Source organism: Rhodoferax sp., from assembly GCF_030653815.1.
Taxonomy (GTDB): domain Bacteria; phylum Pseudomonadota; class Gammaproteobacteria; order Burkholderiales; family Burkholderiaceae_C; genus Rhodoferax.
Genome location: NZ_JAURYQ010000024.1, coordinates 1 through 57,487, shown reverse-complemented (window position 1 = coordinate 57,487; position 57,487 = coordinate 1). Strand labels below are relative to the sequence as shown.

Annotated in this window: 51 protein-coding genes (1 of these 51 cut by a window edge); 37 read left to right on the top strand and 14 right to left on the bottom strand. The window is 62.4% G+C overall.

The window, feature by feature from the left end; genetic code table 11:
* The 20 genes from Q7U49_RS09160 to Q7U49_RS09065 all read left to right on the top strand — a co-directional run.
* Positions 1-1,051, top strand: partial view of an STAS domain-containing protein gene (locus tag Q7U49_RS09160; RefSeq protein WP_304763928.1) — the 3' portion only. It extends 650 nt beyond the left edge of the window; only the last 1,051 of its 1,701 coding nucleotides appear in the window; its start codon lies off the left edge, out of view; it ends in the stop codon at positions 1,049-1,051.
* A gap of 23 nt (positions 1,052-1,074) precedes the next feature.
* Complete coding sequence (hslV, locus tag Q7U49_RS09155; protein ID WP_304763927.1) at positions 1,075-1,620, top strand: ATP-dependent protease subunit HslV; 546 nt, start codon at positions 1,075-1,077, stop codon at positions 1,618-1,620.
* Positions 1,621-1,682: 62 nt separating this feature from the next.
* Positions 1,683-3,014 (top strand): ATP-dependent protease ATPase subunit HslU, encoded by a 1,332-nt coding sequence (hslU, locus tag Q7U49_RS09150; protein ID WP_304763925.1) that lies wholly within the window; start codon positions 1,683-1,685, stop codon positions 3,012-3,014.
* Positions 3,015-3,365: 351 nt separating this feature from the next.
* Positions 3,366-3,794 carry a division/cell wall cluster transcriptional repressor MraZ gene (gene mraZ, locus Q7U49_RS09145; RefSeq protein ID WP_304763923.1) on the top strand — a complete coding sequence of 143 codons (429 nt, stop codon included), beginning with the start codon at positions 3,366-3,368 and terminating at the stop codon, positions 3,792-3,794.
* A 9-nt stretch (positions 3,795-3,803) separates the two neighbouring features.
* A complete protein-coding gene (gene rsmH, locus Q7U49_RS09140; protein ID WP_304763922.1) occupies positions 3,804-4,778 on the top strand; it encodes a 16S rRNA (cytosine(1402)-N(4))-methyltransferase RsmH in 975 nt (324 codons plus the stop codon).
* On the top strand, positions 4,775-5,074 hold the full coding sequence (ftsL, locus tag Q7U49_RS09135; protein WP_304763921.1) for a cell division protein FtsL: 300 nt from the start codon (positions 4,775-4,777) through the stop codon (positions 5,072-5,074). Before rsmH ends, ftsL begins: the two co-directional genes overlap by 4 nt.
* Positions 5,071-6,804: a penicillin-binding protein 2 gene (locus tag Q7U49_RS09130; RefSeq protein ID WP_304763920.1), complete on the top strand. Its 1,734-nt coding sequence runs from the start codon at positions 5,071-5,073 to the stop codon at positions 6,802-6,804. Before ftsL ends, Q7U49_RS09130 begins: the two co-directional genes overlap by 4 nt.
* On the top strand, positions 6,804-8,321 hold the full coding sequence (locus tag Q7U49_RS09125) for a UDP-N-acetylmuramoyl-L-alanyl-D-glutamate--2,6-diaminopimelate ligase (protein ID WP_304763919.1): 1,518 nt from the start codon (positions 6,804-6,806) through the stop codon (positions 8,319-8,321). Before Q7U49_RS09130 ends, Q7U49_RS09125 begins: the two co-directional genes overlap by 1 nt.
* Positions 8,322-8,326: 5 nt before the next feature.
* Positions 8,327-9,760 carry a UDP-N-acetylmuramoyl-tripeptide--D-alanyl-D-alanine ligase gene (gene murF, locus Q7U49_RS09120; RefSeq protein WP_304763963.1) on the top strand — a complete coding sequence of 478 codons (1,434 nt, stop codon included), beginning with the start codon at positions 8,327-8,329 and terminating at the stop codon, positions 9,758-9,760.
* The gene (gene mraY, locus Q7U49_RS09115) at positions 9,754-10,932 is read left to right on the top strand and encodes a phospho-N-acetylmuramoyl-pentapeptide-transferase (protein ID WP_304763917.1); all 1,179 of its coding nucleotides are present in this window, start codon (positions 9,754-9,756) and stop codon (positions 10,930-10,932) included. The genes murF and mraY overlap by 7 nt, the downstream gene beginning before the upstream one ends.
* 2 nt (positions 10,933-10,934) lie before the next feature.
* Complete coding sequence (gene murD / locus Q7U49_RS09110) at positions 10,935-12,482, top strand: UDP-N-acetylmuramoyl-L-alanine--D-glutamate ligase (RefSeq protein ID WP_304763916.1); 1,548 nt, start codon at positions 10,935-10,937, stop codon at positions 12,480-12,482.
* 26 nt (positions 12,483-12,508) lie between these two features.
* Positions 12,509-13,744, top strand: a complete 1,236-nt coding sequence (ftsW, locus tag Q7U49_RS09105; protein ID WP_304763962.1) for a putative lipid II flippase FtsW — start codon at positions 12,509-12,511, stop codon at positions 13,742-13,744.
* Positions 13,741-14,826: an undecaprenyldiphospho-muramoylpentapeptide beta-N-acetylglucosaminyltransferase gene (gene murG / locus Q7U49_RS09100; protein ID WP_304763915.1), complete on the top strand. Its 1,086-nt coding sequence runs from the start codon at positions 13,741-13,743 to the stop codon at positions 14,824-14,826. The genes ftsW and murG overlap by 4 nt, the downstream gene beginning before the upstream one ends.
* Positions 14,823-16,265: a UDP-N-acetylmuramate--L-alanine ligase gene (gene murC, locus Q7U49_RS09095; protein WP_304763913.1), complete on the top strand. Its 1,443-nt coding sequence runs from the start codon at positions 14,823-14,825 to the stop codon at positions 16,263-16,265. The genes murG and murC overlap by 4 nt, the downstream gene beginning before the upstream one ends.
* A complete protein-coding gene (locus tag Q7U49_RS09090) occupies positions 16,262-17,209 on the top strand; it encodes a D-alanine--D-alanine ligase (RefSeq protein ID WP_304763911.1) in 948 nt (315 codons plus the stop codon). The genes murC and Q7U49_RS09090 overlap by 4 nt, the downstream gene beginning before the upstream one ends.
* Positions 17,206-18,000 (top strand): cell division protein FtsQ/DivIB, encoded by a 795-nt coding sequence (locus tag Q7U49_RS09085; RefSeq protein WP_304763910.1) that lies wholly within the window; start codon positions 17,206-17,208, stop codon positions 17,998-18,000. The genes Q7U49_RS09090 and Q7U49_RS09085 overlap by 4 nt, the downstream gene beginning before the upstream one ends.
* A gap of 12 nt (positions 18,001-18,012) precedes the next feature.
* Positions 18,013-19,242 (top strand): cell division protein FtsA, encoded by a 1,230-nt coding sequence (gene ftsA / locus Q7U49_RS09080; protein ID WP_304763908.1) that lies wholly within the window; start codon positions 18,013-18,015, stop codon positions 19,240-19,242.
* A 141-nt stretch (positions 19,243-19,383) separates the two neighbouring features.
* A complete protein-coding gene (gene ftsZ, locus Q7U49_RS09075) occupies positions 19,384-20,637 on the top strand; it encodes a cell division protein FtsZ (RefSeq protein WP_304763907.1) in 1,254 nt (417 codons plus the stop codon).
* Positions 20,638-20,741: 104 nt separating this feature from the next.
* Complete coding sequence (gene lpxC / locus Q7U49_RS09070) at positions 20,742-21,665, top strand: UDP-3-O-acyl-N-acetylglucosamine deacetylase (RefSeq protein ID WP_304763905.1); 924 nt, start codon at positions 20,742-20,744, stop codon at positions 21,663-21,665.
* 12 nt (positions 21,666-21,677) lie between these two features.
* Positions 21,678-21,854 carry a hypothetical protein gene (locus Q7U49_RS09065; protein WP_304763903.1) on the top strand — a complete coding sequence of 59 codons (177 nt, stop codon included), beginning with the start codon at positions 21,678-21,680 and terminating at the stop codon, positions 21,852-21,854.
* 75 nt (positions 21,855-21,929) lie between these two features.
* Here the strand turns inward: Q7U49_RS09065 and Q7U49_RS09060 are convergent, their stop codons facing one another.
* The 5 genes from Q7U49_RS09060 to Q7U49_RS09040 form a co-directional block, all read right to left on the bottom strand.
* Positions 21,930-24,089 carry an ATP-dependent helicase gene (locus tag Q7U49_RS09060; protein ID WP_304763902.1) on the bottom strand — a complete coding sequence of 720 codons (2,160 nt, stop codon included), beginning with the start codon at positions 24,087-24,089 and terminating at the stop codon, positions 21,930-21,932.
* Between the two features lie 262 nt (positions 24,090-24,351).
* Positions 24,352-25,320: a glutathione synthase gene (gene gshB / locus Q7U49_RS09055; RefSeq protein ID WP_304763900.1), complete on the bottom strand. Its 969-nt coding sequence runs from the start codon at positions 25,318-25,320 to the stop codon at positions 24,352-24,354.
* Between the two features lie 9 nt (positions 25,321-25,329).
* Positions 25,330-27,198, bottom strand: a complete 1,869-nt coding sequence (locus Q7U49_RS09050; protein ID WP_304763899.1) for a potassium transporter Kup — start codon at positions 27,196-27,198, stop codon at positions 25,330-25,332.
* 73 nt (positions 27,199-27,271) lie between these two features.
* Positions 27,272-28,567, bottom strand: a complete 1,296-nt coding sequence (gene gshA, locus Q7U49_RS09045; protein WP_304763898.1) for a glutamate--cysteine ligase — start codon at positions 28,565-28,567, stop codon at positions 27,272-27,274.
* A gap of 50 nt (positions 28,568-28,617) precedes the next feature.
* Positions 28,618-29,901, bottom strand: a complete 1,284-nt coding sequence (locus Q7U49_RS09040) for a glutamate-5-semialdehyde dehydrogenase (protein ID WP_304763896.1) — start codon at positions 29,899-29,901, stop codon at positions 28,618-28,620.
* Between the two features lie 201 nt (positions 29,902-30,102).
* Between Q7U49_RS09040 and Q7U49_RS09035 the strand changes: the two genes are divergently transcribed.
* From Q7U49_RS09035 to Q7U49_RS09025, 3 genes are all read left to right on the top strand, one after another.
* Positions 30,103-31,059, top strand: coding sequence for a TAXI family TRAP transporter solute-binding subunit (locus tag Q7U49_RS09035; RefSeq protein WP_304763895.1), 957 nt, complete (start codon positions 30,103-30,105; stop codon positions 31,057-31,059).
* A 67-nt stretch (positions 31,060-31,126) separates the two neighbouring features.
* Positions 31,127-33,142 (top strand): TRAP transporter permease, encoded by a 2,016-nt coding sequence (locus tag Q7U49_RS09030; RefSeq protein ID WP_304763894.1) that lies wholly within the window; start codon positions 31,127-31,129, stop codon positions 33,140-33,142.
* 21 nt (positions 33,143-33,163) lie between these two features.
* Positions 33,164-33,580 (top strand): DUF1850 domain-containing protein, encoded by a 417-nt coding sequence (locus Q7U49_RS09025; RefSeq protein ID WP_304763960.1) that lies wholly within the window; start codon positions 33,164-33,166, stop codon positions 33,578-33,580.
* 10 nt (positions 33,581-33,590) lie between these two features.
* Here the strand turns inward: Q7U49_RS09025 and hemW are convergent, their stop codons facing one another.
* The 5 genes from hemW to Q7U49_RS09000 form a co-directional block, all read right to left on the bottom strand.
* A complete protein-coding gene (hemW, locus tag Q7U49_RS09020) occupies positions 33,591-34,832 on the bottom strand; it encodes a radical SAM family heme chaperone HemW (protein WP_304763892.1) in 1,242 nt (413 codons plus the stop codon).
* Between the two features lie 320 nt (positions 34,833-35,152).
* A complete protein-coding gene (rdgB, locus tag Q7U49_RS09015) occupies positions 35,153-35,752 on the bottom strand; it encodes an RdgB/HAM1 family non-canonical purine NTP pyrophosphatase (protein WP_304763891.1) in 600 nt (199 codons plus the stop codon).
* On the bottom strand, positions 35,749-36,489 hold the full coding sequence (gene rph, locus Q7U49_RS09010) for a ribonuclease PH (RefSeq protein ID WP_304763890.1): 741 nt from the start codon (positions 36,487-36,489) through the stop codon (positions 35,749-35,751). The genes rdgB and rph overlap by 4 nt, the downstream gene beginning before the upstream one ends.
* Entirely contained in the window at positions 36,482-37,261 is a 780-nt protein-coding gene (locus tag Q7U49_RS09005) for a PP2C family serine/threonine-protein phosphatase (protein ID WP_304763889.1), read from the bottom strand. The genes rph and Q7U49_RS09005 overlap by 8 nt, the downstream gene beginning before the upstream one ends.
* On the bottom strand, positions 37,261-38,232 hold the full coding sequence (locus Q7U49_RS09000) for a serine/threonine-protein kinase (protein ID WP_304763887.1): 972 nt from the start codon (positions 38,230-38,232) through the stop codon (positions 37,261-37,263). The genes Q7U49_RS09005 and Q7U49_RS09000 overlap by 1 nt, the downstream gene beginning before the upstream one ends.
* Positions 38,233-38,311: 79 nt before the next feature.
* Between Q7U49_RS09000 and Q7U49_RS08995 the strand changes: the two genes are divergently transcribed.
* The 4 genes from Q7U49_RS08995 (at position 38,312) to Q7U49_RS08980 (ending at position 42,481) form a co-directional block, all read left to right on the top strand.
* Positions 38,312-39,229: a YicC/YloC family endoribonuclease gene (locus Q7U49_RS08995; RefSeq protein WP_304763885.1), complete on the top strand. Its 918-nt coding sequence runs from the start codon at positions 38,312-38,314 to the stop codon at positions 39,227-39,229.
* A gap of 36 nt (positions 39,230-39,265) precedes the next feature.
* Positions 39,266-39,886 carry a guanylate kinase gene (gene gmk / locus Q7U49_RS08990; RefSeq protein ID WP_304763958.1) on the top strand — a complete coding sequence of 207 codons (621 nt, stop codon included), beginning with the start codon at positions 39,266-39,268 and terminating at the stop codon, positions 39,884-39,886.
* 27 nt (positions 39,887-39,913) lie between these two features.
* Positions 39,914-40,117: a DNA-directed RNA polymerase subunit omega gene (gene rpoZ, locus Q7U49_RS08985; RefSeq protein WP_296159786.1), complete on the top strand. Its 204-nt coding sequence runs from the start codon at positions 39,914-39,916 to the stop codon at positions 40,115-40,117.
* A gap of 93 nt (positions 40,118-40,210) precedes the next feature.
* Positions 40,211-42,481, top strand: a complete 2,271-nt coding sequence (locus tag Q7U49_RS08980) for a bifunctional (p)ppGpp synthetase/guanosine-3',5'-bis(diphosphate) 3'-pyrophosphohydrolase (protein WP_304763884.1) — start codon at positions 40,211-40,213, stop codon at positions 42,479-42,481.
* On the opposite strand, the gene Q7U49_RS08975 is transcribed toward Q7U49_RS08980, so the two are convergent.
* Entirely contained in the window at positions 42,478-43,821 is a 1,344-nt protein-coding gene (locus tag Q7U49_RS08975) for a sodium:proton antiporter (RefSeq protein ID WP_304763882.1), read from the bottom strand. The two genes, Q7U49_RS08980 and Q7U49_RS08975, sit on opposite strands and share 4 nt — an antisense overlap.
* 99 nt (positions 43,822-43,920) lie before the next feature.
* Between Q7U49_RS08975 and Q7U49_RS08970 the strand changes: the two genes are divergently transcribed.
* The 3 genes from Q7U49_RS08970 to Q7U49_RS08960 are packed head-to-tail and all read left to right on the top strand — an operon-like array spanning position 43,921 to position 45,594.
* The gene (locus Q7U49_RS08970; protein WP_304763880.1) at positions 43,921-44,649 is read left to right on the top strand and encodes a TerC family protein; all 729 of its coding nucleotides are present in this window, start codon (positions 43,921-43,923) and stop codon (positions 44,647-44,649) included.
* An 11-nt stretch (positions 44,650-44,660) separates the two neighbouring features.
* Positions 44,661-45,089 (top strand): universal stress protein, encoded by a 429-nt coding sequence (locus Q7U49_RS08965; RefSeq protein WP_304763879.1) that lies wholly within the window; start codon positions 44,661-44,663, stop codon positions 45,087-45,089.
* Between the two features lie 37 nt (positions 45,090-45,126).
* A complete protein-coding gene (locus tag Q7U49_RS08960) occupies positions 45,127-45,594 on the top strand; it encodes a hypothetical protein (protein WP_304763878.1) in 468 nt (155 codons plus the stop codon).
* A 1-nt stretch (position 45,595) separates the two neighbouring features.
* On the opposite strand, the gene katG is transcribed toward Q7U49_RS08960, so the two are convergent.
* A complete protein-coding gene (gene katG, locus Q7U49_RS08955) occupies positions 45,596-47,779 on the bottom strand; it encodes a catalase/peroxidase HPI (protein ID WP_304763876.1) in 2,184 nt (727 codons plus the stop codon).
* Positions 47,780-47,935: 156 nt separating this feature from the next.
* On the opposite strand from katG, the gene ggt reads away from it, so the two are divergent.
* A complete protein-coding gene (gene ggt, locus Q7U49_RS08950; RefSeq protein ID WP_304763875.1) occupies positions 47,936-49,795 on the top strand; it encodes a gamma-glutamyltransferase in 1,860 nt (619 codons plus the stop codon).
* Between the two features lie 13 nt (positions 49,796-49,808).
* Here the strand turns inward: ggt and glmS are convergent, their stop codons facing one another.
* Positions 49,809-51,671 carry a glutamine--fructose-6-phosphate transaminase (isomerizing) gene (gene glmS / locus Q7U49_RS08945; RefSeq protein ID WP_304763874.1) on the bottom strand — a complete coding sequence of 621 codons (1,863 nt, stop codon included), beginning with the start codon at positions 51,669-51,671 and terminating at the stop codon, positions 49,809-49,811.
* A gap of 309 nt (positions 51,672-51,980) precedes the next feature.
* Here glmS and Q7U49_RS08940 point away from each other — a divergent pair, with 309 nt between their 5' ends.
* From Q7U49_RS08940 to Q7U49_RS08915, 6 genes are all read left to right on the top strand, one after another.
* Complete coding sequence (locus tag Q7U49_RS08940) at positions 51,981-52,754, top strand: ABC transporter ATP-binding protein (protein WP_304763872.1); 774 nt, start codon at positions 51,981-51,983, stop codon at positions 52,752-52,754.
* Positions 52,755-53,459, top strand: a complete 705-nt coding sequence (locus tag Q7U49_RS08935; protein WP_304763871.1) for an ABC transporter ATP-binding protein — start codon at positions 52,755-52,757, stop codon at positions 53,457-53,459.
* Between the two features lie 70 nt (positions 53,460-53,529).
* Positions 53,530-54,723: an ABC transporter substrate-binding protein gene (locus Q7U49_RS08930; RefSeq protein WP_304763870.1), complete on the top strand. Its 1,194-nt coding sequence runs from the start codon at positions 53,530-53,532 to the stop codon at positions 54,721-54,723.
* 70 nt (positions 54,724-54,793) lie between these two features.
* Entirely contained in the window at positions 54,794-55,678 is an 885-nt protein-coding gene (locus tag Q7U49_RS08925; protein WP_304763869.1) for a branched-chain amino acid ABC transporter permease, read from the top strand.
* Positions 55,679-55,708: 30 nt separating this feature from the next.
* A complete protein-coding gene (locus tag Q7U49_RS08920) occupies positions 55,709-56,650 on the top strand; it encodes a branched-chain amino acid ABC transporter permease (protein ID WP_304763957.1) in 942 nt (313 codons plus the stop codon).
* Between the two features lie 2 nt (positions 56,651-56,652).
* The gene (locus Q7U49_RS08915) at positions 56,653-57,135 is read left to right on the top strand and encodes an Lrp/AsnC family transcriptional regulator (RefSeq protein WP_304763955.1); all 483 of its coding nucleotides are present in this window, start codon (positions 56,653-56,655) and stop codon (positions 57,133-57,135) included.
* Between the two features lie 3 nt (positions 57,136-57,138).
* Here the strand turns inward: Q7U49_RS08915 and Q7U49_RS08910 are convergent.
* On the bottom strand, positions 57,139-57,487 hold a 349-nt coding region (locus Q7U49_RS08910; RefSeq protein WP_304763867.1), incomplete at its 5' end, for a DapH/DapD/GlmU-related protein.

The window sequence follows — 57,487 nt, the reverse complement described above, 5'->3', positions numbered from 1 at the left end:
TGATGCAGCCAAATTGTTGGTCTCGGAGCTCAATGACAACCTGGCCGACCCGGATCTGGAAGAGGCCGCGGTGCGCTTTGCCAATGGCGACGACGCCGGTGCAGAGTCGGTATTGTTGACCGCCTTGCGGGCCCAACCCGCGCTCACGGTCGTGGTTCAGGCCCAGGCCGAAGCCCTGTTTGATCTGTACCGCAGTCTGGGGCAGCAAGCCAGTTTTGCCCGTGAAGCGGAAAACTTTGCACACCAGTTTGCCTGTCCGGCACCCGTCTGGACACCCTTGTTCAAAGCGCCTGAGCCCGCGCCATTGGCTGCGCCGCAGCCTTTGGTCTGGCGCAGCCCGGCGCTTCTTGATGCGTCGGCGCTGGCCTCTTTGCCCGACGTGCTGCCTGTGACGGATTGTTTGTCGCTGGATTGGTCGGACCTCAGGGAGATCACGGCCGCCGCGGCGCAGCGCCTGGCCGCCTTGTTTGCCGCCTGGAGCACCCAGCCGGGCTGCCTGGAATTTCAGGGTGAGCAGGTGTTGGTGCAATTGGTGCGCGCTGCCACGCCCCGAGGTGCCCGTCAGACCGCTGCGTACTGGTGGGCTCTGCGCATGGACCTGTTGCGTGTCCTGCAGTGGCAGGATGATTTTGAATTGGCGGCGTTTGAATTTTGCATGACGTTCGAGACGGCCCCCGGTGCCTGGTCACCCGCAAGCTGCGTGTTGCGCCAGCCCGGGGTCGACCTGTCCAGCGCAAGCACGCCCGCGGCGCCAGCTGCCCCGTCAGCGCCTGCGCAGGCTGTGGCTTTGGTGGGTGAGCTTTACGGTGACGTGGTCACTGGCTTGCCGGTGTTGGACAACGCCGGCAAGCCCAGGCAGACCCTGGTCATTTCATGTCAGCAGCTGATCCGGGTCGATTTTTCTGCCGCTGGCAGCCTGCTGAATTGGGTGGCCCGGGGTCAGGCGCTGGGGCATCAGATTGAATTCAGGGACGTGCCGTTTTTGGTCGCCGCCTTTTTCAATCTGATTGGCATCAACCAGCACGCCCAAGTGCTGACGCGAAGCCATTAGGCCTCGATCAACAAAGGAATTTCATGGAGCAATTTCACGGCACCACCATCATCAGTGTGCGCCGCAAGACCCCTGAGGGGGTGCAGGTCGCCATTGGCGGCGACGGCCAGGTGACGCTGGGCAACATTGTGGTCAAGGGCACGGCACGCAAGGTGCGCAAGCTCTACCACGGCAAGGTGTTGGCCGGTTTTGCCGGTGCCACGGCCGACGCCTTCACGCTGTTTGAGCGCTTTGAGGCCAAACTGGAAAAACACCAGGGTCATCTGGTGCGCGCCGCCATCGAGCTCACCAAGGACTGGCGCACCGACCGCGTGCTGCGTCGTCTGGAAGCCATGCTGGCGGTGGCCGACCTGGAGGCGTCGCTCATCATCACTGGCAACGGCGACGTGCTGGAGCCCGAGAACGGCATTGTCGCCATTGGGTCGGGCGGTGCCTATGCCCAGGCGGCGGCCATTGCCCTGCTCAACCACACCGACCTGTCGGCCACCGACATGGTCAAAAAATCGCTTGAAATTGCTGGTGAGATTTGCATCTATACCAACATGAACCACACGATTGAGTCACTTTAATTCATTGCGGGTCAGATCAAGAATTGCGCAGCAATTTTGCTCTGACCCCAACAGATCAAACAATGTCTAGTCTTACCCCCCAGCAAATCGTCGCCGAGCTCGACAAACACATCGTCGGCCAGCAGCAGGCCAAGCGTGCGGTGGCCATCGCCCTGCGCAACCGCTGGCGCCGCCAGCAGGTCGGCCCCGAGTTGCGCAGCGAGATCACGCCCAAGAACATCCTGATGATCGGTCCCACGGGTGTGGGCAAAACCGAAATTGCACGCCGCCTGGCACGGCTGGCCGATGCGCCCTTCATCAAGGTCGAGGCCACCAAGTTCACCGAGGTGGGCTATGTCGGCAAGGACGTCGACGCCATCATCCGTGACCTGGCCGACATTGCGGTCAAACAAACGCGCCAGGTTGCAACCAAACAGGTGCGCGAGCGCGCCGCCGACGCCGCCGAAGACCGGGTGCTCGACATCCTGATACCGATGCCGCGCCAGGAGTTTGGCGTGGTGGAAGGTGGCGAACCCGAGAGCGTGGCGCGTCAGACCTTCCGCAAGAAACTGCGCGAAGGTCAGCTCGATGACCGTGACATCGAGCTTGACGTGGCGCAAAACACGCCGCAGCTTGAAATCATGGGGCCGGCCGGCATGGAAGAGATGACCGAGCAATTGCGCGGCATGTTTGGCCAGCTCAACCAGAACAAGGTGCACAAGCGCAAGCTCAAGATTGCCGAAGCGCTCAAGCTGTTGACAGAAGAAGAAGCGGGCAAACTGGTCAATGAAGAAGAGATCAAGCTGCAGGCGTTGCAGATGCTGGAACAAAACGGCATTGTCTTCATTGATGAAATCGACAAGGTCACGTCGCGTTCAGAAGGCAGCGGTGCCGAGGTTTCGCGCCAGGGCGTGCAGCGCGACCTGCTGCCGCTGGTCGAAGGCACCACGGTGTCGACCAAGTACGGCATGGTCAAGACCGACCACATTTTGTTCATTGCCTCGGGTGCGTTTCATTTGAGCAAGCCCAGTGACCTGATTCCCGAGTTGCAGGGGCGCTTCCCGATCCGGGTCGAGTTGCAGTCCTTGTCGGTCGCCGATTTTGTCTCGATCCTGACGCAAACCACGGCCTCGCTGGTCAAGCAGTACCAGGCGCTGCTGGCGACCGAGCAGGTGACGGTGGAATTTTCCGAAGCCGGTATTCAACGCTTGGCGCAGATTGCCTTCGATGTCAATGAGCGCACCGAAAATATTGGCGCCCGCCGCCTGTCCACCGTGATGGAGCGCCTGCTCGACGAAGTCAGCTTCAACGCCGCCAATCTGACCGGCCAATCCATCCAGATCGATGCGGCTTATGTCGATGCACGCCTGGCCGAGCTCAGCCAAAACGAAGATTTGAGCAGGTATATTCTTTAAACCTGAAACCTTGCGGGCCAGACCAAGATTTGCGCAGCAAATTTGCTCTGTCCTCAACTGATTAGGATTCAGACCACTCGCAACGCGACGTGCTCTGACCCCAACCGATTAGAGTTTTCCTCACACATCACATTCACTTAGAACGCTAAGTGCTTCATTTAGAACGATATTTAACCTGAATCAAGGTTCTGAATCGCTTCTAAGTCTTTGATTTCATTGTAAAAATTTTTCGCAAAGAGGTTTGCACACGCAGTTTTTACTGCTACAGTGCAAAAAAGTGCAATTTAGTGGTGAATTGTGCTTTTACACCACCGTTTCCCCGTTCAATTTGAAAATCAAAGGCCAGCTATCGTGTTTCAAGGGGCTTCCTCATTAAGTCTTGACGCAAAGGGTCGGCTGTCTGTGCCGACCCGGCATCGTGACGTCTTGAACGCCCTGGCCGCGGGTCAGCTCACCATCACCAAACACCCGCACGGCTGCCTGATGATTTTCCCGCGTCCCGAATGGGAAAAGTTCAGTGCGCGCATTGCCGCCTTGCCCATGTCGGCGCAATGGTGGAAGCGTATTTTTCTTGGCAACGCCATGGACGTCGAGCTCGACAGCACCGGGCGTGTGCTGATTTCGCCCGAACTGCGCGCAGCGGCCGGCATCACCAAGGAATCGGTGTTGCTGGGCATGGGCAACTCTTTCGAGTTGTGGGACAAGGCCACCTATGACGCCCAGGAGGCGCAGGCCATGCAGGGTGACATGCCCGATGTCTTCAAGGACTTCTCTTTCTGAAGGCCCGTGGTGGAAACTGCATGGACCCATACCACCGTCTTATTGAGTGAAGCAGTCGACGCTTTGCTCGGGGTGGCCGACGCTGCACGTCAGACGGCCGAGCCGCAGTCTGCTGGCCAGGCGCCGGTCTTTGTCGATGCCACCTTTGGCCGCGGTGGTCACAGCCGCCTGATCCTGTCGCGTTTGCCGGCCAATGCCCGCCTGATTGCCTTTGACAAGGACCCGGACGCGCTGGCCGAGGCTGCCAGCATCACCGACCCCCGTTTTTCCATTCGCCACCAGGGCTTCAGCCATTTGGGCGAATTACCGCCTGCCAGTGTGGCCGGCGTGTTGCTCGACCTGGGTATCAGTTCACCCCAGGTGGACAACCCGGCGCGCGGTTTCAGTTTCAGGGGCGCAGGTCCGCTGGACATGCGCATGGACACCACGCGCGGGCAGAGCGTGGCCGAGTGGCTGGCGCATGCCGAGCTGGATGACATTCTGGAGGTAATTCGTGATTATGGTGAAGAACGGTTTGCTGGCGCCATTGCAAAGGCGATTGTTGCGCGCCGACAGGCACGGGGCCCCCTTTCAACCACCACTGAACTGGCCCAGCTCGTGGCTGACACGGTCAAAACCCGCGAGCCGGGCAAAGACCCTGCAACGCGCACATTTCAGGCTTTTCGGATTTTCATTAACGCCGAGCTTGAAGAGCTGCAACAGGCGCTAGCAGCCAGCCTCAAGGTGCTGCAACCGGGCGGACGGCTGGTGGTGATCAGTTTTCATTCGCTGGAAGACCGCATCGTCAAGCAGTTCCTGGCCAAGCATTCACGCGAGGTGTTTGACCGTCGGGCACCTTTTGCCGCTCCCCAGGTGATGCAATTCAAGGTGCTGGCACGGGTCAAGCCCGGCGCGGTCGAGGTGGCCGCCAACCCGCGTTCGCGCAGTGCCATCATGCGGGTGGCCGAGCGCATCGGGCCAGTCGCCTCGGAGTCGCGCCCATGATGCGGCTCAACCTGGTGTTGTTGCTGGGCGTGCTGCTCAGTGCCCTGTACCTGGTCAATGTCCAGTACGAGTCGCGCCGGGTCTACTCCGAGCTCGACCGGGCCAAGTCGCAAGCGCTGAAGCTGGCTGCAGAAAACGAACGGTTGCAGGTCGAGAAGCGGGCCCAGGCCACTTCGGCGCGGGTTGAAAGTCTGGCCAGCTCAAAGCTGCAAATGCGTGCGGCAACCCCGGCCGTCACGGCCTATGTCACCTACACCGAGCGCCCGGCCAGTACGGTCCCGGGAAGCCAGCCATGAGCCGCAGCATTGCCTACACCTCCAGCCCCTTGCTGGCCAGTCCCACGCCGGTGTGGCGCAGCAAGTTCATTGTGGCCGTGATTGCCTTGTCTTTTGCTGGCCTGGTGGGGCGGGCGGTGTACATCCAGGTCATTGAAAATGAGTTTTTCCAACGGCAGGGCGAGGTGCGCTTTGCCCGCACCCTGGCGCTGCCAGCCAGCCGTGGCCGCATTCTGGACCGCAACGGCATCGTGCTGGCTTCCAGCATTCCGGTCCCCAGCATCTGGGCGATTCCGGAAGACGTGCCACGTGATCCGGCAGGTCTGAAAAAGTTGGCCAAGCTGCTCGACCTACCGCTGGCAGAGCTGAACAAGAAACTGGAAGACGAAGACAAGACCTTTGTCTGGCTCAAGCGCCAGGTTGATGAGTCGGTCGGCAATGAAATCGCCGCCCTGGGCCTCAAGGGCGTTTACCAGCGCAAGGAATACAAACGTCAATACCCCGAGGGCGAAGCCGCCGCCCATGTGGTGGGTTTCACCAACGTGGAAGATCAGGGACAGGAAGGCATGGAGCTCACCTTCAACAAGGCGCTGGGTGGCCGCGATGGCTCGCGGCGTGTCATCAAGGACCGCATGGGCCGGGTGGTGGAAGACGTGCGCGAGCAGATTGCGCCGGTCGATGGCCGTGACCTGCAGCTCAGCATCGACAGCAAGGTGCAGTTTTTCGCCTATCAGACGCTCAAGGAGGCGGTGCTGGCGCACAAGGCCAAGGCCGGCAGTGTGGTGGTGCTGGATGTGCAAACCGGCGAGGTGCTGGCCTTGGCCAACTACCCCAGTTTTGTGCCCGACAAGCGCCGCAACCTGAGTGGCGCGCAGTTGCGCAACCGGGCCCTGACCGACACTTTCGAGCCGGGCTCGACCATGAAGCCGTTCATCATTGCCGCGGCGCTGAACCAGGGCATGGTGACGCCGGAATCAAAAATTCAGACCGCGCCCGGGCGCATGAGCATCGGCAGCGCCACCATCAGTGATACCCATCCCAATGGCCTCCTGAGCGTGACCGAGGTGATCCAGAAGTCGAGCAACGTGGGCACGGTCAAGATCGCCATGCAAATGGCGCCCCGCAAAATGTGGGAGATGTACAGCCAGGTCGGCTTTGGCCAGAAGCCGGAGCTGCCCTTTCCTGGGGCCGTGAGCGGTCGGCTGCGACCCTACAAGAGTTGGCGCCCGATCGAACAGGCCACCATGAGCTACGGTTACGGCGTCTCGGTCAGCCTGTTTCAGCTGGCCCACGCCTACACCATCTTTGGTCGCGACGGCGACCTGGTACCGGTGACCATGTTCAAGATGAACGCGCCTGCCGTGGGCGTGCCGGTGATTGAAGCCCGCCATGCCCGCGACGTGCGCCACATGCTGCATCTGGTGACCGGTCCGGGCGGCACGGCGCAAAAAGCGCAAGCCATGGGCTACTCGGTGGGCGGCAAAACCGGCACCGCGCACAAGGTGGAGGGCAAGGGTTATGCCGACAAAAAGTACCGCGGTGTTTTTGCTGGCCTGGCGCCCATCGATGCCCCCCGCATTGCCGTGGCAGTGATGATTGATGAGCCCAGCAATGGTCAGTACTACGGTGGTCTGACCGCCGCCCCGGTGTTCAGCCAGACGGTGCAGCAAACCCTGCGCGTGTTGGGCATTGCGCCCGACCAGTCGGTGGTGCCGCAGGTGATCACCGACGCCGTGGAAGAAAGTTTCTGATGCTGCAGCAGCTGCTCAACCCCCAAGACGCTGCGGCCTGGTTGCGTGCGCGCGTCACCGGTGTCTTGCGCACCGACGGCCGCCAGGTCCAGCCCGGCGACGCTTTTCTGGCCTGGCCGGGTGCCGCCTTCGACGCCCGCGCCCAGGTGGCTGCGGCGCTGGCGGCGGGCGCCGCAGCCTGTCTGGTGGAGCAGGACGGCGCGCAGACCTTTGCCTTCAGCGACGCGCGTGTGGCCACGTACCCAGGTCTGAAAGCGGCCAGCGGTCTGGTGGCGGATGTCTGGTTTGGCAGCCCCAGCCAGCGCCTGGCGGTGTTGGCAGTGACCGGCACCAACGGCAAGACTTCCAGCACCTGGTGGCTGGCGCAGGCCCTGTCGAACCTGGCATCGACTGCGCCCATTCCCTGTGCTGTGGTGGGTACCCTGGGTGTGGGTGTGCCGCCCGCTTTGGTGAGCACCGGTTTGACCACGCCGGACCCGGTCGCGCTGCAGGCAGCATTTGCCACATTTGTCCAGCAAGGTCTGCAAGCCTGTGCCATCGAGGCCTCGTCCATCGGCATTGAGGAGCAGCGGCTGGCGGGCACCCGGATTCACACCGCGGTGCTGACCAACGTGACGCAGGACCATCTGGACTACCACGGTGACATGGCCAGTTACTGGCAGGCGAAGGCCAGCCTGTTTGCCTGGCCCGCTTTGCGCGCGGCCGTGGTCAATGTCGACGACCCCTACGGTGCCGAACTGGCCGGGCGATTGTCGGCTGGCGCGCTTGACCTCTGGACCCTGTCCATTGCGCCCGCTGCGACCAATCGCGCCCGTTTGCAGGCGCACGACATCCGTTATGAAGCGCAGGGCGTGGCCTTCACTGTGGTCGAGGGGCCGCAGCGCCTGCCGCTGGCAACCCAGCTCATTGGCGCCTTTAACGTGAGCAATGTGCTGGGCGTGATCGCCGCCATGCGCACGCTGGGTGTCGCCCTGGCGGACGCGGTGCAAGCCTGTGCCCACCTGACGTCGGTGCCCGGGCGCATGGAATGTGTCGGTGCGCCCGGGCAGCTCCTGGTGGCGGTTGACTACGCCCACACCCCCGATGCGCTGGCCAAAGCGCTGGCGGCGCTGCGGCCCCAGGCGCAGGCGCGGGGCGGCAAGTTGTGGTGTGTGTTTGGTTGTGGTGGCAACCGCGATACAGCCAAGCGCCCCTTGATGGGGGCGGTGGCCGCGGCCCATGCTGACCGCGTGGTGGTGACCAGCGACAACCCGCGCGGTGAGGCCATGGACGCCATCATCAGCCAGATTTTGCTGGGTTTGACCGGGGTGGCCGGCGTGCAGGTGGAGCCGGATCGCGCGCGCGCCATTGCCCAGACGCTGGCGCAGGCCAGTCCCCTGGATGTGGTCTTGCTGGCTGGCAAGGGTCATGAAAATTACCAGGAAATTGCCGGCGAGCGTCTGCCTTTTTCTGACATTGAACACGTCAAGCAGGTCCTGGCCCGCCCGGTGATGCGCCAGCAGGAGCAAGGCCGATGAGCGCCATGATGACAATGCAGCAAGTGGCCGCCTGGCTGGCCCCCGCACCATGGCAGACCGACGGGCTGGACCCTGCCCAGGTGGTCATCCAGCGCGTGCACACCGACACGCGCACGCTGGCCCCTGGCGACCTGTTTGTGGCCTTGCACGGCGAGCGCTTTGACGGCAATGACTTTTTGCAGGAGGCGCGCGCCAAGGGCGCAGTGGCCGCGATCTGCCAGGGCGCGAGCGCGCTGGAGAAGCTGCGCCTGGCCGATTTGCCGGGTGTGGTGGTGCCCGATGCCCGGCTGGCGCTGGCGCAACTGGCCACGCACTGGCGCAAGCAGTTCAGCCTGCCGCTGATCGCCGTGACTGGGTCGAACGGCAAAACCACGGTGACGCAGATGATCGCCAGCATCCTGCGCGCCCAGGCTCCCGAGGCCTGTCTGTCGACCCAGGGCAACCTGAACAACGACATCGGTGTGCCGCTGACCGTGCTGGGCTTGCGCACCCACCATCGCCTGGCCGTGGTTGAGCTCGGCATGAACCACCCCGGTGAAATTGCCGCCCTGGCTGCCATCGCCCAGCCCACGGTGGCGCTGGTCAACAACGCCCAGCGGGAGCATCTGGAGTTCATGCAGACGGTGGAAGCCGTGGCGCAGGAAAACGGCGCGGTGATTGACGCGCTGCCGCCCGATGGGTTCGCGGTGTTCCCAGCCGATGACGCCTACAGCGCGTTATGGGCGGACAAGGCGGGATCGCGCGCTTGTTTGTGTTTTGGCCAGTTAGAGTCGACCGAAGTCGACCCCACAAAATGCGTGCACGCCACGCAAGCGGTCTGGTCGGGCGCGGCCTGGCAGGTCAGCGTCATGACACCGCGCGGCGCGCTGCATTACGCGCTGCACATTGCCGGCGCGCACAACGTCAAGAATTCCCTCGCGGCGGTGGCGTGCGCGCTGGCCGCTGGCGTGCCGCTGGTGGCGATTTCCGCCGGGCTGGAAGCCTTCGAGCCGGTCAAGGGCCGCTCACGGGCGCTGCTGGTACGCCACAGCGGCCGGGCCGTCACGCTGGTGGACGACAGCTACAACGCCAATCCGGACTCGGTGCGCGCCGCCATCGAGGTGCTGGCGGCACTGCCCGGACCCCGCCTGCTGGTGCTGGGCGACATGGGTGAGGTGGGTGACCAGGGACCACAGTTCCATGCCGAAGCCTTGCAATTGGCGCTGGCCATGCAGATCGAAAAAATCATCGTGACCGGCAACGCGTCTGCGCAAGCCGCCAAACCCTTCGCCGCCATCGATGTGCATGCCGACATGGACGCTGTGCAGGCGGCCGTGCTGGCGGCGCTGCCCACGGTGGCCAGCGTGCTGGTCAAGGGCTCGCGCTTCATGAAGATGGAACGGGTGGTCGAGGCCATCGTGCAGGCCGCAACACAGGACAAGGAGACCGCCCCATGCTGATCTGGCTCGCCCAATGGTTGCAAAGTCTGTCGCCTGATCTGGGTTTTTTACGGGTCTTTCAGTACCAAACCTTTCGCGCCGTGATGGCGGCGCTGACCGCGCTGCTGATGGGCCTGGCCGCCGGCCCCTGGGTGATCCGGCGCCTGACCGCACTCAAGATCGGCCAGCCGATTCGTGGCTACGGCATGGAAACGCACCACGTCAAAAGCGGCACGCCCACCATGGGCGGCGTGTTGATCCTGCTGTGCATCGCGATCTCGACGCTGCTCTGGTTTGACTGGAGCAACCGCTTTGTCTGGATTGTGCTGCTGGTCACGCTGGGCTTTGGCGCCATTGGCTGGTCGGACGACTGGCGCAAGGTGGTCAACAAGGACCCCGAGGGCATGCCCTCGCGAGAGAAATACCTGTGGCAGTCGCTGATCGGCCTGCTGGCGGCGCTGTACCTGGTGTTCAGCATTTCCGAGAACACCAACTACCGTGTGCTGGAATTGTTCTTTACCTGGGTGCAGTCCGGCTTTGACTTGAGCCTGCCGCCCAAGGCCGGCCTCATGGTGCCGTTTTTCAAGGAAATCAGCTACCCGCTGGGGGTGCTGGGCTTTGTCGTTCTGTCTTATCTGGTGATCGTGGGGTCCAGCAACGCGGTGAACCTGACCGACGGCCTGGACGGCCTGGCGATCATGCCGGTGGTGATGGTGGGCGCTTGCCTGGGGGTGTTTGCCTATGTCACGGGCAACTCGGTGTTTGCCCGTTACCTGTTTTTGCCGCACATTGCCGGCGCCGGTGAATTGATGATTTTTTGCGCCGCCATGGCTGGCGCGGGGCTGGCGTTTTTGTGGTTCAACACGCACCCGGCGCAGGTCTTCATGGGCGACGTGGGCGCGCTGGCGCTGGGCGCCGCCTTGGGCACCATTGCCGTGATCGTGCGTCAGGAAATCGTGCTTGCCATCATGGGCGGCATTTTCGTGGTCGAGGCGCTGTCGGTGATGCTGCAGGTGAGCTGGTTCAAGTACACCAAGAAGCGTTTCGGCCAGGGCCGGCGCCTGTTGAAGATGGCCCCGTTGCACCACCATTTCGAGAAAAACGGCTGGAAGGAAACCCAGGTCGTGGTGCGTTTCTGGATCATCACCATGCTGCTGTGCCTGGTGGGTTTAAGCACACTGAAGCTGCGCTAAAGATGAACACGCTGCAATCCCACCCTGTGCTGATCCTGGGCCTCGGCGCGTCCGGCCTGGCCATGGCACGCTGGTGCGCGCGCCGTGGCGCTCAGGTCACGGTGGCCGACACGCGCACCGCACCGCCGCAGTTGGCAGCCTTGCAGCGCGACGTGCCGACTGCGCGTTTTGCGACCGGGCCGCTGGATGCCGAGCTGTTGCAGGGCGGCATCACGGCGGTGTTCAAGAGCCCCGGCCTGAGCCCGGCGGACATTGCACCTGTGTCAGCGGCCGCCCAGGCCCTGGCGATTCCGCTGGCTGGCGAGCTGAGCTTGTTCGCGCAAGCGCTGGCCGAGCTCGCGATCGACCGCGACTATGCGCCCAAGGTACTGGCCATTACCGGCACCAATGGCAAGACCACGGTGACCTCGCTCACCGGTCAATTGGTCGAGCGCGCCGGCAAAAGCGTGGCGGTAGCGGGCAACATCGGCCCGACCCTGCTCGACACGCTGATGGTGCGCTTGGATGCCGATGACCTGCCCGAGGTCTGGGTGCTGGAGTTGTCAAGCTTCCAATTGGAAGGTGAGCGCAGTTTTGAGCCCACCGCCGGTGCCGTGCTCAACATCAGTCAGGACCACCTCGACTGGCACGGCTCGATGGCCGCCTATGTGCAGGCCAAGGCCGCCGTTTTTGGCCAGCAGGGCCTGATGGTGCTGAACCGTGAAGACCCGGTGGTGATGGGCCTGTTGGCGGCCGAGCCGCAAGCGCCAGCGGGCACGAAGGCACCCGCGGCCCGCGCCAAATTCAAAAAACCAGCGCCACGCGAGGTCGTCACTTTTGGCGGCGACATGCCGCAGCGTCCTGGCGACTTTGGCATCGAGATCGTCAATGGCATGGCCTGGTTGGTGCGCGCGCTCGAAGCGGACGAAACCATCAAGCCGCGCAAGGGCGAAGCGCCCGAGCTGTTCTTCCAGCGCCTGATGCCCGCCGATGCGCTGCGCATTCGCGGTCGCCACAACGCCATCAACGCCTTGTCTGCCCTGGCTTTGGCCTGTGCTGCCGGCTGCGCGTTGGGCCCCATGCTCTTCGGCCTGCGCGAGTACGCCGGTGAGCCGCACCGGGTACAGCCCGTGGGCATCGTCAACGGCATCGAGTTTTTTGACGACAGCAAAGGCACCAACGTCGGGGCCACGGTGGCGGCGTTGCAGGGCTTGGGCGCGGAACGCCGCCTGGTGGTGATTCTGGGCGGCGAGGGCAAGGGCCAGGACTTCAGCCCGCTGACCGGACCGGTGCAGCGCAGCTGCCGGGCTGTGGTGCTGATCGGGCGTGATGCGCCCTTGATTCGCGCGGCCTTGGCGCAGGCCCAGGTGCCGATGTTTGACGCGGCCTCGATGCAGGACGCCGTGTACCAGGCCAATGCCCAAGCCCGACCTGGCGATGCGGTGCTGATGTCGCCAGCCTGCGCCAGCTTCGACATGTTTGACAACTACGAGCACCGCGCACGCATGTTCGTGCAGGCCGTGCAAGCGCTGGCGTTGGACGCCGGCGTGATGCTGGAGGGCAGCCTGTGAGCGCGCTTGCCGTCCGTTTTCAAGGTCTGATCGGCTGGCTGAAGGGCGTCCGGGCCCCGGCCAGCGATGTGCTGCCGGTACGTCTGGGCGGCTCACGCCTGTGGTCCACGGCCAGCCGGCCGTCGCAAGCCCAGGGATTCGATGAGCCGTTGGTCTGGGTCACGGTGGCGCTGCTGTTGTGGGGGCTGGTGATGGTCTATTCGGCCTCGATCGCGATGCCGGAAAACCCGCGCTTTGCCCGCTACACCCACACCTATTTTCTGGTGCGCCATGCGATGTGGCTGGTGATCGCCTTTGCGGTGGCGCTGCTGGCGTACCAGGTGCCGGTGTCGAGTTGGGAAAAGTTTGCCCGGCCGCTGTTCTTGTTCTCGCTGGTGTTGTTGGCGCTGGTGCTGATCCCGCATGTCGGCAAGGTGGTGTATGGCGCGCGGCGCTGGATCAGCCTGGGGCCGCTGAGCTTTCAGCCGTCCGAGCTGGCCAAGTTCACCGTGCTGCTGTATGCCGCTGACTACATGGTGCGCAAGATGGATGTGAAAGAGCGCTTCTTCCGCGCCGTGCTGCCCATGGGCGCTGCCGTCGCGGTGGTCGGCGTGCTGTTGCTGGCCGAACCCGACATGGGCGCCTTCATGGTGATTGCCGTGATTGCCATGGGCATTTTGTTTTTGGGCGGTGTCAACGCCCGCATGTTCTTTTTGATTGCCGCGGTGCTGGTGGTGGCTTTCGGTTTGATGATCATGGCCAGCGAATGGCGGCGCGAACGCATTTTTGCCTACCTTGACCCCTGGAGCGAGGAAAACGCGCTGGCCAAGGGTTACCAGCTCACGCATGCCCTGATCGCCATTGGCCGCGGTGAGATCTTCGGCGTGGGCTTGGGCGGCAGCGTGGAAAAGCTCAACTGGCTGCCCGAGGCGCACACCGACTTTTTGCTGGCGGTGATCGGTGAAGAGTTCGGCTTGATCGGTGTGGTCACCGTGATCTGCCTGTTCTTCTGGCTGGTGCGCCGCATGATGTACATCGGCCGCCAGGCCATTGCGCTGGACCGTGTGTTTGCCGGCCTGGTGGCGCAGGGTGTGGCCATCTGGATGGGCTTTCAGGCCTTCATCAACATGGGCGTGAACCTGGGTGCCTTGCCGACCAAGGGCCTGACGCTGCCGCTCATGAGCTACGGCGGCTCGGCCATCCTGATCAACCTGGCCGCCATTGCCGTGGTGCTGCGCATTGATCAAGAGAACCGCACGCTGATGCAAGGAGGCCGGGTATGAACGCCAAAAGCAAGTGCGCGATGATCATGGCGGGCGGCACCGGTGGCCACATCTTTCCGGGTTTGGCCGTGGCGCAGGTCTTGCGTGACAAAGGCTGGCAAGTCCATTGGTTCGGTGGCGCAGGCAGTCCCGGTCAGCCCAGCATGGAAAGCCAATTGGTGCCAGCGCAGGGTTTCGCCTTTGAGTCCATCGACTTTGGCGGCGTGCGCGGCAAGGGGCTGGTGACGGTGGCACTGCTGCCCCTGCGCCTGCTCAAGGCCTTCTGGCAGAGCCTCCAGGTGCTGCGCCGCGTCAAGCCCGACGTGGTGCTGGGGCTCGGTGGTTACATCACGTTTCCGGGCGGCATGATGAGCGTGCTGCTGGGCAAGCCACTGTTGCTGCACGAGCAAAACTCGGTGGCGGGGCTGGCCAACAAGGTGCTTGCCGGCGTCGCCGACCGGGTGTTCACCGCCTTTCCCGAGGTGCTCAAGCGGGCCCGCTGGGTCGGTAATCCCTTGCGCGCGGCGTTCTTGAACCAGCCCGATCCGGCGCAGCGTTTTGCCGGCCGCACTGGGCCCTTGAAATTGCTGGTGGTGGGCGGCAGCCTGGGCGCCAAAGCCTTGAACGAGATCGTGCCGCAGGCGCTGGCCTTGTTGCCCGAGGCCAGTCGCCCTGAGGTGATCCACCAGAGCGGCGCGAAACAGATCGAGGCGCTGCGCGCCAACTATGCCGGCGCGGGCGTGCAGGCGCAGCTGACACCTTTCATCGACGACACCGCGCAGGCCTTTGCTGACGCCGACCTGGTGATCTGCCGTGCCGGCGCCAGCACCGTGACCGAAATCGCCGCCGTCGGTGCGGCCGCACTGTTCGTACCTTTCCCCTCGGCCGTCGATGACCATCAGACCAGCAACGCCCGTTTCCTGGTGGACCAGGGCGCGGGCTGGCTGGTGCCCCAGGGTCAGCTGACGCCAGCGTCGCTGGCCGTTCAGCTGCAAAACCTTGAACGCGCCAGCCTGCTGCAAAAGGCGCAGGCGGCCAAACAAATGCAACAACTGGAAGCCACCCAAACCATCGTGGCGGCCTGTGAGGAACTCTGTCAATGAAACACGCCATCCAACACATTCACTTTGTCGGCATCGGTGGTGTCGGCATGTCCGGCATTGCCGAGGTGCTGTTCAACCTGGGCTACACCATTTCGGGCTCGGACCAGTCGGACAGCGTGACGTTGCAACGGCTCAAGGCGCTGGGCATCACCACCCATATCGGTCATGCCGCCGGCAATGTCAGTGGTGCCGACGCCGTGGTCATTTCCACTGCGGTACAGGCTGACAACGCCGAAGTGATCGCGGCGCGCGCGATGCATGTTCCGGTGGTACCGCGCGCCCTCATGCTGGCTGAACTGATGCGCCTGAAAAAAGGCATTGCGATTGCCGGTACGCACGGCAAAACCACCACCACCAGCCTGGTGGCCAGCATCCTCGCCGAGGCGGGTCTGGACCCGACCTTTGTCATTGGCGGTCGCCTGAACAGTGCGGGTGCCAATGCGCGGCTCGGCCAGGGTGACTACATCGTGGTGGAGGCCGACGAGTCGGATGCCTCGTTCCTGAACTTGTTGCCGGTGATGGCGGTGGTGACCAACATCGACGCCGACCACATGGAAACCTATGGCCATGATTTCGAGAACCTGAAAAAAGCATTCGTCGACTTTTTGCACCGCATGCCTTTTTATGGCACGGCCATCCTGTGCACCGACGACGCCGCCGTGCGGTCCATCGTGCCGCAAGTCACCTGCCCGGTCACGAGTTACGGCTTTGACGAAGGCGCCGAGGTGCGCGCCGTGAACGTGCGTGCGGTGGACGGCCAGATGCACTTCACGGTGAGGCGGCGCAATGGCCTGGTGCTGCCCGACCTGGAGGTGGTGCTGAACTTGCCCGGTCGCCACAACGTGCTCAATGCCCTGTCGGCGATTGCCGTGGCTGTGGAGCTGGGCATTGACGATGCGGCGGTGGTGCGCGCCCTGGCCAGCTTCAAGGGCGTGGGCCGGCGCTTTCAGGCTTATGGTGACCATCCGGTGAGCGCAGCCCACGGCGGTGGCCGCTTCACTTTGGTCGACGATTACGGACACCACCCGGTGGAAATGGCGGCCACGCTGGACGCTGCCCGCGGTGCCTTCCCGGGGCGGCGCTTGCTGCTGGCCTTTCAGCCGCACCGCTACACCCGCACCCGTGACTGTTTTGACGACTTCGTCAAGGTCATTGGCCGCGCTGACGCGGTGCTGCTGACCGAGGTGTATGCCGCTGGCGAGACGCCGATCGTGGCGGCTGACGGCCGCAGTCTGGCGCGTGCCCTGCGCGTGGCCGGACACATCGAACCTGTATTCGTGGCCGACGTTGTCGAACTGCCGCAAGCCATTGCGGACGCGGTGCGCGACGGTGATGTGGTCTTGTGCATGGGCGCGGGCTCCATTGGTGCCGTGCCGGCCAAGGTGGCCAGCTTGTTGAAGAACCAGGCCTTCGTTGCCCCTGAAGGACAGACGCTATGAGTGCATTTGATTTGACAACCGAGAAAGTGGCGGTGCTCATGGGCGGGGCCTCGGCCGAGCGCGAGGTCTCGCTGATGTCGGGCGCTGGCGTGTTGCAGGCGCTGCAAAGCCTGGGTGTGCAGGCACAGGCCTTCGATCCGGCCGAGCGCGAGCTGGGCGAGCTGAAGAAAGAAGGCTTCACACGCTGCTTCATTGCCTTGCACGGTCGCTTTGGCGAGGACGGCACGGTGCAGGGCGCACTGGAACTGCTGGGCATTCCCTACACCGGTCCGGGTGTGATGGCCTCCAGCATTGCCATCAACAAGCTCATGACCAAGCACATCTGGCGCGCCGATGGCCTGCCCACCCCGGCCTGGAAAACCGTTGACAGCGCCCAGGCCACCCGCGAAGCGTTCCAGGCGCTGGGTAGCCCCATGATCGTCAAGCCCGCGCGCGAAGGCTCATCGCTGGGACTCACCAAAGTCACGGCACTTGACCAGTGCGAGGCCGCTTTTGCGCAGGCGGCGGGCATGCATGACGTGGTGTTGTGCGAGCAGTTCATTGCCGGGGACGAGGTGACCGTGGCGGTGTTGGGCAGCGGCGCACAGGCGCGCGCCCTGCCGGTGATCCGCATCGTGGCGCCCGAGGGCAACTACGACTACCAGAACAAGTACTTCACCGACACCACCCAGTACCTGGTGCCCTGCGGCCTGCCTGACGACGAGGAGTCGGTCATTCAGCAACTGGTCTTGAAAGCCTATAAAAGCCTGGGCTGCCGGGGCTGGGCCCGTGCCGACGTGATGATCGACGCCGTGACGCGTCAGCCTTATTTGTTGGAAATCAACACCTCGCCGGGCATGACCAGCCATTCGCTGGTGCCGATGGCCGCCAAGGCGGCCGGCATCGCTTACCCCGAGCTCTGCCTGCTGCTGCTGCAATCGGCCTCGCGCGACTACGCCCTATGACCAACGCCGCGCCCCTGCCGCTCGACATCCGGCTCATGAACGGGCTGGCCAGCGCCCTGTTCGGCGTGCTGGCGCTCATGCTGCTGGGCGCTGCCCTGGCCTACGTGCTGCAGTTGCCCCGCTTTGCCATCCGGGGCGTCACGGTGGTCGGCGATGTGTCGCACTACAACGCGATTTCGCTGCGCGCCAACGTGATGCCACGCCTGAAAGGCACTTTCTTCACGCTCGACCTGCAAGCCACGCGCCAGGTGTTCGAGACCATGCCCTGGGTGCGGCAGGCGGTGGTACGGCGTGATTTTCCGAACCGGCTCAAGGTGCAGTTGCAGGAGCATGCGCCGGTGGCTTATTGGGGTGTGGAAGGTGACTCGCGCCTGGTTAACAGTTTTGGTGAAGTGTTCGAAGTCAATTTGGGGGAGCTGGAGCAGGACCAGTTGCCACGCCTGAATGGCCCCGAGGGCCAAAGCGCCCGGGTGCTGGCCACCTACCAGACGCTGCAGCCGATGCTGGCTCCGATGGAGCTGACGCTGGAGCAGTTGGAGCTGACAGCGCGCGGCGGCTGGCGCGCGCAGCTGGAGTCGGGCACCACGCTGGAGCTGGGCAGCGGCAGCACCGAGGAACTGTTGGCGCGGCTGGAGCGATTTTTGAAGACCGTGACCCAGGCGACAGCGCGCTACAACCGCGGTGTCGATCAACTCGCTTCGGTCGACTTGCGCCATACCGATGGTTATGCCATCCGGTTGAACGGGGTGAGCACGGTTGAGGCGGCGGACATGAAAAAAGTAATCAAGTGAACAGGTGACGCAATGGCAAAAGAGTACAAGGATTTGGTCGTCGGTCTGGACATCGGCACCGCCAAGGTGATGGTGGTGGTGGCCGAGGTCATGCCGGGTGGCGAGCTCAAGCTGGCCGGCCTGGGCGTGGCGCCGAGCAACGGGCTCAAACGCGGCGTGGTGGTCAACATCGACGCCACGGTGCTGAGCATTCAGCAGGCGCTCAAGGAAGCCGAGCTGATGGCCGACTGCAAGATCCAGCGGGTCTACACCGGCATCACCGGCAGCCACATTCGCGGCATGAACTCGCACGGCATGGTGGCCATCAAGGACCGCGAGGTCTCTGCCGCCGACGTGGCGCGGGTGGTCGAAACCGCCAAGGCCATCAACATCTCGACCGACCAGCGTCTGCTGCTGGTGGAGCCGCAGGAATTCATCATTGATGGCCAGGACGTGAAAGAGCCGATCGGCATGAGCGGCATCCGGTTGGAGGCCAAGGTGCACATCGTCACCGGGGCTCAGAGCGCGGCCGAGAACATCATCAAATGCGTGCGCCGCTGCGGCCTGGAGGTCGAACAGCTCATGCTGAACCCGCTGGCCAGCAGCCTGTCGGTGTTGACCGAGGACGAACGCGAACTCGGCGTGGCGCTGGTCGACATCGGTGCCGGCACCACCGACCTGGCCATTTTCACCAACGGTGCCATCCGCCACACCGCCGTCATTCCGATTGCCGGCGATTTGATCACCAGCGACATCGCCATGGCACTGCGCACGCCGACCAAGGATGCCGAGGAAATCAAGGTGGAAAACGGTTACGCCAAACAGTTGCTGGCCGACCCCGAGGCGCAGGTGGAGGTGCCCGGCCTGGGCGACCGCGGCCCGCGCATGCTGAGCCGCCAGGCGCTGGCCGGCGTGATCGAACCGCGGGTGGAAGAAATTTTCAGCCTGGTGCACCAGGTGATGCGCGAGTCGGGTTTCGAGGAAATGCTGTCCAGCGGCATCGTGCTCACGGGCGGCAGCTGCGTCATGCCCGGCATGGTCGAGCTTGGCGAAGACATCTTTTTGAAACCGGTGCGCCGTGGCCTGCCCAAATACACCGGCGTGTTGTCCGACATGGTGGCGCAGCCGCGTGCCGCCACGGTGATGGGTCTGCTTGAAGAAGCCCGCATGGCGCGCTTGCGCGGCATCAAGGTGGGGCAGAAAAACGGTTCGGTGAAAACCGCTTTCAGTTCCGTCAAGGACTGGTTTGTGGGGAACTTCTGATCATGAAAAACACCCTGTGGCACTGCCGCGCCAGCCCGCAACGACGATGGCGGTGCATGGACCCGCCAGTTAGCCCCAAGAACCCATTTCAGTCAGTTATGTCCAGTTATTTTTTATTCATTGAAACCCAAGGAGAGCACCATGCCCATTGAACTCATCGACGAAGAAGGCTTTAACCAAGGCACCCAGATCAAGGTGATCGGCGTCGGCGGCGGCGGCGGCAACGCTGTTGCCCACATGATTGCCAGCGCTGTCCAGGGCGTGGAATTCATCTGCGCCAACACCGACTCGCAGGCGCTCAGCACCAGCGACGCCCACCTCATCATCCAGCTCGGCAGCACCGGACTGGGCGCCGGCAGCAAGCCCGACAAGGCGCGTGAAGCGGCGGAACTGGCCATCGAGCACATCCGCGAAGCCATTGACGGCGCGCACATGCTGTTCATCACGGCCGGCATGGGCGGTGGCACCGGCACCGGCGCAGCCCCCGTGATTGCGCGGGTGGCGCGTGAAATGGGGATTCTGACCGTGGGTGTGGTGACCAAACCCTTCGAGTTTGAAGGCAAGCGCCGCATGGACAACGCCGAGAGCGGCCTGGCCGAACTCGAAGCCAATGTCGATTCCCTGATCGTGGTGTTGAACGAAAAGCTGCTCGACGTGTTGGGCGAAGATGCCACCCAGGACGAGGCTTTCGCCCACGCCAACGACGTGCTCAAGAACGCCGTGGGCGGCATTGCCGAAATCATCAACGTGCCAGGCCATGTGAACGTCGACTTTGAAGACGTGCGCACCGTCATGGGCGAGCCCGGCAAAGCCATGATGGGCACGGCCGTGGCGGCCGGTCCGGACCGCGCCCGCATTGCCGCCGAGCATGCCGTGGCCTGCCCACTGCTCGAAGGCATCGACCTGTCAGGCGCCAAGGGCGTGCTGGTGCTGATTTCGGCCGCCAAGGGCAGTCTGAAACTGTCCGAGTCCAAGGTGGCCATGAACACCATCCGTGACTACGCCTCGCAGGATGCCCATGTGATCTACGGCACCGCTTACGACGACAACCTGGGTGACCAGATTCGCGTCACCGTGGTGGCCACCGGCCTGAGCCGCCAGGCACAGCGCCCGAAACTGGTGGTGACACAAACCCAGCCCGAGATGGGACTGCGCACCGGCACGCACGACGCACCGTTCCATATCCCGACCTTGAACAACCCGGTCGGCATGGGCCAGGCGACCAGTTCCATGGCGACCAGCAATGCGGGGCGCACCCAGACCGACTACGGATCCCTGGCCACGCCCAGCGTCTGGCGCAATCGCACTTCGGCGGCGGCCAAGGTCGATGCCTTGAGCAACGGCGGCATGGACGACTTCGAGATCCCGGCGTTTTTGCGCAAGCAGGCGGATTGAGGGCTTTGGTAGCCCGGATGAAGCGCAGCGCAATCCGGGGTATCCCGTGCAGGTAATCGGTCGCCAGTCATGGCCGATGCCGGCGGCAAAAGTAAAATCCTTCTGTGCTTAAACAACGAACCCTCAAAACATTGACGCGTGCCGTCGGCATGGGCCTGCACAGCGGCCAGCGGGTGGAGATCAGCCTGCGCCCGGCGCCGCCTGACACCGGCATCGTGTTCCGGCGTGTCGACTTGCCCGAGCCGGTCGACATTCCGGTGACGGCGCTGGCGGTTTCTGACACCCGCATGGCCTCCACCATTTCCACGGGCGATGTCAAGGTGCACACGGTCGAACACCTGATGTCGGCCTGTGCCGGTCTGGGCGTGGACAACCTGTATGTGGACATCACCGCCGAAGAAGTGCCCATCCTGGACGGCTCGGCGGCTTCGTTCGTGTTTTTGCTGCAAAGTGCCGGCATTGAGCTGCAAGACGCGCCCAAGCGTTTCGTTCGCGTGCTGGCGCCGGTGGAAGTGCGCCAGGGCGAGGGTGACAACGTCAAATGGGCGCGGCTGGAGCCCTATCACGGCTACCGGCTCAGTTTCGAGATCGACTTCAGCCACCCGGCGGTGGACTCGACCGGCCAGAGCGTGCTGTTTGACATGAGCACGGGGTCGTATTCCCGGGACATTGCCCGTGCCCGCACCTTTGGTTTTACCAAGGATGTCGAGATGATGCGCGCCAACGGCCTGGCCCTGGGCGGGGGGCTGGACAACGCCATCGTGATGGACGACTACAAGGTGCTCAATGCCGGTGGCCTGCGTTACGACGACGAGTTTGTCAAACACAAAATCCTCGACGCCATGGGCGACCTGTACATTTTGGGCAAACCCCTGCTGGCCAGCTACAGCGCGTTTCGCTCGGGCCATGCGCTCAACAACCTGCTGTTGCGCGAGTTGTTGAACCACCCCGAAGCCTGGGATGTGGTGACGTTTGAGAACGAAAAGCAGGCGCCGGCCGGCTTTGCGCAACTGGCGCGGGCCTGGTAGGCGCGACCGACCATGCTGCTGTTTCGCTGGCTGGTCTTGCTGATGCTGTTGGCTGCCCTGGTGTCGTTTGGTTTTTACGCCGGCACCGGTGACCCGCGGTTCAAGCGCTATGGCTGGATGGTCCTGAAATGGGCCTTGCTGTCAGCCTTTGGTTTTTTTGCTGTGCTGATTCTGGAGCGGGTGGTCTGAGTCTGGTGCCCCTGGCAAATCAGGTCGCTGATGTCGGGGTTGTCATCGGTCCGTCCACGCTTAAGTTGTCCCGCCCTATTTGACCAGCGCCCGCGCCGCCGCCCCATCCAGTGCCTTCTGCGCGAACTCGGCGCGCAAGGCCTTGAGCTTTTCGCGCGGGTCTTCTTTCACGGTGTTCTGATCCAGCCCCATCTCGGCGATGAAGCGGCTGGGCTGGGCGGCGATCATCTCGCGGCCTTTTTTGCGCTTGCGTGTCCAGCTCACGGCCAGGCTGCGCTGGGCCCGGGTGATGCCGACATACATCAGGCGGCGCTCTTCCTGCAGGTGGGTGGTGAGGGTGGCACTGGCGGCCTCCTGCGCAGCGGCACGCAGCGCACTTGACGCGTTACTGGCGGGGGCCTCGTCCGGGTTGTCGCGCAGCTTGAACGGCAGCATGCCCTCGGTCACGCCCACCAGCATCACATGCGGCCATTCCAGCCCCTTGGCGGCGTGCAGCGTCGACAGCGTGACCACGTTCTGGTCGGTCTCGCGTTCGCTGATGGTGGACAACAGCGACACGGTTTGCGCCACTTCCAGCAGTGACTTGACCTCGCCCGCCGTGCTGACGCCAGCGGCGTCGTCAATCTGGCCGCCGCAGCGCCCGCTCATCCAGTCGACAAAGTCCAGCACATTGCTCCAGCGCGCGGCAGCCACTTTCTCGCTGTCCTCGCCGTCGAGCAGGTATTGCTCAAAACCGATGTCCTTGAGCCAATCGAGCAAAAAGATTTTGGCGGCCTCGGCGCCCAGCGTGTGGCGGGCGCGAAACTCCAGGTCGTTGATCTCGCGGCCGAATTCATGCAGGCTGCCCAGCGCCTTGCCTGAGATCACTGCCCCGAGGCTGCTGGAAAACAACGCCCCGAACATGCTGACCCGGTATTTGGTGGCAAAGTCACCGAGGTGAGCCAGCGTCTGATGGCCAATGCCACGTTTGGGCGTGGTCACGGCGCGCAGAAACGCCGGGTCGTCGTTGTTGTTGATCCAGAGCCTGAACCAGGCGCACAGGTCCTTGATTTCGGCGCGGTCAAAAAAGCTGGTGCCACCCGACACCTTGTACGGAATGGCCGCCTTGCGCAGCGCCTTCTCAAAAGTTTTGGCCTGGTGATTGGCGCGGTAGAGCACGGCAAAGTCGCGGAATTCCTTGAACTGCGGCCCGGCCTGGTTCAGACCACTGGCACGCAGGCTCTGGATGCGCGCCACGGTGCGCTCGGCCTCGTGTTCCTCGGTGTCGGCATCGACCACCCGCACCGGTTCGCCTTCGCCCAGGTCGCTCCACAGGTTCTTCGGGTAGAGCTTGGGGTTGGGCCCGATCACGTTGTTGGCGGCGCGCAAAATGGCCCCGGTGGAGCGGTAGTTTTGCTCCAGTTTGATGACCTTGAGTGCCGGGAAATCAACGGGGAGTTTTTTCAGGTTGTCGAGTGTGGCGCCGCGCCAGCCGTAAATGGACTGGTCGTCGTCGCCCACGGCGGTAAAGCGGGCCTGTGCCGGGTCCTTGCCGCCCACCAGCAGTTTCAGCAGGTCGTATTGGGTGGCGTTGGTATCCTGGTATTCGTCCACCAGGATGTGCCCGACCTGTTTTTGCCACTTTTGCCGCACCGCCTCGTGGTTTTGTAGCAGTTTCAGCGGCAGGCTGATCAGGTCGTCAAAGTCGACGCTTTGGTAGGCGGTGAGCCGTTCCTCATAGTGCGCCATCACGCGCGCGATGATGCGATCAGAGTCGTTGCTGGCTGACGCCAACGCCGCTGTCGAGTTCATTCCCTGGTTTTTCCACAGACTGATGGTCCACTGCCAGCTGCGCGCCGTCGCAGCATCGACACTGCCACCGGCATCTTTCAGGATGCTGTTGACGTCGTCGCTGTCGAGAATGGAAAACTGGGGTTTGAGTCCCAGTGCGGCGCCGTCCTCACGCAGCAGGCGCACCCCCAGGGCGTGAAAGGTGCAAATCACCGCATCCTTGGCCGCTCGCCCAATCAGGCCGCGGGCGCGTTCGCGCATCTCGGCGGCGGCCTTGTTGGTGAAGGTGATGGCAAAGATGTTTTTGGCTGCCACCCCGGACTGGATCAAACGGCCAATCTTGTGGGTGATGACGCGCGTTTTGCCCGAACCGGCGCCGGCCAGCACCAGGCAGGGACCATGCATGAAGTTCACAGCTTCCTGCTGGGCCAGGTTGAGGCCGGTATTGGGGGAGGGGGAGGACATCAGGAGGCAATTTTCGCGAAGGGGCGAATCATAACCAGTGCCGGTGCGCTACAGCTTCTTCAGCGCTTTGGCGCTTTGTTCGCCAGAGCACCGACGGGTCTGCGGTATGCGACTAAATTGTGCTGCTAACGCGTGTTGAAACACCCTTGTCGAGGGTGGGCATGGCGGTGGAGTCAGCTATGTATATCGGTGTCGGCACTATTTTGTTCATCATTATTCTTTACGTCTTGTTGCGCTGATCCCTTGCATCAATCGCTGGGCGTCAAGTCTGGGCGTTGACCACCGCCGCCTCGAGCGCCTGCACGAACATGGCGGCCACGTCAAAGCCGGTCTGGTCAAAAATTTCCTGGAAACAGGTCGGGCTGGTGACGTTGATCTCGGTCAGGCTGTCGCCGATCACGTCCAGGCCCATCAGCAGCAAGCCGCGCCGGGCCAGCACCGGGCCGATGGCCTCGGCAATGTCGCGGTCGCGCGCGCTCAAGGGCTGCGCCACCCCCTTGCCGCCTGCGGCCAGGTTGCCGCGCACTTCGCCACCTTGTGGAATGCGCGCCAGGCAATAAGGCACGGGCTGGCCGCCAATCACCAGAATACGCTTGTCACCTTCTGAGATGGCGGGCAAAAACTTTTGCACCATCACGGTCTGGGCGCCTTCGCGGTTGAGTGTTTCGGTGATGGCGCCCAGGTTCAGGCCGTCCGCCTTGACCCGGAAAATGCCCGTTCCGCCCATGCCGTCGAGCGGTTTCAGGATGATGTCGTGGTGCTCGGCGTGAAAACGTTTGATGTCCTGCGCGTCGCGCGTGACCAGGGTCGGTCCGATGAACTGGGGCCATTCCATGATGGCCAGCTTTTCGGGGTGGTCACGCAGCGCGCGGGGCTTGTTGAACACCTTGGCGCCCTCGCGCTCGGCCTGCTCCAGCAGGTGCGTGGCGTAAAAAAACTCGCTGTCGAACGGCGGGTCCTTGCGCATCACCACGGCGTCGAAGTCCTTGAGCGCCTGCCCGCGCTCATCAGGCTTGTGCTGGGCGGCGTTGAACCAGAGCACCGGGTCGCCGGTGAGGGTGATGTCGCGCACAAACGCGGTCACGGGCGCGCCGCGCTGCCACATGATGTCTTTGGGTTCGCACGCGCTTAAAACATGGCCGCGGGCCTGCGCCTCGCGCATCATGGCGAAGGTGCTGTCCTTGTAAATCTTGAAGGACTCAAGCGGGTCGGCGATGAATAACAGGTTCATTTGGGCTCTTTAAATTTCTATCTTGCTGCCCAATTCCACCACCGAGTTGCTGGGCAGCTTGAGGAAGTTGGCTGCGCCGCTGGCGTTCAGGTGCATTTGGGCAAACAGTTTTTCCCGCCAGTGTGCCATACCACCGCTCAGCGTGGGTGCGATGGTGTCGCGGCTCAGGAAATAGCTGGTGCTCATGGGGTCCAGTTCGAACCCACGACCGGTCATCAGTTGCAGGGCGCGTGGCAAATCGGGTTCGTTCTTGAAGCCATAGTTCACCACCACCTGCCAGCAATCATGCCCCAGCGCTTCAAGCTCCAGGCGCTTGTTCATGCCGATCCAGGGCACCTCATGGTTGACCACGGTGACAAACAGGTTGACTTCATGGAGCACCTTGTTGTGCTTCAGGTTGTGCAGCATGGCGTTGGGCACGGTGCCGGGCGCAGCGGTCAAGAATACGGCGGTGCCCGACACGCGGGTGGGCGGGCTGACAAACACCGCTTCCAGAAAGCTGGTCAGGTCAATGGCATCGGCCGCCAGTTTTTTGTTGAGCAGACGGCGACCGTCTTTCCAGGTGAGCATGACCGTGAACACGCCCGCTGCAATCAGCAAGGGGAACCAGCCGCCATCCGCCAGCTTGAGCAAATTGGAGCTGAAAAAAGCCAGGTCCACCACAAAGAAAACGCTGGTGGCCGCCAGGCAGAGCGCCAGCGGGTAACCCCAGGCGTAACGGATCACAAAGAAGGTCAGCACTGTGGTGATCAGCATGTCCAGCGTCACGGCGATGCCATAAGCGGCGGCCAGGTTGCTGGAGGACTTGAACAACAACACCGCCAGCACAATCAGGACGAACAGACCCCAGTTGACAAAGGGCATGTAGATTTGACCGGTTTCCTTGACGTTGGTATGCAGCATCTGAAAGCGCGGCAGATAACCCAGTTGCACCACCTGTTTGGTGACGGAAAACGCGCCCGTGATCAGCGCTTGCGAGGCGATCACTGTGGCCATCGTGGCCAGGCAGACCAAGGGAATCAGTGCCCAGGCCGGCGCCATCATGAAAAACGGGTTCTTGACAGCTTCCGGGTTGCTCAGCAGCAGGGCGCCCTGGCCAAAATAGTTCAGCGTCAGGCAGGGCATGACAATGAAAAACCAGGCCAGCCGAATCGGCTTCTTGCCAAAGTGGCCCATGTCGGCGTACAGCGCCTCGCCACCCGTCACGCACAGCACCACGGCCCCCAGGATGATGAAGGTGGTGAGCGGCTCAGCCCACATGAAAGCCAGCGCATGGTGCGGGCTCAGCGCCCACAGAATCTCGGGGTTGTGCATGATGTGGGACACGCCCAGCACCGCAATGCTGATAAACCAGACCAGCGTGATCGGGCCGAAAAATTTGCCGATGTCGGCCGTGCCGCGTTTTTGCACCGCAAACAGGCCAAACAGGATCACCAGGGTGAGCGGGATCACGGCCTTCTTGAAGTTGGGCGACACCACCTCCAGGCCTTCAACCGCCGACAGCACCGAGATGGCGGGGGTGATGACGCCATCGCCATAAAACAGGCAGGTGCCAAAAATGCCCACATACAGCAGCACCCGGCGTAATTTGGGCTTGTCCTTGACCGATTGGGAGGCCAGCGCCAGCATGGCCACCAGGCCGCCTTCGCCATTGTTGTCGGCGCGCAGCACCAGAGTCACGTATTTCAGGGAAATGATGACGGTGAGGGTCCAGAAGAAGATCGACAAAATGCCCATCACGTTGTCGACCGTGAAAGGCACATGGCCCGAGCCAAAGACTTCCTTGACGGCGTACAGCACGCTGGTGCCGATGTCGCCATAGACCACACCGATGGCGCCCAGGGTCAGGGCGCGAAGCGAGGTTTGAGATGTTGCCAAATAGTCACCCGCAGGCCTCAGGCCGCCGGGCTCCGTGTTTTGAGAGGCCGCTATTTTGCGTCAGAAACGCAGGCTACTCGAAATCCTGCGCATCGGGGTCGGTGGCTTCCAGTTCATAACTGGCGGCCAGCATGGCCAGGCGGCCGACCACGCCGTACATGTAAAAGCGGTTGGGCACACTGGCACCGGGTTTGACACCTGGCTGGGGCAACTGGGTGCTGTGCTCGAAGGCCAGCGGCACGTAACCGGCACCGGGGGCGTTCAGGTTTTCGTCGATGCCGCGCCCGGCGTGCACCCGGTAGAAGCCGCCGACCACGTAGCGGTCCATCATGTAGACCACCGGTTCGGCCACCGCATCGTTGACACGTTCCTGGGTCAGGACACCTTCCTGCACCATGAAGTCATGCGGCAGGAAGGGTGATTTGCGGCCCTTGTTCAGGCTCTGGATGCGTTCCTGCAGCGCCTGCATGTCACGGGCGTCGCGCACCGTGACGATGCCCAGTTCGTGGGTGCCGTGGTCGGCCTTGACCACCACAAAGGGCTTTTCCTTGATGCCGTACTCTTTGTACTTGCGCTTGACACGGGTCAGCACGCTGTCGACCTGGGTCTGCAGGCAGTCAAAGCCGCTGCTCTGGTCGAGGTTGACGTTTTCGCAGCGGTCAAACAGCGGGTGAATCAACCAGGGGTCGACGCCCAGCAGCTTGCCCAGGCGTTTGGACACCTCTTCGTAGCATTTGAAATGCGTGCTCTTGCGCCGGGTGGGCCAACCCGCGTGCAGCGGCGGCAGCAGGTATTGCTCGTAGGTTTCTTCCAGTATCCCGGGCACACCGGCGCTCAGGTCGTTGTTGAGCAAAATGGTGCAGGGGTCGAAATCTTTCAGGCCGAGGCGGCGTTTGCTGCGAATCACCGGCTCCAGCATCACCTTGTCGCCGTTTTGCAGTTCAAACGTGGTGTTTTTCTTGATCGCCGGGTCAATCGAACCGAGCCGCACGTTGAGGCCTGCCATGTTGAAAATGCGCTGCAACTGGGCCAGGTTGGCCAGGTAAAAGCTGCTGGGTTGGCCGTTTTCAGGAATCACCAGCAGGTTGCGCGCTTCGGGGCAAATTTTTTCGATCGCGGCCATGGCGGCCTGCACCGCCAGTGGCAGCATTTCTGCAGTGAGGTTGTTCCAGCCGCCGGGGTACAGATTGGTGTCGACCGGGGCCAGTTTGAAGCCGGCATTGCGCACATCCACCGAGCTGTAAAAAGGGGGGGTGTGCTCCATCCATTCCAGCCGGAACCAGCGCTCGATGGCCGGCATGGAGTCCAGCACGCGCTGCTCCAGCTCGTTGATGGGGCCTGTCAGGGCAGTAATCAGGTGCGGGACCATAAAAAACCTTGCATAGTGTGGGCGTTGATTTTAAGCGGTCGCACCAAGGCTCAATTGCGTACTTCCCCTTCGCCCAGCACCACGTACTTGAGCGAGGTCAGGCCCTCGATGCCGACCGGGCCACGGGCGTGAAACTTGTCGGTACTGATGCCAATTTCGGCCCCCAGACCATATTCGAAGCCGTCGGCAAAGCGCGTGCTGGTGTTGACCATGACGCTGGCCGAGTCGACTTCGCGCAGGAACTGCTGCGCGTGCATGTGGTCCGTTGTAAGGATGGCATCGGTGTGGTGGCTGGAATACTGGTTGATGTGATCAATGGCCTCATCCACACCGGCCACCACCTTGATGCTGATGATGGGCGCCAGGTATTCCTCGAACCAGTCGGCCTCGGTTGCGGGCTGCAGCATCATCTTGTCGGGGCAGGTCTGCAGCAAGGCCAGGGCCTCGGCGTCGCAGCGCATCTCGACCCCTTTGGCTGCATAAATGGCGCCGATCAAGGGCAAAAACCGGACCGCCACACCGCGCGCCACCAGCAGGCTCTCGGTGGCGTTGCACGGGCTGTATTTGCTGGTTTTGGCGTTGTCGGCCACGCTGACGGCCATGGCCAGGTCACAGGGGTCGTCCACGTAGGTATGGCAGTTGCCGTCCAGGTGCTTGATCACCGGCACTTTTGATTCGCGGCTGATGCGCTCGATCAGGCCCTTACCGCCGCGCGGAATGATCACATCCACGTACTGCGGCATGGTGATGAGCTCGCCCACCACGGCGCGGTCGGTGGTTTGCACCAGTTGCACCGCATGGGCCGGCAGGCCGGAGTCGATCAGGGCTTGTTGCACCAGCCGGGCCAGCGCTTTGTTGGAGTCGATGGCCTCCGAGCCGCCACGCAGGATGCAGGCATTGCCGCTCTTGATGCTCAAGGACGCGGCTTCGATGGTGACGTTGGGTCGGCTCTCGAAGATCATGCCGAAAACGCCAATGGGCACGCGCATCTGACCCACCCGGATGCCGCTGGGCTGCTGGCGCAGCGCGGTGACTTCGCCAATGATGTCGGCCATCGCGGCCAGTTGCTCGCAGCCCTGGGCGCAGGTTTCGATCACCTTGGGTGTGAGCTTGAGTCGGTCCACCATGGGGGCGGACAGGCCCGCCGCCACAGCGCGGGCCAGGTCTTGGGCGTTGTCAATCTGCAGCGCATCGACATTGGCGCGCAGCAACTGGGCAAGCTTGCGCAGCGCCGCGTTGCGGGTGGCTGCGGGCGCTTTGGCCATCAGGGCAGAGGCCTGTTTGGCCTGCAGTCCCAGGGTCTGGGTGGCAGTGGGCGTGTGGGGTGTCGTCATGGACGTTCTCGGGGTGTGATTTCGCTTGATTTCAGGCTGGGAATCGTACTTGATTTGCGCGCGCGGCCGCTTTGGCCACCGGCGTGGCAAAATAAGTCCGCTTTCTGGGGGAAAACACCAGCAGACAAGGCCGGCAAATGGGGCAACAATCAATGCACGTCGTTATTTATTCCACCTGCTTACCTATTGGAGATTGACCCCATGCGTCTTGTCAAAAAAATCACCCTGGCCCTGAGCCTGGGGGCCGCCCTCATCAGCAGCAGCGCGCTGGCCCAACAACAATTTGTCAATGTGCTCACCGGCGGTCAAAGCGGTGTGTATTACCCCCTGGGCGTGGCACTGTCGCAAATCTACGCCAAATCCATTCCCAACGCGCGTTCAACCGCCCAGGTCACCAAGGCTTCGGCTGAGAACCTCAACCTGCTGCAAGCCGGCCGTGGTGAACTGGCGCTGGCCTTGGCCGATTCGGTGTCTGATGCCTGGAAGGGCGACGCCGAAGCCGGTTTCAAGACCAAGCTCGACAAACTGCGTGGCCTGTCTGCCACCTACAACAACTACATCCAGATCGTGGCCAACGCCGACTCCGGTATCAAGACCGTGGCCGACCTCAAGGGCAAGCGCATCTCGGTGGGGGCTGCCAAGTCCGGCACCGAGCTCAATGCCCGCGCCATTCTGAAGGCCGCCGGCCTGTCGTACGCCGACCTCGGCAAGGTCGAATATTTGCCGTTTGGCGAGTCGGTTGAACTCATGAAAAACCGCCAGCTTGATGCCACCTTGCAGTCGGCCGGTCTGGGTGTGGCGTCGATCCGCGACCTCGCTACCGCCATCAAGATCGTGGTGGTGCCGGTGCCGGCGGACGTGGTCGCCAAGGTGGGTGACGCAGCCTACCAGCCCGCCGTCATCCCGGCCAACACCTACGCAGGCCAAACCGCTGACATTGCCACCGCCGCCATTCCCAACTTTCTGGTGACGCATTCGGGCGTGTCCGATGAGCTGGCTTACCAGATGGCCAAGACCATGTACGACAACCTGGATACCCTGTATGCTGCCCACAACGCAGCCAAGGCCATCAAGCGCGAGAACGCCATCAAGGGCATGCCGGTGCCGCTGCACCCGGGTGCCGAGCGCTACTACAAGGAAGTCGGCTTGATCAAGTAAGCGGCTTGCGCCTTGCTGCGGCCCCACTGCTGGGGCCGTTTTCATTTCAGATTTCTGCGAGATACCCATGAGCCACGACCACGAATCCCCAATCAAAACCATGGGCCGGGCCATCTTCTGGGCGGCGCTGCTGTTTTCCAGCTTTCAGCTCATCACCGCTGCGTTCAGCCCCTTGTCCAGCCAGGTGGTGCGCGCGGTGCATGTGGGCTTCGTGCTGCTGTTGATTTACGCGCTGTTTCCGCCCTTTGAGTACAGTGAGCGCCATGCCGCCAAGGGCCGGGTGCTTGGCTGGTTGCTGGGCCTGACCGGCTTTGTTTTCAGCCTGTACCATTGGCTGTTCGAGGCCGACCTGACCCAGCGCGCCGGTGAACTCATCGCCATGGATTGGGTGATTGGCGTGGTCACGGTGGCTCTGGTGTTTGAGGCTGCCCGGCGCGTCATGGGCTGGGGCCTGCCCATCATTTGCGGCGTGTTTTTGTTGTATGGTCTGTTTGGCCAGTACCTGCCGGGCGATCTGGCGCACCGGGGCTTTGGCGTTGACCAGATCGTCAGCACGCTGGCCTTCGGCACCGAGGGTATTTACGGCACGCCCACTTACGTGTCGTCGAGCTACATTTTTCTGTTCATCCTGTTTGGCGCTTTTCTGGAACAGGCCGGCATGATCAACCTGTTCAACGACTTTGCCATGGGCATGGTCGGCCACACGCGCGGCGGTCCGGCCAAGGTGTCGGTGATCTCGTCGGGGCTGATGGGCACCATCAACGGCTCGGGCGTGGCCAATGTGGTCACCACCGGTCAGTTCACCATTCCGCTGATGAAGCGCTTTGGCTACAGCCCGGCTTTTGCCGGCGGTGTCGAAGCCACCTCAAGCATGGGCGGCCAGATCATGCCGCCGGTGATGGGCGCGGTGGCCTTCATCATGGCCGAGACCATCAACGTGCCCTATGTGGCCATTGTGAAGGCGGCGCTGATCCCGGCTATTTTGTACTTTGTCACCGCCTTCTGGATGGTGCACCTGGAGGCCGGCCGCAAGGGACTCAATGGCCTGCCCAAAGACCAGTGCCCCAACCCCTGGACCGCAGTGCGCTTGCGCTGGTACCTGCTGCTGCCACTGGTGGGTCTGGTGGTGCTGCTGTTTTCGGGCTACACGCCGCTGTTTTCCGGCACCGTGGGGCTGGCGCTGACCGTGGTGCTGATCTTTGGCGCGGCCGTCATGACCGGGGTCAGCAACCTGGCCCTGCGCGGCCTGTTCTGGGCGCTGCTGGGGCTGGCCAGTGCCGGTTTCTTTGAGTTTGGCGTGGGCACGTTTTTTGTCATCGTGGCCTTGCTGGTGGCCTTCACCCTGATCCGGCGCGTGGGCGGTGATGCGCGCAGACTGGCGGTTCGCGCCATGGTCGACGGTGCCCGCCATGCGCTGCCGGTGGCCATTGCCTGTGCGCTGGTGGGGGTCATCATCGGCATGATCAACCTGACCGGGGTCGCTGCCGAACTCGGCGGGAAAATCATCGCGGTGGGCGAGGAAAGCCTGTTTCTGGCGCTGCTGCTGACCATGCTGATCTGCCTGGTGCTGGGCATGGGCATTCCGACCATTCCCAACTACATCATCACCAGCTCACTCGCCGCGCCGGTGCTGCTGAAGCTGGGGGTGCCGCTGCTGGTGTCGCACATGTTCGTTTTTTACTTCGGCATCATGGCCGACCTGACACCACCGGTGGCGCTGGCGGCGTTTGCGGCCGCGCCCATTGCGGGGGTCAGTGGCCTCAAGATCAGCATCCAGGCGCTGCGCGTGGCGATTGCCGGTTTCATCGTGCCCTTCATGGCGGTCTACAGTCCGGCACTGATGCTGCAGAGCGGCGACTGGCTCGACACGACCTGGATTGTGTTCAAGGCGCTGGTGGCCATTGCCATGTGGGGTGCGGGTGCCATCGGCTTTTTGATCACACGGCTCAACCCGGTGGAGCGGGTGGTGGCCATTGGCTCGGCCAGCCTGCTGGTGGTGGCGCTGCCCTTGACCGACGAACTCGGCCTGGGGCTGATTGCTGCCTTTGTCGCCTGGCACGTCTGGCGCAGCCGCGCCAAATGAGCGCCGGGTGTTACTCCTGTGATGGTCACACTGGGCATCTGCCTGAGCCTGGCTTCCGCGCTGCAGGCCAGTCCGGTGGCGTTTGTGCCGGTGACCGAATTCACGCTGGCCTGGACCCATTCGATTGAAAAAGTGCGCTGGGAAGAAGACTACGCGGTGCGCTTGGACGCTGTGCGTGGGCAGCCGGCGCTGCACGCGGTACAAGCCCGGGTGCGCGGTTCCGCCGCCGGTATGGAGCCGCCGCCTGACGCCGTGCTGCGCCAGGGCTGGTACCACTACACCCCGGCCATCATCGACCCGCCCGAGCTGCGCCTGACGCGCTCGGAATTCACGCCCGATTACGAGGTCTGCATGCAGGGCCGCTGCCAGCCCATGGCCGACTGGATGCCGTCAGACGGCGGTGTCACGCTGCTCAAGGCCTGCCGCAATCCCGGGTAGGCCCGCGGCATCAACGTGTCGCAGGCAAAAACAGCGCCTGCAGGTCATTCAAAAAATCAAAGCCGCGCACGCTGGGCTGGACGTGCGCGCCGTCCACAATCAGCAAACCCTGTGTTTGGGCCTGTTGCAACCCTGCTTGCAGGGCAGACAGTGGCATGCCGGTGCGCTCGGCAAACAGACCGATATCGAAGCCACCGGCCAAGCGCAACGCGTTGAGCATGAACTCGAAGGGCAGCTCGGCGCGTTTGACGTCGCTGTCCTGCACCACGCACTGCCCGGCCAGCGCCTGGGTCATGTACAACTCCGGGTTGCGGGCGCGCACTTGGCGCACCACCCGGTGGGCAAAACTGAGCTTGCTGTGGGCGCCGGCGCCCAGCCCCAGGTAGTCGCCAAACTGCCAGTAGTTCAGGTTGTGCACACTGGCGTGGCCGGGCAGGGCGTAGGCCGACACCTCGTAGCGCTGCAGGCCTGCAGCGCCGGTCAGGTCGGTGATCAGGTCGAGCATGTCGGCAGCCAGATCGTCCTCGACGGCGGGCGGCGGGAACTTGGCGAAGTAAGTGTTGGGCTCGATGGTGAGGTGGTAAATCGACAGGTGCCGGGGGGCCAGCGCCAGCGCGGTCGTGACATCGGCGCGCAGCTGGTCTAGTGTCTGGCCCGGCAGGGCGTACATCAAATCCAGGTTAAAGGTGTCAAAGGCAAGTGCCGCTTCTTCGACCGCCGCGATGGCTTGGGCGCGGTCATGGACCCGACCCAGCGTGCGTAAAAAATCGTCATTGAAGCTTTGCACCCCCACCGACAGGCGCGTGACACCGGCGCTGCGGTAGGCCTTGAAGCGGTCTTTCTCAAATGTGCCGGGGTTGGCTTCCAGTGTGATCTCGGCGTTCGGCGCCAGTCGCAATCTGGCGCGGATGCCGGCCAGCAACTGGTCGATGGCTTGCGGCGAGAACAGGCTGGGCGTGCCGCCGCCCATGAACACGGTTTGCACGCTGCGGCCCCAGATGAGCGGGAGCGCGGCCTCGAGGTCGGCCATCAGGGCGTCAATGTAGCGCTGCTCGGGCAGCGCCGCGGCGCGCATTTCATGCGAGTTGAAGTCGCAATAAGGGCATTTCTTGAGACACCACGGCAGGTGGATATACAGCGACAAGGGTGGCAGGCTGCCCAATTGCAGCGTGCCGGGGCGCATGTAGTGCTGGATGTCGCGCGTTGTGACAGGCGCATCCGTGGAGCTGGTTTCTTGGTGGATCGGGATCATGGCGTGGCTGCGAGATAGCAGGGTTCAATGCGTTTGGTGTGTGTGCCGCGCAGCAGCCCGATGGGGCGACCGCCTCATACTGGGGTACCAGAAATCGGCGATCACCCCATCGGGCTGCTGCGCTGAAAGGGCGGAGCGCTTGCAAAGGCTTTTTTGGGCCCAACAGCCTAAATAACGAATGGCGGCCGATGTTTCTGATCGAGTGTCTAGCGGGGTGGGCTCTCTGGGGGGCTGACGATTTCTGGTACCCCAGTATGAGGAAGCCGCCCAGAGAGCCCGCCCCGCGGGTTTGGGTGTCAAGGTTTCCGGTACCTTAACTCTCACAACCACCGCTCGCGCATCAGCGCCACCATGGCCGCCGCAGCACGTCCCCTGTGACTGTGAGCATTCTTGACTTCCACCGGCAACTGGGCAAAGGTCTTGCCAAACTCGGGGATGAACATCACCGGGTCAAAACCAAAACCGTTGGACCCCAGGGGCTCGCGGGCAATCTCGCCCACCACCCGGCCCACCGCCACCAAAGGCTCAGGGTCATCGGCCGAGCGCAGCGCCACCAGCGTGCTGACCATCGCCGCACGTCGGTTAGTCACGCCCTGCATCTGCTCCAGCAAGGCTCGAACATTGTTGTCGTCGCTCTTGGGGTAGCCGAATTGGGTGGCATAAAAAGCGGTTTGCACGCCCGGCAGACCACCAAAGGCGTCCACACACAGGCCGGCGTCATCGGCCACAGCGGGCAGGCCGCTGAGCCGGGTGGCGTGGCGCGCCTTCGCCAGCGCGTTTTCAATAAAGGTGTGAAACGGCTCCTCGGCTTCGGGAATGCCCAGGCTGCCCTGCGGCACCAGCTCGAAACCCAGTGGCGCAAACATGGCGTGTAACTCGGCCAGTTTGCCGGCATTGTTGGAGGCCAGCACGATTTTCATGATCGCGAGGTCCCGGTGAGCGCCGCTCGCTGCAAATCAATCAGTTCCCGAATACCCTGGTCGGCCAGCGCCAGCAGCGCATCCATTTCAACGCGGCTGAAGGCTGCGCCTTCGGCTGTGCCTTGCACCTCAACGTAATGGCCGCTGGCGGTCATGACCACGTTCATGTCGGTGTCGCAGGCTGCATCTTCGGTGTATTCCAGGTCGAGCAGCGGTGTGCCTTGAACGATACCGACCGAGATCGCGGCCACGGCTTCACGAATAGGGGAGAGGAGCAGCTTGCCCTGGGTCAGCAAGCCATTGACCGCGTCCTGCGCCGCCACAAAGGCGCCGGTGATGGCGGCCGTTCGGGTGCCGCCATCGGCCTGGATCACGTCGCAATCCAGGTGCAGCGTGCGTTCGCCCAGCAACGTCAGGTCGAACACCGAACGCAAGGCACGGCCGATCAGGCGCTGGATTTCCTGGGTGCGCCCGCTCTGCTTGCCACGCGCGGCTTCGCGGTCACTGCGGCTGTGGGTGGCGCGCGGCAGCATGCCGTATTCGGCCGTGACCCAGCCCTGGCCGCTGCCCTTTTGGTGCGGTGGCACCTTGTCGAGCACCGAGGCATTGCACAACACCCTGGTGTGGCCAAACTCCACCAGCACCGAACCCTCGGCGTGGCGGGTGTAGTGGCGGGTCAGGGTGACCGGGCGCAGGGCATTGGCGGCGCGGGCGCCGGTTCGGACAAATTCAGTCATGTCGGGGATTACCTGGAATGGTGTTGATGGGGGCAGCGGGGGTCAGCCAGTTGAGCGCAAGACAGCTCACGTTGTCGCTGCGATCACCCGCCTGTTGCAGCGCTTTTTCGACCAGGTCGGGCACCGCCTTTTCTGCGGGCTTTTGATTCAACACGGCCACAATGTCCTGCTCGGGCACGCTGGCCCACAAGCCATCGGAGCAGAGCATGAGGGTGTCGCCCTGCTGCAATGACAGTGGCTCGGTCACGCTGAAGACCGGCCGGATGGGTGAGCCCAGGCAGGTGAAGAGCACGTTGCGGTTGGGCTCCGCCGGCCCGGTCGTGGTGATGCCATACGGGTGACGGCCACGCTCGGTAAAAGAATGGTCCTGGGTGCGGGTCAGCAGTTGTTGTTGGCGAATCAGATAGAACCTGGAGTCGCCGCAATGGGTCCAGCGCACCTGGCCCGACTGGATCACCGCCATCACCAGCGTGGTGCGTGGCGTGTCTGACATGTCGCGCTCGGCGGCGTAGTGCAGCAACTGGTCGTGCGCCGCCATCAGGGCTTGCGTCAGAAAATCAGCCACGTCGTCAAGCTGGGGTTGCGCCATTTTTTGGAACAGGCCGGCCACCGTTTCCATGGTCAAAGCGGCTGCCACTTCACCGTCAGGGTGTCCGCCCATGCCGTCAGCGAGCATCAGCAAGACACTGTCGCTGGTGTAACTGTAGCCCATGCGGTCTTCGTTCTTTTTGCGCCCACCCTGGCGACTGACCTGGAAGACTGAAAAACGCATCAGACTTTTTTGCCGCCTTCGAGCAGGCTGCCTAGTTGCAGCTTGACCTTGTCGCCCACGGTGAGTTGGGTGTAGCGGCGGGCACCGGCGCGGTTCAATTCCTTTTGCAGGGCAAACACCGACTGCGGCCGTTCCAGCGGGTCAAGCGCCATGCACCATTGCACGATTTCCACCAGGTCATCGGAGTAGACACCCCTGAAACGCTTCAAGGTTTGCACGGTCTTGTCTTCAGGCACGCGTTGCGGTGCCTCGTTGGGCGGGAAGCCGTGCATGCAGGCAAACATGCAGGCACCAATGGCGTAGATGTCGGTCCAGGGCCCCATGGTGGTGTCGCGCCGGTACATTTCCGGGGCGGCAAAACCGGGGGTGTACATGGGGCGCACGAAGTTGCCCTCTTTGGACAAAACCTCGCGCGCCGCGCCAAAGTCGATCAGCACGGCGCGGTTGTCGTCGGTGATGAAAATGTTGGCAGGCTTGATGTCCAGGTGCAGCATTTTGTGCTGATGCACGATGCGCAGGCCGCGCAGGATTTCATCAAACAGCGAGCGGATTGTGGACTCGCGAAACACCTTGTCTTTTTTCAGGTCACGCGCCACCACAATGAAGTCCTGCAGGCTGGCGCCCTCCAGAAACTCGGTCACCATGTAAACAGTTTCGTTTTCCCTGAAAAAATTCAGTACGCTGACCACCGAAGGGTGGGAGATTTGCGCCAGCGACCGCCCCTCTTCGAAAAAGCTTTTCAGGCCCAGCCGGTACAGCGACAGCTTGTCTGGCGCCACTTGCGGCGCCAGCAGGCCCGGTTCGCGGGTGACCAGCGACGAGGGCAGGTATTCCTTGATGGCGACCTGTTGCTCGTCGGCGCCGGCGGCGAGGTACACCACGCCAAAACCACCCGCGGCGACCCGGCGGACCACCCGGTAGCCACCAATCTGGGTGCCGGGCGGTAGCGGGGACGGTTTGGCTTTGGACATGGCTTCAAAGAAACAAGGTTCGGTTTTTGCTGGAGCCGGGTGTTATTCTTGCGACCACTTAACACCACAGATGATTGATATGTCAGTTTACAGCATGACCGGTTATGCCAGTGCCCAGCACAGCGCTGGCGCCACTTCCTCCACGGCCGACAGCACGCCTTCGTCAGCGGCCCGTCTGGGGCTGGAAATCCGCTCGGTGAACAGCCGATACCTTGACCTGACTTTCAAACTGTCAGAAGAGTTGCGCGGCTTCGAGCCGGCCTTGCGTGAGTTGCTGGTGCGCCGCCTCAAGCGCGGCAAGGTCGAGGTGCGGGCCGCGCTGGAAAGCAATGCCGCCAACCAGGTGGCCGAGCCCTCTGCAAGGCTGCTGCAACGCCTCAACACCATCCAGGACAACGTCCGGACCTGGTTGCCCTTGGCCACCCCCTTGAGCGTGGCCGATGTGATTCGGCTGACAGCGGGCGGCGCGGGCGTTGAGCGCGATTGGCAGGCCGACCTGCTGGCGCTGGCCGAGCAGGTGCTGCAGTCGCTGATGGCAGCCCGCGAACGCGAAGGCGCCCGTCTGGTGCTGATGCTGCAGGATCGCATGGCGCAATTACGCAGCCTGGCGGCGCAGGCGCAACCGCTGGTGCCACAACTGGTGGCGCAACAACGCCAGCGTTTTCTGGACCGCTGGCGTGATGCCATGGGTCTGGTCGAGGGCGGCGCTCTGCCCGAAGCCGCGCAGGACCGGGCGCTGGCCGAGGCCACCGCGTTTGCCATCCGCATCGACGTGGCCGAGGAGCTGACCCGGTTGAGCTCGCACCTGGATGAGCTTGAGCGGCTGCTGGCCAAGGGTGGCGAGGTCGGCAAGCGGCTCGACTTTCTGATCCAGGAACTGCACCGCGAAGCCAATACGCTGGGCTCGAAGTCGGCGGCGCTGGAGCTCACGCACATCTCGGTCGACATGAAGGTGCTGATTGAGCAGATGCGCGAACAAGTCCAAAACATAGAATAAGCCCCATTGCCGTCTTTTCAAAAGAGCCCCGCCGTGATCGACTACCCCGGAAATCTGTTTGTTGTGGCCGCCCCGAGCGGCGCTGGCAAGTCCAGCCTGGTGAAAGCCTTGCTGGAACTCGATGCGCTGGTGCGGCCTTCGGTGTCGCACACGACGCGGGCGCCGCGCGGCCAGGAAAAACATGGGCGTGAGTACTTTTTTGTCTCCGAGTCCGAGTTTGATGCCATGGTGCAGGGCAATGCCTTTGTCGAGTGGGCCCATGTGCACAAGTACCGTTACGGCACCTCGAAAAGAGCCATCGAAGAGCGCATGGCGCAGGGCTCGGACGTCATTCTGGAAATTGACTATCAGGGCGCCTTGCAAATCAAGAAAATCTTTGCCAATGCCGTCACCATTTTCATTTTGCCGCCCAGTTGGGACGAGCTGCGCTCGCGCCTGGAGCGTCGGGGTGAAGATGCACCTGATGTGATCGACGTCCGGCTCGAAAATGCGGCAACAGAGATGGCACAAGTGGCGCAATTCGACTTCGTTATAATCAACGAGCTGTTCGATCGCGCCGTGTTTGACCTCAAATCCATTGTGCACGCACAGCGACTCAAGTATCTGGCGCAGCGCCGCGCCAGAGCAGACACCTTTCAAGCACTGCATATCGCCTAGTGCGCCCCACCTGGTTTTGGAGAATTCATGGCCCGTATCACTGTTGAAGACTGCCTGTTGCAGATCCCTAACCGCTTCCAGCTGGTGTTGGCGGCATCCTACCGTGCCCGCATGCTGAGCCATGGTCACACCGCCAAGGTCGAGAGCAAGAACAAGCCCGGCGTGACGGCCTTGCGTGAAATCGCAGCCGGCAAGGTCGGCATTGAAATGCTGAAAAAAGTGCCCTTGTAAAGCGCGCTTTCCGGTCCTGTCGAAAAAGCACCGCTCGCGGTGCTTTTTTGTTGGTGCTGCTCAAATCTGCATCAGGCGCGCTATATTCATGGCATGCGCGCCGCCATCAACAAGACCCCGTCAGATGCCACCCCAGGGGCTGGCGCGCCCACGCCCTTGAGTTCTGCCGGATCGAACGCAGCGGCGGCCAGTTTTGCCGGCCTGACCAGTAAACTCGATTACCTCAGTGCCAGCGATCTGGAAAGTGTCCGGCTCGCTTACCGGTTTTCCGACGAAGCCCATCTGGGCCAGCTGCGCAACAGCGGCGAACCGTACATCACCCATCCGATCGCCGTGGCGGCCCAATGTGCTGAATGGAAGCTGGATGCCCAGGCCTTGATGGCCGCCCTGTTGCACGATGCACTGGAGGACTGCGACGTCACCAAGCCGGATTTGATCGAGCGTTTTGGCTCGCCTGTGGCCGAATTGGTGGACGGCCTGACCAAGCTCGAAAAGCTGCAATTCAACACGCGTGAGGAAAACCAGGCCGAATCGTTCCGCAAGATGCTGCTGGCCATGGCGCGTGACGTGCGCGTGATCCTGATCAAGCTGGCCGACCGCACCCACAACATGCGCACGCTGGCCGACGCGCCGCGCGCCAAGTGGGGGCGCATTGCGTCGGAAACCCTTGAGGTCTACGCCCCCATTGCCCACCGGCTGGGGCTCAACCAGACCTACCGGGAGTTGCAGGACTTGGCGTTCCGGTTTTTGCGGCCCTGGCGCTACGCCATTTTGAGCAAGGCGGTGGCCAAGGCCCGCGGGCGCCGTCGCGACCTGATCCAGAAAGTGCAAGCCGACCTCGAAGCCCTGTTTGTCCGCCATGGCATGACGGTGCGCATCTCCGGCCGCGAAAAAACCCTGTATTCGATTTATCACAAGATGACGGACAAGAACCTGAGCTTTGCCCAGGTGACCGACATCTATGGGTTTCGGGTCATCGTGCCCGACCTGATTGACTGCTACACCGCGCTGGGGCTGCTGCACCAGCTCTACAAACCGGTGCCGGGCAAATTCAAGGACCACATTGCCATCAGCAAGATCAATGGCTACCAGTCGCTGCACACCACCCTGGTGGGGCCATCGGGCATCAATGTCGAGTTCCAGGTGCGCACCGAGGCCATGCACCTGGTGGCCGAAACCGGGGTGGCCGCGCATTGGCTGTACAAGGAAAGCCCTGGCGATGCCAATGCCAACCCGGACCGCCTGGGGTCCAAGTGGTTGCAGTCACTGTTGGACATCGGCGACGAAACCCACGACGCGGCCGAGTTCTGGGAGCATGTCAAGGTCGACCTGTTCCCTGATGCGGTGTATGTGTTCACGCCCAAGAGCCGCATCATGGCGATGCCGCGCGGTGCCACCGTGGTCGACTTTGCCTACGCCATTCACAGCAATGTGGGCGACCACGCGGTGGCGGCCAAGGTCAACAACGAGCAGGTGCCCTTGCGTACCGAGGTCAGAAATGGCGATGTGATCGAGGTCATCACCGACAAGGCTTGCTTCCCCAACCCGGCCTGGCTGGGCTTTGTGCGCACGGCACGGGCACGCTCCAAGATTCGCCAGCACTTGCGCACGCTGGCACAGGGCGATTCGGAAAACCTGGGTGAAAAAATGCTGGTGCAGGCGCTGCGCGCCGAAGGCATCGAACAGTTGCCCGATGAGCAGGGCCTCATGGCGGAGGTCTGGGACAAGCTGCTGCGCTTCAGCGGCAATCGCACCCGTTCTGAGTTGCTGGTGGAAATCGGCCTGGGCCGGCGCATTGCCAGCATTGTGGCCAAGCGCCTGACCAAGTTGCTGTCCGATGTTGGCGCCAAGCCCGATCCCCTGCTGCTCACGCGCGAGCGTTTTACCGCTGGCGAGTCGCTGGCCCAGGGCAGCGTGGCCATTGATGGCAGCGAAAACACCTCGGTGCGTTTTGCCAGCTGTTGCCGCCCCGTTCCGGGCGACACCATTGTGGGCTATCTGGGGCGCGGCGAAGGCCTGACCATCCACAACAGCGATTGCCCGTTGGCCGTCAAACTCAACAACAAGGACAGCGAACGTTTCATTGCGGTGGAGTGGGCCGATGAACCCGTGCGCGCTTTCGAGACCGGCATTGTGGTCACGGTCAACAACGGCAAGGGCGTGCTGGCCAAAGTGGCGGCAGCCCTGGCCGCCGCTGAGGTCGATATCACCCAGGTGACCATGGCCGACGAGTCACCGCAGGGCGCCATTGACATGCGCTTCATCATTGCCGTGCGCGACGTGCATCAGCTGGACAACGCACTGCGCAATTTGCGTCACACCCCGGTGGTGCTCAAGGCCCAACGCAGCAAAAATCACAATTAACCGGGCGGCGGCGGGCCGGCGCCTTTGCGCCATTCCGGCAAATACTGGCGATAGCGCCAAAAGCGGCCCAGCAGCGGTTTGACGCTGGTGCCATGCACAAAAATGGACAGGGTGACCACGATCAGCGTCAATTGCATCAGCTCCAGCGCCAAGCCTTCGGGCAGGCCATGCTGGATGGCATACATCAGGTAGTACAGCGAGCCAATGCCGCGCACGCCAAACCAGGCCACCAGGTTACGCAGCGTCCATGGCGTGCCAGTGCCCGTCAAGCCCGCCAGCACGCTGACGGGGCGCACGATGGCAAAGACGAAGAACGCCAACGCCACGGCACGCCAGCTCCAGGAATCAAGAAACAGCGAGCCACCGATCAGCAGCACCAGCACCATTTCCGAGAGCCGTTCCAGGTGCTCCTTGAAGACCAGCGATTGCGCACTGATGGTTTCTGTGACGGCCTGAGGTTCGGTCGCGGGCGCTGCTGTTGCGGGAGCCCGCTCGGGCTCCTGAGCCACGCTGGCCAAGCGCGCGTTAAGGTGTTTGACTTCGGTCTGTCGTAGCGCCACGGCGGCAAAAAACACCGCCAGAAAGCCCCAGGCATTCACCAGCACACTCACGCCGTACACCACCCCGATCAGCCCGAGCCCGAGAAAGTCATTCATGAGGGCGTGCGCCGGTGCCAGTTGACGCAATTTGCGGCCCGCATGCGCCAGTGCCACGCCGGCGGCAACCCCGATGGCAATGCCGGCTGCCGTGGCCCACAGCACATCGACCAGCACCCAGCGCAGGCCGGAGTCACCGAGCTCGTGCAGCCCGAGCAGCCCCAGCCCCAGCATCACGAACGGAAAAGCACTGCCGTCGTTCATGCCGGCCTCGCAGGTCAGGGTGAAACGCAGTTGGTCACGGTCTCCCGGATGACGGGTCTGCACATCGGTGGCCAGCACCGGGTCAGTGGGCGACAAGATGGCGCCCAGCAAAATGCCGGCGCCCAGAGGCAAATCCAGCAGGTAGTAGGCAAAGGCCGCGATCAGTGCGACGCTGGCCACCATCGACAGCGAAGCCAACAGGATCGGTGCCCGCCAGCGCGTCAGGCTCACCGGTACCGGCATCTTGACACCCGCAGAAAACAGCGAGACCAGCACCACCACTTCGGTCAATACCTCCAGCAGCGCCGACTCCTTGAGCGGATTGAAGTGAAAGAAATTGAACACCGTCGGCCCCACCAGCAGCCCCACGGCCAGATAGACGATGGCCGGGGTCACGGGCAGGTTTTTGAGCAGGGAGGCCGTCAGTCCCCGGGTCAGCAGCAGGGAGCCCACCAGTAAAAACCACAGGGCGTTGGTCATGAAGTCGATTTGTAAGTTGGCACGACCCACTGTACACCCTGCGCTTCAGTCGATTGTGAAAGTTGGGTACCATTCACCCTTTCTTACATTTTTTTCGCCATGCCTGACATCAGTTCCTCCCTGTTCTGGATTGCCGTGCTCCAGATCATCGCCATCGACATCATGCTCGGTGGCGACAACGCCGTGGTCATTGCCCTGGCCTGCCGCAAACTGCCACCTGAACAACGCCGCAAAGGCATTTTCTGGGGCGTGGTCGGCGCCATCGGCCTGCGCGTGGTGATGATCTTCTTCGCGCTGCAACTGCTGGCGCTGCCCTACCTCAAGATTGTTGGCGCGCTGCTGTTGCTGTGGATCGGCATCAAGCTGTTGCTGCCCGAGCATGACGACGAACATGGCAGTGGTATTGACGGCGGCACCACGCTGATGGCCGCCATCAAGACGATTGTGGTGGCCGACGCCGTGATGAGCCTGGACAACGTGATTGCCGTGGCGGGTGCCTCGCACGGCTCCATGGTGCTGGTCACCTTCGGTATTCTGGTGTCGATCCCGATCGTGGTCTGGGGCAGCAAAATCGTCCTCACCCTGATGGACCGTTTCCCCATGGTGATCACCCTGGGCGCAGCGCTGCTGGGCTGGATCGCCGGCGGCATGATGGTCACCGATCCGGCCATGCCGCCCACGGTGGCCGCAAGCATTCCCTATGCCAGCCAGGTCTTCGCCGTCACCGGTGCCCTGCTGGTGGTTCTGGTGGGTAAATGGCTGGGCAGCCGGCGCACGCCGCCCAAGGCGGTGGAACTGTCCGCCGAGTCCGTCAACGCGAAACACTGAGGAGCACTGCAATGAACACATCCTGGCTGATTGCCATTGACGGCTCCGAGCCGTCGCTCAAAGTCATTGACTACGTGATCACCGAAGCTGCCAATCGGTTGACACGGCCGCAACTGCTGCTGGTCAATGTGCAGCCGCCGCTGTCCAATGACATCACCCGCTTCATCGAGGAAAAAGTGGTGAATGATTTCCACCGCGAAACGGGCGATGCAGCGCTGGCGCAAGCCCGGCAAAAGCTCGAGTCTGCCGGACTGGCCTACTCGGCTCACATCATGCTGGGCGAGGCTGCGCCAACCCTGGTCGAATTCGCCGCGGACAAAGGCTGCAGCCTGATTGTCATGGGTGCCCGTGGCTTGGGCAGTGTCGCTGGCCTGCTCTTGGGCTCGGTCGCCACCAAGGTGGTGAAGCTGTCCACGGTGCCGGTGCTGCTGGTGAAGTGAGTCTGGCGGCCTCGGCCTGTTGCTGAACGGGAAGATCATGAAACCCCTGCTTTTCTCCTGGGTCAAAGAACGGGCCTGCCTCGCCGTGTTGGTCCTGACGATCGCTGGCTGTGCCACCCGACCCGCTGACGTGCCTCGCCCCGCGGCGACGCCAGCACCCAAGCTGGAAAAACACCAGCTTGAATTGGGGGGGGGTGTCAGTGTGAGTTATCAGATCGAGCGGAAAATTTCCACCATCAATGGCGTGAGCTGCTTTGCCTTTGTTTCTGGCACGCTCAACAACGACTCACACCAGATTTTGGGCCGCCGCACTGTCATCGATTTCAATTTTTTCAGTGACGGCAAGCAGTCCTTCCGTGACCTGACTTCGCCGGTCGCCGACATTCCGCAGGGCAGCCGCGCCATGTTTGAGATGGTGGTTTCACCGGTGCACAAGGACGGCTGTGTCAGTTATGACCGAATTGATGTTTCACTGAGAAAAGTTGTTCTGAACCGGATCGACTGAATCAGGCCAGATCGAAGCGGTCAGCGTTCATCACCTTGACCCAGGCCGCGATGAAGTCCTGCACAAATTTGGCCTGGTTGTCGTCCTGGGCATACACCTCGGCGTAGGCGCGCAGCACCGAATTCGAACCAAAAACCAGGTCAACCCGGGAGGCCGTCCACTTGACCGCGCCGCCCTTGCGCTCGCAGATGTTGTACAGGTTGCGCCCAGCGGGTTGCCAGGAGTAAGCCATGTCGGTCAGGTTGACGAAGAAGTCGTTGCTCAAGGTACCCACCCGCTCGGTCAGCACACCATGCTGGCTGCCGCCATGGTTGGTGCCGAGCACGCGCAGGCCGCCCACCAGTGCGGTCATCTCGTGGGCGGTCAAGCCCAGCAACTGGGTGCGGTCGAGCAACAACTCTTCGGCATTGACGACAAAGTCTTTTTTGAGCCAGTTGCGGAAACCGTCAGCCAAAGGCTCCAGCACCGCGAACGACTCCGCATCGGTCATGTCCGGCGTGGCATCGCCCCGGCCCGGCGCAAAGGGCACGGTCACGTCAAAGCCGGCCGCCTTGGCTGCCTGCTCGACGCCGACGTTACCCGCCAGCACGATGACATCGGCCACGCTGGCCCCGGTTTGCGCCGCAATGCCTTCCAGCACGGCCAGCACCCGCGCCAGGCGGGCGGGTTCATTGCCGGCCCAGTCCTTTTGCGGCGCCAGGCGGATGCGCGCGCCGTTGGCGCCACCGCGCTTGTCCGAACCGCGGAAGGTGCGGGCGCTGTCCCAGGCGGTGGCCACCAGGTCACCCACGCTCAGGCCGCTGGCGGTAATGCTGGCTTTGACCGCCGCCAAGTCGTAATCGGTGCGGCCAACGGGCACCGGGTCTTGCCAGATCAGACTTTCCTGTGGCACGTCCGGGCCGAGGTAGCGGACCTTGGGGCCCATGTCGCGGTGCGTCAGCTTGAACCAGGCACGCGCGAACATGTCTGAAAAGTACGCCGGGTCCTGCTGGAAACGTTCCGAAATCTTGCGGTAGGCTGGGTCCATCTTCATGGCCATGTCGGCATCGGTCATGATCGGGTTGCAGCGGATCGACGGGTCTTCGACGTCCACTGGCCGGTCTTCGTCCTTGATGTTGACCGGCTCGTACTGCCAGGCACCGGCCGGGCTCTTTTTGAGCGCCCAGTCGTGGTTCAGCAGCATGTCGAAGTAGCCACCTTTGCCCACATTCCACTGGGTCGGGTGCGTGGTCCAGGCGCCCTCGATGCCGCTGGTCACGGTGTCGCGGCCCACGCCACGGCTGCTGTGGTTGATCCAGCCCAGGCCTTGCTCCTGGAGCTCAGCGCCCTCGGGAGCCGGGCCCAGCTTGGCCGCGCTGCCATTGCCGTGGGTCTTGCCCACGGTGTGGCCACCGGCGGTCAGGGCCACGGTTTCCTCGTCGTTCATGGCCATGCGCTCGAAGGTGACACGAATGTCCTGGGCGGTCTTGAGCGGGTCGGGTTGGCCGTCCACGCCTTCCGGGTTGACGTAAATCAGGCCCATCATCACGGCCGCCAGCGGGTTGTCCAGGTCGCGTTCACCCGAGTAACGGCTGTTGGCGCCACCGCTGGGTGCCAGCCATTCTTTTTCAGCGCCCCAGTAGATGTCTTTTTCGGGGTGCCAGATGTCTTCGCGGCCAAAGGCAAAACCAAAGGTTTTCAGGCCCATCGACTCATAGGCCATGTTGCCAGCCAGGATGATGAGGTCGGCCCAACTGAGCTTGTTGCCGTATTTTTTCTTGATCGGCCACAACAGGCGGCGCGCCTTGTCGAGGTTGGCGTTGTCGGGCCAGGAGTTGAGCGGCGCAAAGCGCTGGTTGCCCTTGCCGCCACCGCCGCGGCCATCGGCAATGCGGTAGGTGCCGGCCGAATGCCAGGCCAGGCGGATCATCAGGCCGCCGTAGTGGCCCCAGTCGGCCGGCCACCAGTCCTGGCTGTCGGTCATCAAAGCCTTGAGGTCTTTTTTGAGCGCATCGACGTCGAGCTGCTTGACCTCGTCGCGGTAGTTGAAGTCCGCGCCCATCGGGTTGGTCTTGCTGTCGTGCTGGTGCAGGATGTCCAGGCTCAAGGCCTTGGGCCACCAGTCACTCTTGGTCATGCTGGCCGAGGTGGCGCCGCCGTGCATGACGGGGCATTTGCCTGCTGAACTCGGGTTGTTGTTTTCCATTTCGCGCTCCTTGCGTTGCGTTGTTGAGCAAACCACTATAGTCCTGAATGCACCTTGCCGGGATAACCGGACACGACATTACCGGATATGACGTAAGGAAGCAAAAGTTGCCTTTGCGGGCGTCCAACTGTTGGTACGACTTTTTGGAATCCATTTATGACATCGTGTTTTCCCCTGCGCCGAGTGGCCGTGGTCACGCTGGCCGTATTGAGTCTGAGCACCAGCCTGGGTGCCAGCGAGCAGCCCTTGTTGCGCGCCGAACCCATCGAGCAGTTCATGCCGCCCGAGCCACCCTCCGGCTACACCGCCAAGCTGATCGCCTATGCCCATCATGACATGGTGGCGGCTGCCAATCCGTTGGCGGTGCAGGTGGGCGTGGACACATTGGCGCGCGGTGGCAGCGCGGTGGATGCGGCCATTGCGGTGCAGATGATGCTCAACCTGGTTGAGCCGCAGTCGTCCGGCGTTGGCGGCGGGGCCTTTATGCTGCACTTTGACAAGTCAGCCGACAGGCTACTGGCCTATGACGGGCGCGAAACAGCACCGGCGGCGGCTTCGGCCAAGCTGTTTCAGGATGCCAGTGGCAAGCCACTGGGCTTTCTTGCGGCAGTCGATGGCGGCTTGTCGGTCGGCACGCCCGGTCTGTTGCGCATGTTGGAGGCCGCACACCAGGCGCATGGCAAGTTGCCATGGGCGGATTTGTTTGGGCCGGCGATTCAACTGGCTGAAGACGGCTTTGCCATCAGCGAGCGCATGCATGTGTCCGTTGTCGCCAGCGCCGCGCGCATCAAGGCGCAAGGCGAGCCCGCCGCCAGCCACTTCCTGAATGCCGACGGCAGCGCCAAGGCCACCGGTACCTTGCTGAAAAACCCCGAGCTGGCCGCCACCTTGCGCAGCATTGCCAGCGGCGGTGCCAACGCCTTCTACACCGGTTCATTGGCACAGGACATGGTCAACAAGGTTCGCAGCCACCCGACCAACCCGGGGCGTCTGACCCTGGCTGACCTCAACGGCTACACCAGCAAGGTGCGCACGCCGGTGTGCGCGGTGTACCGCAGCCGCTACAAGGTCTGCGGCATGCCGCCACCGAGTTCGGGCGGCATCACCACCTTGCAAACGCTGGGTATGCTGCAAAACTTTGATCTGGCCGGCTTCAAGGCCAACACCGCTGATTCGGTGCACGTGATTTCCGAAGCCTACCGACTGGCCTACGCTGACCGCGCCAGGTACATTGCCGACCCGGACTTTGTCACGCTGCCGCAGGCCGGCATGCTGGACCCGGCCTACCTGAACCAGCGCGCCAGCTTGATCGACATGAAAAAGTCCATGGGTACCCCTACCGCCGGTGAGCCCGCGGGAGTCTTCCATCCGGCCGGCACCGACAGCTCGGCCAACCTGCCGTCCACCAGCCACCTGTCGATCGTGGACCGCCATGGCAATGCCGTGGCCATGACCACCACCATTGAGAATGGCTTTGGCAGCCTGCAAATGGTGCGGGGCTTCTTGCTGAACAACCAGTTGACCGATTTCTCGTTCACTGACAAAGACACTGATGGCAGTTGGGTGGCCAACCGGGTCGAGCCGCTCAAGCGCCCGCGCAGCTCGATGGCGCCCACCATGGTGTTCAACGCCGCCTCGGGAGACCTGGAGGCGGTCATCGGGTCACCCGGTGGCAGCGCCATCATCCAGTACACCACCAAGACCGTGATCGGTATGATTGACTGGAAGCTCAACGTGCAGCAGGCCATCAACCTGCCCAACTTTGGCGCCCAGACCAACGCCACGACCTCGCTCGAAAAAGGTTCGTTGATCGACACGCCGGCCATTCGCGACGAGCTGAAGGCGCGTGGCCACACGGTGGTGCAAACCACCAGCTTTTCCAGCGGCTTGCACGGTGTGGTCTTCAACGGCTTCCGCGCCGATGGCCAGCCCGGTCTGCTGTCACGCCATCCGGCAGCCGGCAACTACGCGGGGGGTGCCGACCCGCGCCGCGAAGGCAGCGCCAGGGGTAACTGAGGCTCTGTCGGGGTCACTCGACGGTGACGCTCTTCGCAAGGTTCCTGGGCTTGTCCACATCGGTCCCGCGCGCGCACGCCGTGTGGTAGGCCAACAACTGCAGCGGCACCACATGCAGCAGGGGTGAAAGTTCGCCGTAGTGCTCGGGCATGCGGATCACATGCAGGCCCTCGCCACTGGCAATGTGCGAGTCGGCGTCGGCCAGCACATAGAGCACACCGCCGCGGGCGCGCACCTCGTGCATGTTGCTCTTGAGCTTTTCCAGCAGCGCGTCGTTGGGCGCCACGGTCACCACCGGCATGGCGCTGGTGACCAGCGCCAGCGGGCCGTGTTTGAGCTCGCCTGCGGGATAGGCCTCGGCGTGGATGTAGCTGATTTCCTTGAGTTTCAAGGCGCCTTCCAGCGCGATCGGGTAATGCAGGCCGCGGCCCAGGAACAGTGCGTTTTCCTTGGCGGCAAAGTCCTGTGCCCAGGCAATGACTTGCGGCTCCAGCGCCAGCACCGACTGCAAGGCGGCGGGCAAATGCCGCATGGCCTTGATGTGGCGCGCTTCTTCTGCGTCGCTGAGCAAACCGCGCGACTGCGCCAAGGCCAGCGTCAGCAAAAACAAGCCAGCCAGTTGGGCGGTGAAGGCTTTGGTGGAGGCCACGCCAATTTCCACGCCAGCGCGGGTGATGTAGGCCAGTTCACATTCGCGCACCATGGCGCTGGTGGCCACGTTGCAAATGGTCAGGGTGTGTGTCATGCCCAGACTTTGCGCGTGGCGCAGCGCGGCCAGGGTGTCGGCGGTTTCGCCCGACTGGGTGATGGTGACGATGAGGGTGCGTGGGTTGGGCACCGAGTCGCGGTAACGGTATTCGCTGGCCACTTCGACCTGCGTCGGGATCTTGGCGATGCTCTCCAGCCAGTACTTGGCGGTGCAGCCGCTGTAGTAGCTGGTGCCGCAGGCCAGAATCAGCACCGCGTCGATGTCCTTGAAGACGCGTGCCGCGCTGGCGCTGGCGCCATCGAACAGTTCGGGCACGATGCCGTCCACGCCTTCCAGCGTGTCGGCAATGGCGCGCGGCTGCTCGAAAATTTCCTTTTGCATGTAGTGGCGGTAGGGGCCCAGTTCGGCCGCGCCGCTGTGCGCATGCACCGTTTTGACCGGGCGCTGGGCCGGGCTCAGGGGCTTGAAGGCCTTGTCGACCAGCCAGTACTTGCCCAGCTGGATGTCGGCCACATCGCCTTCTTCCAGGTAAACAATCTGGTCTGTCACGCCGGCCAGGGCCATGGCGTCGCTGGCCAGGTAATGCGCGTCGGTGCCGACGCCCAAAATCAGCGGCGAGCCGGCGCGGGCGCCAATCAGGCGGTGCGGTTCGTCTTTGCAGAACACCGCAATGGCGTAGGCGCCTTGCAGCGATGCCAGTGAGGCCTTGACGGCTTCAAACAGGTCGCCGTCGTACAGGCTGTCGACCAGATGGGCAATGACCTCGGTGTCGGTCTGGCTCAGAAACACGTAGCCCTTGGCTTGCAGGGCGGCGCGCAATTCGTCGTGGTTTTCAATGATGCCGTTGTGCACCAGGGCAATACGCCCGGGGCGGCTGGCGGCGTCCAGGCCGGGCCCGTGGCTGAAGTGCGGATGCGCGTTGTGCACGGCCGGTGCGCCATGGGTGGCCCAGCGGGTGTGGGCGATGCCGGTGGTGCCCTGCAACCCGGTGGTGTTGATTTGTTCCATCAGCTCCGAGACGCGGGCGGTGCTGCGGGCGCGCGTCAAGCCCTTGGCATACACCGCCACGCCGCAGGAGTCGTAACCCCGGTATTCAAGCCGGGCCAGGCCTTGCACCAGGATGGGGACGATGTTGTGATGGGATACCGCGCCGACAATGCCACACATAGACTGCTCCAAAAATGAGTGGACTGATGGTACGCGTGTTGATGGGAAATAATTGGTCATTTATATTTCTTTAATGCAACGTTATTTCGTTTTGTATAAAAATATAAAAAAGATTTCAAAATTTAAATGTTTTTGAAATAATTAAATTAATTGATAGGCTTTGTCACGGGTGTGTCCTGGGTTGACGCAGGGCGGTAAAACTACCTAAGTGATTACCCGGTAACCAGTTGCTCTACAACTCGTTAGCATGCAATTTCGTGTTGACGGACCCCGTTCCGATCGACTTCAACCAGTTAGATGGAGCGCAATTTGTCAGTGGATTTCATTCTTGAGACCCGTGGTTTGACCAAAGAATTCAAGGGATTTGTCGCCGTCAACCGGGTGGACCTGAAGGTTCGCCGTGGCCAAATCCATGCGCTGATTGGTCCCAATGGCGCCGGCAAGACCACGTTCTTTAATTTGCTGACCAAGTTTTTACAGCCCACCGCAGGCAGTATCCTGTTCAATGACACCGACATCACGCTGGAAAAACCGGCGCAAACCGCGCGTCGCGGCATTGTGCGATCGTTCCAGATCTCCGCCGTCTTCCCGCACATGACAGTACTGGAAAACGTGCGCGCCGCGCTGCAGCGCAATCTGGGCACGTCGTTTCATTTCTGGAAACCAGAGAGCACGTTGTTGCCGCTGCACGAACGTGCCCGCCAATTGCTGGCCGAGGTCGACCTGCAGGACTTTGCCAATGAGATGACCGTCAATTTGCCTTATGGGCGCAAGCGTGCGCTCGAGTTGGCCACGACACTGGCACTGGAGCCGGCGCTGATGCTGCTGGACGAGCCCACGCAGGGCATGGGCCACGAAGATGTGGACCGGGTCACGCAGCTGATCAAAAAAGTGTCTGCCGGGCGCACCATCCTGATGGTGGAGCACAACATGAATGTGGTGTCCAAAATTGCCGACCGCATCACGGTGCTGCAGCGCGGTGCCATCATTGCCGACGGCCCTTACGCCGAGGTGTCCAAAAATCCGCTGGTGATCGAAGCCTACATGGGTTCGGTCAACACTGAACTTCAGGGTGCCCACTGAATGAGCACTGAATTTTTACGCATTGAGAATCTGCAAGCCTGGTACGGCGAGTCCCACATCCTGCATGGTGTCAACCTGACCGTCAACCAAGGTGAAGTGGTGACGCTGCTGGGGCGTAATGGCGCTGGCCGCACCACCACCCTGCGCGCTATCGTGGGTTTGACCGGCAGCCGTAAAGGTTCCATCAAGATCAAGGGCGTCGAGACCATTCGCATGGCGCCGCACAAGGTGGCCCACCAGGGTATTGGCTACTGCCCGGAAGAGCGCGGCATCTTTGCCAGCCTGACCGCCGAAGAAAACCTGATGCTGCCGCCTACCCTGGCGCCGGGCGGCATGACCGTGGCAGAGATTTATGCCATGTTCCCCAATCTGGAGGAACGCGCCAACAGCCCCGGTACCCGCCTGTCGGGTGGCGAGCAGCAAATGCTGGCCGTGGCGCGTATTTTGCGCACTGGCGCGCGCTTGCTGTTGCTCGATGAAATCTCGGAAGGGTTGGCGCCGGTCATTGTGCAAAAACTCGCAGAGATGATTCTGGCGCTCAAAGCCAAGGGCTACACCATTGTGTTGGTCGAGCAGAATTTTCGTTTTGCCGCGCCGCTGGCTGACCGTTTCTACGTCATGGAGCATGGCAGTATTGTGAAAGACTTTGCCCAATCCGAACTGAGCCAAAACATGGGTATGTTGCAAGAGTACCTGGGCGTTTGACGCCGCGTTTGCCAGCCCTTCACCCCTTTTTTCCGCCCTGCAACAACAACTCAACCCCTCAGGAGACACCATGAAACTCAAGACACTCGTTACCGCCCTGGCCGTCGGCTTTGCCGCTGCTGCCTCCGCCCAGAACACCGGCCCGGTCAAGATCGGCTTCATCACCGACATGTCCAGCGTCTATGCTGACCTGGACGGTCCTGCTGGCGGCGAAATGGTCAAGTGGGCGGCCCAGGATTTCGGTGGCAAGGTCTTGAACCGTCCGATTGAAGTGCTGACCGCCGACCACCAGAACAAGGCCGATGTGGCCAGCTCCAAGGCCCGCGAGTGGATCGACAAGGATGGCCTGTCGATGCTGATTGGCGGCACCAATTCGGGCACCTCCCTGGCCATGGCCAAGCTGGCAGAGGAAAAGAAGCGCCCCTTCTTTTCAATTGGCGCCGGCTCGGCTCGCCTGACCAACGAAGCCTGCTCGCCCTACACCGTGCATTACGCCTACGACACCGTGGCGCTGGCCAAGGTGGGCGCCTCCGCCCTGGTCAAGGCCGGCGGCAAGAGCTGGTTCTTTCTGACGGCCGACTACGCCTTTGGCCACTCGCTGGAAGGCGACGCCTCCACCATCGTGAAGGCCAACGGTGGCACGGTGGCAGGTGCGGTGCGCCATCCACTCAATGCCTCCGACTTTTCTTCGTTCCTGCTGCAGGCGCAATCGTCCAAAGCCCAGGTGCTGGGCCTGGCCAATGCCGGCGGCGACTTCTCCAACGCCATGAAGTCGGCCAAGGAGTTTGGCATCACCAAGACCATGAAGCCGATGGGCCTGCTGGTGTTCATCACCGACGTGCACAGCCTGGGTCTGGCCAACGCCGAAGGACTGCAAGTGGCCGACAGCTGGTACTGGAACCAGGACGACGCGTCGCGCAAATTCGCCAAGCGCTTCTTTGAAAAATTCAAGCGCATGCCTACCAGCGTGCAGGCTGCCGATTACTCCGCCGCCTCCAACTACCTGAAGGCCGTGCAGACTGCCGGAACCACCGACGCCGACAAGGTCATGTCGACCCTCAAGAGTATGAAGATCGATGACTTCTACAACAAGGGTCAGATTCGCGCGGACGGCCGCATGATCCACGACATGTACCTGTACCAGGTCAAGTCATCCAAAGACTCGACCACCCCTTGGGACTACTACACCATGATCGCCAAGGTTCCTGGCGACCAGGCCTTCACCACGCCGGCCGAGTCCAAGTGCGCGTTGCTTAAAAAGTAAGCGCCTGCCCAGGGTACAGCGTCTCATGTCGTCATTGACCGCCTTTCACAGCAGGAAGTAAGCAGCTTTCATGGAAATTTTCGGTATTCCCCATCAAGCTTTTCTCGGCCAATTGCTGCTGGGGCTGGTCAATGGCGCTTTTTACGCTCTGCTCAGCCTCGGGCTGGCAGTTATTTTCGGCCTCCTGGGCATTGTCAATTTTGCCCACGGTGCGCTTTACATGTTGGGCGCCTTTGCCGCCTGGATCATGTTGGACCAGTTTGGCATCAACTACTGGTGGGCGCTGCTGCTCGCACCTTTGAGCGTCGGGCTGCTGGGCGTGGTCATCGAGCGGCTGTTTCTCAAGCACCTCTACAAGCTCGATCCGCTCTACGGCCTGCTGCTGACTTTTGGCCTGGCGCTGATTGCCGAAGGCATTTTCCGTGAGTTGTATGGTGTGTCGGGTCAACCCTACAACGTGCCCGAACTGCTGTCGGGTGCCACCAACCTGGGCTTCATGGTGCTGCCGAACTACCGCGCCTGGGTGGTGCTGGTGTCGCTGGCGGTGTGCCTGGGCACCTGGTATCTGATTGAGCGCACGCGCCTGGGGGCTTACCTGCGTGCCGGCACCGAAAATGCCGCGCTGGTGCAGGCCTTTGGCATCAACGTGCCCCTGATGGTCATGCTCACCTACGGCGCCGGTGCCGCCCTGGCCGCGCTGGCCGGTGTGCTGGCCGCGCCCATCATCCAGGTCAATCCTCTGATGGGTTCCAATTTGATCATTGTGGTGTTTGCCGTGGTGGTGATCGGCGGCATGGGTTCCATCATGGGCTCGATCCTGACCGGTTTGGGGCTGGGCGTCATTGAAGGCCTGACACGTGTGTTCTACCCTGAAGCCTCCAGCATTGTGGTGTTTGTCATCATGGTCATCGTGCTGATGATTCGCCCGGCTGGCCTGTTTGGCAAGGAGGCCTAAGTCATGAACCCGATAACCGACAACAAGCGCATGAACCGGGCAGCCAGGCTCCTTCAGCTCACTTACTTTTTATTGCTGATGCTGGCACTGCTGGCGCCCATGCTCGGGCTGTACCCGGTTTTTGTCATGAAGCTGCTGTGCTTTGCCATTTTTGCCTGTGCCTTCAACCTGCTGCTGGGTTTTACCGGCTTGCTGTCGTTTGGCCATGCGGCGTTTTTTGGCTCGGCAGCGTACATCACCGGTTACCTGATCAAGTCGCAGAACTTCACACCCGAACTCGGCATCCTTGCCGGCATGATCGGTTCTGGCCTGATCGGCCTGGTGGTGGGTTTGGTGGCCATCCGCCGCCAGGGTATCTATTTCGCCATGATCACCATGGCCATTGCGCAGATGGTGTACTTTGTCTGCCTGCAAGCGCCGTTTACCGGGGGTGAGGATGGCCTGCAGGGGGTGCCGCGCGGCGCGCTGTTTGGCGTGTTTTCGCTGCAGTCGGACACCGCCATGTATTACCTGGTGGTGGCCGTCTTTGTGGCGATCTTTCTGGCGGTCTCGCGCATCGTTCATTCGCCTTTTGGGCAGGTGCTCAAGATGATCCGGGAAAACGAGCCGCGTGCCATCTCGCTGGGCTACCAGGTGGACCGCTACAAGCTGCTGGCCTTTGTGCTGTCTGCTGCGCTGGCGGGGCTGGCGGGCTCGCTGAAGACCCTGATCATGGGTTTCGCCACCTTGTCCGATGTGCACTGGACCATGTCCGGTGAAGTGATCCTGATGACGCTGCTGGGCGGCGTCGGCACTTTCTTTGGCCCGGTGATGGGTGCTGGCATTGTGATTTCCCTGCAGAACACGCTGGCCGACAAGGTGGGCTCCTGGGTCAACGTGATCATTGGCGTGATCTTTGTGCTGTGCGTGCTGGCTTTCCGCAAAGGGGTGATTGGTGAGCTGCAGGCCTGGCTGGAGCGCCGCCGCGCGTGAACCTGCCGCTAGCTGAACTCGACGCCATCGACCTGCAGCTGCTGGAAAGCCTGCAGCTTGACTCGTCGCTGAGCAACCAGGCCTTGGCCGAGCGGGTGCATGTGTCGCCACCCACCTGCCTGCGCCGCGTCAAGCGTCTGCGCGATGCGGGTTTGATCGAGCGTGAAATTGCCGTGCTCAGTGTCGATGCCCTGGCGCCCATCATCGGTCACGGCCTGTGTGCCGTGGTCGAGATCACGCTGGACCGACAGGACCAGGCCGCGCTGGAGGCGTTCGAGTTCAAAGTGGCGCAGGACGACGCGGTGCAGCAGTGTTACCGCGTGTCGCCGGGCCCTGACTTTTGCCTGGTAGTGCACGCGCGTGACATGCCCGACTATCTGGCGCTGACCCAGCGTCTGTTCACGTTCGATGCCAACGTGCGCAACGTCAAGACCTTCTTCAGCATCAAACGCAGCAAGTTCGGCGCGCGTGTGCCGTTGCCGTAGCGTTTACTTGCTCGGCCGCTTCCAGTTCGGGATGCTGATCTGGCGCCCGCGCGCCACGGTCAGGGCCAGCGGCGCGGTGTTTTTGGTCAGCGTCGAGCCGCCCCCCACGGTGCCACCGGCGCCAATGGTCACGGGCGCAATCAGCACGCAGTTGCTGCCAATGTGGACGTCGGCTTCGATGATGGTGCGGTGTTTGAAAGCACCGTCGTAGTTGGCGGTGATGGAGCCGGCACCATAGTTGACGCGTTCGCCCAGCGTGGCGTCGCCCAGGTAGGCCAGGTGGTTGGCCTTGGCGTCCTTGGCCAGGGTGGAGTTCTTGACTTCGACAAAATTGCCGATGTGCACCTCGGCC

Excerpts from the sequence above, each read along its gene's own strand:
- Q7U49_RS09040 (WP_304763896.1), bottom strand. The coding sequence starts at position 29,901 with ATGACGACACCCCACACGCCCACTGCCACCCAGACCCTGGGACTGCAG.
- hslU (WP_304763925.1), top strand. The coding sequence starts at position 1,683 with ATGTCTAGTCTTACCCCCCAGCAAATCGTCGCCGAGCTCGACAAACAC.
- Q7U49_RS09125 (WP_304763919.1), top strand. The coding sequence starts at position 6,804 with ATGCTGCAGCAGCTGCTCAACCCCCAAGACGCTGCGGCCTGGTTGCGT.
- Q7U49_RS08920 (WP_304763957.1), top strand. The coding sequence starts at position 55,709 with ATGAACCGGGCAGCCAGGCTCCTTCAGCTCACTTACTTTTTATTGCTG.
- Q7U49_RS09130 (WP_304763920.1), top strand. The coding sequence starts at position 5,071 with ATGAGCCGCAGCATTGCCTACACCTCCAGCCCCTTGCTGGCCAGTCCC.
- Q7U49_RS09090 (WP_304763911.1), top strand. The coding sequence starts at position 16,262 with ATGAGTGCATTTGATTTGACAACCGAGAAAGTGGCGGTGCTCATGGGC.
- Q7U49_RS08925 (WP_304763869.1), top strand. The coding sequence starts at position 54,794 with ATGGAAATTTTCGGTATTCCCCATCAAGCTTTTCTCGGCCAATTGCTG.
- ftsZ (WP_304763907.1), top strand. The coding sequence starts at position 19,384 with ATGCCCATTGAACTCATCGACGAAGAAGGCTTTAACCAAGGCACCCAG.
- murC (WP_304763913.1), top strand. The coding sequence starts at position 14,823 with ATGAAACACGCCATCCAACACATTCACTTTGTCGGCATCGGTGGTGTC.
- katG (WP_304763876.1), bottom strand. The coding sequence starts at position 47,779 with ATGGAAAACAACAACCCGAGTTCAGCAGGCAAATGCCCCGTCATGCAC.
- Q7U49_RS09005 (WP_304763889.1), bottom strand. The coding sequence starts at position 37,261 with ATGCGTTTTTCAGTCTTCCAGGTCAGTCGCCAGGGTGGGCGCAAAAAG.
- Q7U49_RS08995 (WP_304763885.1), top strand. The coding sequence starts at position 38,312 with ATGTCAGTTTACAGCATGACCGGTTATGCCAGTGCCCAGCACAGCGCT.
- murD (WP_304763916.1), top strand. The coding sequence starts at position 10,935 with ATGAACACGCTGCAATCCCACCCTGTGCTGATCCTGGGCCTCGGCGCG.
- Q7U49_RS09030 (WP_304763894.1), top strand. The coding sequence starts at position 31,127 with ATGAGCCACGACCACGAATCCCCAATCAAAACCATGGGCCGGGCCATC.
- Q7U49_RS09035 (WP_304763895.1), top strand. The coding sequence starts at position 30,103 with ATGCGTCTTGTCAAAAAAATCACCCTGGCCCTGAGCCTGGGGGCCGCC.
- rdgB (WP_304763891.1), bottom strand. The coding sequence starts at position 35,752 with ATGAAAATCGTGCTGGCCTCCAACAATGCCGGCAAACTGGCCGAGTTA.
- rph (WP_304763890.1), bottom strand. The coding sequence starts at position 36,489 with ATGACTGAATTTGTCCGAACCGGCGCCCGCGCCGCCAATGCCCTGCGC.
- Q7U49_RS09025 (WP_304763960.1), top strand. The coding sequence starts at position 33,164 with ATGGTCACACTGGGCATCTGCCTGAGCCTGGCTTCCGCGCTGCAGGCC.
- mraY (WP_304763917.1), top strand. The coding sequence starts at position 9,754 with ATGCTGATCTGGCTCGCCCAATGGTTGCAAAGTCTGTCGCCTGATCTG.
- gshB (WP_304763900.1), bottom strand. The coding sequence starts at position 25,320 with ATGAACCTGTTATTCATCGCCGACCCGCTTGAGTCCTTCAAGATTTAC.
- hslV (WP_304763927.1), top strand. The coding sequence starts at position 1,075 with ATGGAGCAATTTCACGGCACCACCATCATCAGTGTGCGCCGCAAGACC.
- hemW (WP_304763892.1), bottom strand. The coding sequence starts at position 34,832 with ATGATCCCGATCCACCAAGAAACCAGCTCCACGGATGCGCCTGTCACA.
- Q7U49_RS08980 (WP_304763884.1), top strand. The coding sequence starts at position 40,211 with ATGCGCGCCGCCATCAACAAGACCCCGTCAGATGCCACCCCAGGGGCT.
- Q7U49_RS09060 (WP_304763902.1), bottom strand. The coding sequence starts at position 24,089 with ATGTCCTCCCCCTCCCCCAATACCGGCCTCAACCTGGCCCAGCAGGAA.
- ggt (WP_304763875.1), top strand. The coding sequence starts at position 47,936 with ATGACATCGTGTTTTCCCCTGCGCCGAGTGGCCGTGGTCACGCTGGCC.
- glmS (WP_304763874.1), bottom strand. The coding sequence starts at position 51,671 with ATGTGTGGCATTGTCGGCGCGGTATCCCATCACAACATCGTCCCCATC.
- Q7U49_RS08965 (WP_304763879.1), top strand. The coding sequence starts at position 44,661 with ATGAACACATCCTGGCTGATTGCCATTGACGGCTCCGAGCCGTCGCTC.
- gshA (WP_304763898.1), bottom strand. The coding sequence starts at position 28,567 with ATGGTCCCGCACCTGATTACTGCCCTGACAGGCCCCATCAACGAGCTG.
- Q7U49_RS09000 (WP_304763887.1), bottom strand. The coding sequence starts at position 38,232 with ATGTCCAAAGCCAAACCGTCCCCGCTACCGCCCGGCACCCAGATTGGT.
- Q7U49_RS08930 (WP_304763870.1), top strand. The coding sequence starts at position 53,530 with ATGAAACTCAAGACACTCGTTACCGCCCTGGCCGTCGGCTTTGCCGCT.
- Q7U49_RS09085 (WP_304763910.1), top strand. The coding sequence starts at position 17,206 with ATGACCAACGCCGCGCCCCTGCCGCTCGACATCCGGCTCATGAACGGG.
- Q7U49_RS08975 (WP_304763882.1), bottom strand. The coding sequence starts at position 43,821 with ATGACCAACGCCCTGTGGTTTTTACTGGTGGGCTCCCTGCTGCTGACC.
- murF (WP_304763963.1), top strand. The coding sequence starts at position 8,327 with ATGATGACAATGCAGCAAGTGGCCGCCTGGCTGGCCCCCGCACCATGG.
- Q7U49_RS08960 (WP_304763878.1), top strand. The coding sequence starts at position 45,127 with ATGAAACCCCTGCTTTTCTCCTGGGTCAAAGAACGGGCCTGCCTCGCC.
- ftsA (WP_304763908.1), top strand. The coding sequence starts at position 18,013 with ATGGCAAAAGAGTACAAGGATTTGGTCGTCGGTCTGGACATCGGCACC.
- Q7U49_RS08970 (WP_304763880.1), top strand. The coding sequence starts at position 43,921 with ATGCCTGACATCAGTTCCTCCCTGTTCTGGATTGCCGTGCTCCAGATC.
- Q7U49_RS09065 (WP_304763903.1), top strand. The coding sequence starts at position 21,678 with ATGCTGCTGTTTCGCTGGCTGGTCTTGCTGATGCTGTTGGCTGCCCTG.
- ftsL (WP_304763921.1), top strand. The coding sequence starts at position 4,775 with ATGATGCGGCTCAACCTGGTGTTGTTGCTGGGCGTGCTGCTCAGTGCC.
- Q7U49_RS08935 (WP_304763871.1), top strand. The coding sequence starts at position 52,755 with ATGAGCACTGAATTTTTACGCATTGAGAATCTGCAAGCCTGGTACGGC.
- rpoZ (WP_296159786.1), top strand. The coding sequence starts at position 39,914 with ATGGCCCGTATCACTGTTGAAGACTGCCTGTTGCAGATCCCTAACCGC.
- murG (WP_304763915.1), top strand. The coding sequence starts at position 13,741 with ATGAACGCCAAAAGCAAGTGCGCGATGATCATGGCGGGCGGCACCGGT.